At 72.7% G+C, this 56,735-nt stretch carries 46 protein-coding genes, 6 pseudogenes and 1 riboswitch (1 of these 53 running past the window's edge); of the genes and pseudogenes, 21 read left to right on the forward strand and 31 right to left on the reverse strand.

The features are described from left to right. Nucleotides 1-150: 150 nt before the first annotated feature. The gene (locus ABZV34_RS19915) at nt 151-399 is read left to right on the forward strand and encodes an SDR family oxidoreductase (protein WP_356278016.1); all 249 of its coding nucleotides are present in this window, start codon (nt 151-153) and stop codon (nt 397-399) included. Nucleotides 400-418: 19 nt separating this feature from the next. Here ABZV34_RS19915 and ABZV34_RS19920 read toward each other — a convergent pair whose 3' ends face one another. Further along, nucleotides 419-811 (reverse strand): cupin domain-containing protein, encoded by a 393-nt coding sequence (locus ABZV34_RS19920; protein WP_356278296.1) that lies wholly within the window; start codon nt 809-811, stop codon nt 419-421. A 241-nt stretch (nt 812-1,052) separates the two neighbouring features. Here ABZV34_RS19920 and ABZV34_RS19925 point away from each other — a divergent pair, with 241 nt between their 5' ends. Then, complete coding sequence (locus ABZV34_RS19925; RefSeq protein ID WP_356278018.1) at nt 1,053-1,949, forward strand: RNA polymerase sigma-70 factor; 897 nt, start codon at nt 1,053-1,055, stop codon at nt 1,947-1,949. Between the two features lie 446 nt (nt 1,950-2,395). Beyond that, a complete protein-coding gene (locus tag ABZV34_RS19930; protein ID WP_356278299.1) occupies nt 2,396-2,809 on the forward strand; it encodes an Ohr family peroxiredoxin in 414 nt (137 codons plus the stop codon). A 37-nt stretch (nt 2,810-2,846) separates the two neighbouring features. Here ABZV34_RS19930 and ABZV34_RS19935 read toward each other — a convergent pair. Beyond that, nucleotides 2,847-3,375: pseudogene (locus tag ABZV34_RS19935) on the reverse strand (cytochrome b N-terminal domain-containing protein); the annotation flags it as partial. A gap of 342 nt (nt 3,376-3,717) precedes the next feature. On the opposite strand from ABZV34_RS19935, the gene ABZV34_RS19940 reads away from it, so the two are divergent. Continuing rightward, on the forward strand, nt 3,718-4,497 hold the full coding sequence (locus ABZV34_RS19940) for an RNA polymerase subunit sigma (protein ID WP_356278021.1): 780 nt from the start codon (nt 3,718-3,720) through the stop codon (nt 4,495-4,497). A 22-nt stretch (nt 4,498-4,519) separates the two neighbouring features. Here the strand turns inward: ABZV34_RS19940 and ABZV34_RS19945 are convergent, their stop codons facing one another. Next, the gene (locus tag ABZV34_RS19945; protein ID WP_356278024.1) at nt 4,520-4,864 is read right to left on the reverse strand and encodes a hypothetical protein; all 345 of its coding nucleotides are present in this window, start codon (nt 4,862-4,864) and stop codon (nt 4,520-4,522) included. Nucleotides 4,865-4,951: 87 nt separating this feature from the next. Further along, nucleotides 4,952-5,215: pseudogene (locus ABZV34_RS19950) on the reverse strand (NAD(P)/FAD-dependent oxidoreductase); the annotation flags it as partial. Nucleotides 5,216-5,617: 402 nt separating this feature from the next. On the opposite strand from ABZV34_RS19950, the gene ABZV34_RS19955 reads away from it, so the two are divergent. The 4 genes from ABZV34_RS19955 (at nt 5,618) to ABZV34_RS19970 (ending at nt 11,174) form a co-directional block, all read left to right on the forward strand. Continuing rightward, the gene (locus tag ABZV34_RS19955) at nt 5,618-6,307 is read left to right on the forward strand and encodes a hypothetical protein (protein ID WP_356278027.1); all 690 of its coding nucleotides are present in this window, start codon (nt 5,618-5,620) and stop codon (nt 6,305-6,307) included. Between the two features lie 398 nt (nt 6,308-6,705). Then, complete coding sequence (locus tag ABZV34_RS19960) at nt 6,706-8,481, forward strand: phosphatidylglycerol lysyltransferase domain-containing protein (protein WP_356278302.1); 1,776 nt, start codon at nt 6,706-6,708, stop codon at nt 8,479-8,481. Between the two features lie 187 nt (nt 8,482-8,668). Further along, complete coding sequence (locus tag ABZV34_RS19965; protein WP_356278030.1) at nt 8,669-10,018, forward strand: histidine-type phosphatase; 1,350 nt, start codon at nt 8,669-8,671, stop codon at nt 10,016-10,018. A gap of 130 nt (nt 10,019-10,148) precedes the next feature. Further along, nucleotides 10,149-11,174, forward strand: a complete 1,026-nt coding sequence (locus tag ABZV34_RS19970) for a sporulation protein (RefSeq protein WP_356278033.1) — start codon at nt 10,149-10,151, stop codon at nt 11,172-11,174. Nucleotides 11,175-11,236: 62 nt separating this feature from the next. Here the strand turns inward: ABZV34_RS19970 and tatA are convergent, their stop codons facing one another. The 3 genes and pseudogenes from tatA to ABZV34_RS19985 form a co-directional block, all read right to left on the reverse strand. After that, entirely contained in the window at nt 11,237-11,509 is a 273-nt protein-coding gene (tatA, locus tag ABZV34_RS19975) for a Sec-independent protein translocase subunit TatA (protein WP_356278304.1), read from the reverse strand. 124 nt (nt 11,510-11,633) lie between these two features. Further along, nucleotides 11,634-12,277: pseudogene (locus tag ABZV34_RS19980) on the reverse strand (magnesium-translocating P-type ATPase); the annotation flags it as partial. 21 nt (nt 12,278-12,298) lie between these two features. Then, entirely contained in the window at nt 12,299-12,715 is a 417-nt protein-coding gene (locus ABZV34_RS19985; protein ID WP_356278036.1) for a metalloregulator ArsR/SmtB family transcription factor, read from the reverse strand. A 576-nt stretch (nt 12,716-13,291) separates the two neighbouring features. On the opposite strand from ABZV34_RS19985, the pseudogene ABZV34_RS19990 reads away from it, so the two are divergent. Then, a pseudogene (locus tag ABZV34_RS19990) lies at nt 13,292-13,591 on the forward strand (HEAT repeat domain-containing protein); the annotation flags it as partial. Between the two features lie 42 nt (nt 13,592-13,633). On the opposite strand, the gene ABZV34_RS19995 reads toward ABZV34_RS19990, so the two are convergent. Both ABZV34_RS19995 and ABZV34_RS20000 read right to left on the reverse strand, forming a co-directional pair. Next, nucleotides 13,634-14,221: a hypothetical protein gene (locus tag ABZV34_RS19995; protein ID WP_356278038.1), complete on the reverse strand. Its 588-nt coding sequence runs from the start codon at nt 14,219-14,221 to the stop codon at nt 13,634-13,636. Between the two features lie 204 nt (nt 14,222-14,425). Beyond that, the gene (locus tag ABZV34_RS20000) at nt 14,426-15,055 is read right to left on the reverse strand and encodes a TetR/AcrR family transcriptional regulator (RefSeq protein ID WP_356278041.1); all 630 of its coding nucleotides are present in this window, start codon (nt 15,053-15,055) and stop codon (nt 14,426-14,428) included. 373 nt (nt 15,056-15,428) lie between these two features. On the opposite strand from ABZV34_RS20000, the gene ABZV34_RS20005 reads away from it, so the two are divergent. Further along, nucleotides 15,429-17,042: a GMC family oxidoreductase N-terminal domain-containing protein gene (locus tag ABZV34_RS20005; RefSeq protein ID WP_356278043.1), complete on the forward strand. Its 1,614-nt coding sequence runs from the start codon at nt 15,429-15,431 to the stop codon at nt 17,040-17,042. Between the two features lie 65 nt (nt 17,043-17,107). Here ABZV34_RS20005 and ABZV34_RS20010 read toward each other — a convergent pair whose 3' ends face one another. Beyond that, nucleotides 17,108-17,785: a uracil-DNA glycosylase gene (locus ABZV34_RS20010; protein WP_356278046.1), complete on the reverse strand. Its 678-nt coding sequence runs from the start codon at nt 17,783-17,785 to the stop codon at nt 17,108-17,110. A gap of 228 nt (nt 17,786-18,013) precedes the next feature. Here ABZV34_RS20010 and ABZV34_RS20015 point away from each other — a divergent pair, with 228 nt between their 5' ends. Beyond that, nucleotides 18,014-18,937 (forward strand): hypothetical protein, encoded by a 924-nt coding sequence (locus tag ABZV34_RS20015; protein WP_356278049.1) that lies wholly within the window; start codon nt 18,014-18,016, stop codon nt 18,935-18,937. 147 nt (nt 18,938-19,084) lie between these two features. On the opposite strand, the gene ABZV34_RS20020 is transcribed toward ABZV34_RS20015, so the two are convergent. The 6 genes from ABZV34_RS20020 to ABZV34_RS20045 all read right to left on the reverse strand — a co-directional run bounded on the left by ABZV34_RS20020 (nt 19,085) and on the right by ABZV34_RS20045 (nt 25,944). Next, nucleotides 19,085-20,131: a lactonase family protein gene (locus tag ABZV34_RS20020; RefSeq protein WP_356278052.1), complete on the reverse strand. Its 1,047-nt coding sequence runs from the start codon at nt 20,129-20,131 to the stop codon at nt 19,085-19,087. 62 nt (nt 20,132-20,193) lie between these two features. Beyond that, nucleotides 20,194-21,297 (reverse strand): nitric oxide synthase oxygenase, encoded by a 1,104-nt coding sequence (locus ABZV34_RS20025; protein WP_356278307.1) that lies wholly within the window; start codon nt 21,295-21,297, stop codon nt 20,194-20,196. A gap of 765 nt (nt 21,298-22,062) precedes the next feature. Then, complete coding sequence (locus ABZV34_RS20030) at nt 22,063-23,562, reverse strand: FUSC family protein (protein ID WP_356278055.1); 1,500 nt, start codon at nt 23,560-23,562, stop codon at nt 22,063-22,065. 200 nt (nt 23,563-23,762) lie between these two features. Continuing rightward, nucleotides 23,763-24,686, reverse strand: coding sequence for a carbamate kinase (locus tag ABZV34_RS20035; RefSeq protein ID WP_356278058.1), 924 nt, complete (start codon nt 24,684-24,686; stop codon nt 23,763-23,765). A 128-nt stretch (nt 24,687-24,814) separates the two neighbouring features. Next, complete coding sequence (locus tag ABZV34_RS20040) at nt 24,815-25,255, reverse strand: pyridoxamine 5'-phosphate oxidase family protein (protein WP_356278310.1); 441 nt, start codon at nt 25,253-25,255, stop codon at nt 24,815-24,817. Beyond that, nucleotides 25,255-25,944: a pyridoxamine 5'-phosphate oxidase family protein gene (locus tag ABZV34_RS20045; protein WP_356278061.1), complete on the reverse strand. Its 690-nt coding sequence runs from the start codon at nt 25,942-25,944 to the stop codon at nt 25,255-25,257. Before ABZV34_RS20045 ends, ABZV34_RS20040 begins: the two co-directional genes overlap by 1 nt. Nucleotides 25,945-26,282: 338 nt before the next feature. On the opposite strand from ABZV34_RS20045, the gene ABZV34_RS20050 reads away from it, so the two are divergent. Beyond that, entirely contained in the window at nt 26,283-26,747 is a 465-nt protein-coding gene (locus tag ABZV34_RS20050; RefSeq protein WP_356278063.1) for a cyclic nucleotide-binding domain-containing protein, read from the forward strand. 183 nt (nt 26,748-26,930) lie between these two features. Continuing rightward, nucleotides 26,931-27,632, forward strand: a complete 702-nt coding sequence (locus ABZV34_RS20055; protein ID WP_356278065.1) for a response regulator transcription factor — start codon at nt 26,931-26,933, stop codon at nt 27,630-27,632. 144 nt (nt 27,633-27,776) lie between these two features. Here the strand turns inward: ABZV34_RS20055 and ABZV34_RS20060 are convergent, their stop codons facing one another. Beyond that, entirely contained in the window at nt 27,777-29,537 is a 1,761-nt protein-coding gene (locus tag ABZV34_RS20060) for a GAF domain-containing protein (protein WP_356278068.1), read from the reverse strand. Between the two features lie 281 nt (nt 29,538-29,818). After that, nucleotides 29,819-32,218, reverse strand: a complete 2,400-nt coding sequence (locus ABZV34_RS20065) for a phosphoketolase family protein (protein ID WP_356278071.1) — start codon at nt 32,216-32,218, stop codon at nt 29,819-29,821. 47 nt (nt 32,219-32,265) lie between these two features. Between ABZV34_RS20065 and ppk2 the strand changes: the two genes are divergently transcribed. After that, nucleotides 32,266-33,069, forward strand: coding sequence for a polyphosphate kinase 2 (gene ppk2, locus ABZV34_RS20070; protein WP_356278073.1), 804 nt, complete (start codon nt 32,266-32,268; stop codon nt 33,067-33,069). 5 nt (nt 33,070-33,074) lie between these two features. Here the strand turns inward: ppk2 and ABZV34_RS20075 are convergent, their stop codons facing one another. Beyond that, nucleotides 33,075-33,965, reverse strand: a complete 891-nt coding sequence (locus ABZV34_RS20075; RefSeq protein WP_356278076.1) for a universal stress protein — start codon at nt 33,963-33,965, stop codon at nt 33,075-33,077. A gap of 5 nt (nt 33,966-33,970) precedes the next feature. Next, nucleotides 33,971-34,534 (reverse strand): hypothetical protein, encoded by a 564-nt coding sequence (locus ABZV34_RS20080; RefSeq protein ID WP_356278079.1) that lies wholly within the window; start codon nt 34,532-34,534, stop codon nt 33,971-33,973. 662 nt (nt 34,535-35,196) lie between these two features. Between ABZV34_RS20080 and ABZV34_RS20085 the strand changes: the two genes are divergently transcribed. The 3 genes from ABZV34_RS20085 (at nt 35,197) to ABZV34_RS20095 (ending at nt 37,477) form a co-directional block, all read left to right on the forward strand. Then, nucleotides 35,197-36,024 carry an oxidoreductase gene (locus ABZV34_RS20085; RefSeq protein WP_356278082.1) on the forward strand — a complete coding sequence of 276 codons (828 nt, stop codon included), beginning with the start codon at nt 35,197-35,199 and terminating at the stop codon, nt 36,022-36,024. A 156-nt stretch (nt 36,025-36,180) separates the two neighbouring features. Further along, nucleotides 36,181-36,657 (forward strand): Lrp/AsnC family transcriptional regulator, encoded by a 477-nt coding sequence (locus ABZV34_RS20090; RefSeq protein WP_356278085.1) that lies wholly within the window; start codon nt 36,181-36,183, stop codon nt 36,655-36,657. Between the two features lie 34 nt (nt 36,658-36,691). Then, on the forward strand, nt 36,692-37,477 hold the full coding sequence (locus ABZV34_RS20095) for an HAD-IA family hydrolase (RefSeq protein WP_356278088.1): 786 nt from the start codon (nt 36,692-36,694) through the stop codon (nt 37,475-37,477). Nucleotides 37,478-37,527: 50 nt separating this feature from the next. On the opposite strand, the gene ABZV34_RS20100 is transcribed toward ABZV34_RS20095, so the two are convergent. The 4 genes and pseudogenes from ABZV34_RS20100 to ABZV34_RS20115 all read right to left on the reverse strand — a co-directional run. Further along, a complete protein-coding gene (locus ABZV34_RS20100) occupies nt 37,528-38,712 on the reverse strand; it encodes an XdhC/CoxI family protein (RefSeq protein WP_356278091.1) in 1,185 nt (394 codons plus the stop codon). Then, a complete protein-coding gene (locus tag ABZV34_RS20105) occupies nt 38,705-40,894 on the reverse strand; it encodes a xanthine dehydrogenase family protein molybdopterin-binding subunit (RefSeq protein WP_356278313.1) in 2,190 nt (729 codons plus the stop codon). The genes ABZV34_RS20100 and ABZV34_RS20105 overlap by 8 nt, the downstream gene beginning before the upstream one ends. 5 nt (nt 40,895-40,899) lie before the next feature. After that, nucleotides 40,900-41,892, reverse strand: a complete 993-nt coding sequence (locus ABZV34_RS20110; RefSeq protein WP_356278094.1) for a xanthine dehydrogenase family protein subunit M — start codon at nt 41,890-41,892, stop codon at nt 40,900-40,902. A gap of 200 nt (nt 41,893-42,092) precedes the next feature. Continuing rightward, nucleotides 42,093-42,611: pseudogene (locus ABZV34_RS20115) on the reverse strand (2Fe-2S iron-sulfur cluster-binding protein); the annotation flags it as partial. Nucleotides 42,612-42,890: 279 nt separating this feature from the next. On the opposite strand from ABZV34_RS20115, the gene ABZV34_RS20120 reads away from it, so the two are divergent. Further along, a complete protein-coding gene (locus tag ABZV34_RS20120; protein WP_356278097.1) occupies nt 42,891-43,508 on the forward strand; it encodes a TetR/AcrR family transcriptional regulator in 618 nt (205 codons plus the stop codon). Between the two features lie 289 nt (nt 43,509-43,797). On the opposite strand, the gene ABZV34_RS20125 is transcribed toward ABZV34_RS20120, so the two are convergent. Next, nucleotides 43,798-45,162 carry an FAD-dependent oxidoreductase gene (locus ABZV34_RS20125; protein ID WP_356278100.1) on the reverse strand — a complete coding sequence of 455 codons (1,365 nt, stop codon included), beginning with the start codon at nt 45,160-45,162 and terminating at the stop codon, nt 43,798-43,800. 237 nt (nt 45,163-45,399) lie between these two features. On the opposite strand from ABZV34_RS20125, the gene ABZV34_RS20130 reads away from it, so the two are divergent. Next, the gene (locus ABZV34_RS20130) at nt 45,400-46,593 is read left to right on the forward strand and encodes a PP2C family protein-serine/threonine phosphatase (RefSeq protein ID WP_356278103.1); all 1,194 of its coding nucleotides are present in this window, start codon (nt 45,400-45,402) and stop codon (nt 46,591-46,593) included. Nucleotides 46,594-46,876: 283 nt separating this feature from the next. Here the strand turns inward: ABZV34_RS20130 and ABZV34_RS20135 are convergent, their stop codons facing one another. The 4 genes from ABZV34_RS20135 to ABZV34_RS20150 are packed head-to-tail and all read right to left on the reverse strand — an operon-like array spanning nt 46,877 to nt 49,705. Further along, a complete protein-coding gene (locus ABZV34_RS20135; protein WP_329285763.1) occupies nt 46,877-47,077 on the reverse strand; it encodes a hypothetical protein in 201 nt (66 codons plus the stop codon). After that, complete coding sequence (locus ABZV34_RS20140; protein WP_356278106.1) at nt 47,074-47,472, reverse strand: hypothetical protein; 399 nt, start codon at nt 47,470-47,472, stop codon at nt 47,074-47,076. The genes ABZV34_RS20135 and ABZV34_RS20140 overlap by 4 nt, the downstream gene beginning before the upstream one ends. A gap of 47 nt (nt 47,473-47,519) precedes the next feature. After that, nucleotides 47,520-49,004: a HAMP domain-containing sensor histidine kinase gene (locus ABZV34_RS20145; RefSeq protein WP_356278109.1), complete on the reverse strand. Its 1,485-nt coding sequence runs from the start codon at nt 49,002-49,004 to the stop codon at nt 47,520-47,522. Continuing rightward, complete coding sequence (locus ABZV34_RS20150; RefSeq protein WP_356278112.1) at nt 49,001-49,705, reverse strand: response regulator transcription factor; 705 nt, start codon at nt 49,703-49,705, stop codon at nt 49,001-49,003. The genes ABZV34_RS20145 and ABZV34_RS20150 overlap by 4 nt, the downstream gene beginning before the upstream one ends. A 355-nt stretch (nt 49,706-50,060) precedes the next feature. On the opposite strand from ABZV34_RS20150, the gene ABZV34_RS20155 reads away from it, so the two are divergent. Beyond that, nucleotides 50,061-51,431 carry a diacylglycerol kinase family protein gene (locus tag ABZV34_RS20155; RefSeq protein ID WP_356278115.1) on the forward strand — a complete coding sequence of 457 codons (1,371 nt, stop codon included), beginning with the start codon at nt 50,061-50,063 and terminating at the stop codon, nt 51,429-51,431. Between the two features lie 545 nt (nt 51,432-51,976). After that, complete coding sequence (locus ABZV34_RS20160; protein ID WP_356278118.1) at nt 51,977-52,810, forward strand: MHYT domain-containing protein; 834 nt, start codon at nt 51,977-51,979, stop codon at nt 52,808-52,810. Between the two features lie 114 nt (nt 52,811-52,924). Here the strand turns inward: ABZV34_RS20160 and ABZV34_RS20165 are convergent, their stop codons facing one another. Together ABZV34_RS20165 and ABZV34_RS20170 are read right to left on the reverse strand one after the other, a co-directional pair. After that, nucleotides 52,925-54,328 carry a lamin tail domain-containing protein gene (locus ABZV34_RS20165; RefSeq protein WP_356278121.1) on the reverse strand — a complete coding sequence of 468 codons (1,404 nt, stop codon included), beginning with the start codon at nt 54,326-54,328 and terminating at the stop codon, nt 52,925-52,927. Between the two features lie 447 nt (nt 54,329-54,775). Beyond that, a pseudogene (locus tag ABZV34_RS20170) lies at nt 54,776-55,129 on the reverse strand (C40 family peptidase); the annotation flags it as partial. A 1,436-nt stretch (nt 55,130-56,565) separates the two neighbouring features. Then, a riboswitch (cyclic di-AMP (ydaO/yuaA leader) is annotated at nt 56,566-56,735 on the reverse strand (it continues 5 nt past the right edge of the window).

Below are 56,735 nucleotides of genomic sequence, written 5' to 3' on the forward strand. Positions count from 1 at the left end.
GGCCCCCCCCCCCCCGCGGCCCCCCCGCCCCCCCCCCCCCCCACCCCCGCGCCGACGACGTCCGGCACGAACCTGCCTTCTCGCTCGACGGCACACGCGTCGTCGGACACTCGCCCGACTTCTCTGAACAACGCCGGCGCCACGGCCGTGATGCCGCTCGCGGAGAGTGACCGGTCGGTCATCGCCAGGCTGTTCGACCTCAACGTGACTGCCCCGAGCATGCTCGCCCACGCCGCTCTGCCGCACCTGCGCGACTCCTCGGGTTCCCTCGTCGACGTCTCCAGCACCTGCGGGCACCGTCCTCTGGCCGGCGGGGCCCATTACGCCGCCACCGAGAGCGCACTCGAGCAACTGACCCGGGCTGGGCCCTCGAACTCGTGTCCGACGGCGTACGGGTGAACCTCCGCGCCGCCGCGGATCAGCCTCCTGGGCGCGGAGCACGCAGATGGGTCCGCCGCGCCAGCTCCTCCTCGTCGACCAGCGTGAGCATCGGCGTGCCCGGTGCGCAGAGCATGGTCACGACGAACCGGCACGGCGCGTCCGTACGGGCGTTTCCGTCCTGATAGTGGATGACGTCACCGCCCGGCTCCCAGAACGTCTCGCCGGCCTTGACGACGCGTTCCGGTTCGCCTTCGAGCTCGAAGCGCACCTCGCCCTCGAGCACGTAGCCGAAGGCCGGTCCCGAGTGGCGGTGCGGAGGGGTACCGGGGTCACCGGGGGGCCACTGGACGAGGATCGTCATCCCCGCGGCGCCCTCGGGGATGTGGGGCGGTTCGACGTCCTGCAGGACTGTCACCGCCGTCTTCCACACCTCGGAACGCGGCCGGTCCGACGTCTCGCCCGACGAGTCGTTGTTCGACACTACGGCTCCCTCCGTGCTGGCCCGCGCTCCGTGCTGGCCCGCGGCGACGGTGTCCGTCGCTGATCAAGCGTGCACGGGTCCGAGGGAGAGCACAACACGAGGCGTGCACGGCGGGGCGGGACGCGTGTCCTCACCACGCGTCCCGCGCATACGGCCGGTAAAATGGGGGACCCAGACCTGAAGGAGATCCATGTCCGCCGGGGATGACGCAGGCTCCCTCGACCAGGCAACGAGGGATTTCGTCGCGGCCCGTCCCCAGCTCTTCGGTATCGCCTACCGCGTGCTCGGCAGCGCCGTGGAGGCCGAGGACATCGTCCAGGAGGCATGGCTGCGGTGGCAGGGCACCGACCGCACCGACATTCGCGAACCCGCGGCGTTCCTGGCCACGGTCACCGCCCGCCTGGCCATCAACCTCGCACAGTCCGCCAGAGTCCGGCGTGAGACCTACATCGGACCCTGGCTCCCCGAGCCCGTCGACACCAGCGTCGACCCGCAACTGGGCGCGGAACGGGCGGAAGCACTCGACCTCGCCGTCCTGTTCATCCTGGAGAAACTGAACCCGGTGGAACGGGCCGCCTACGTCCTGCGGGAAGCCTTCGACTACCCCTACGGACAGATCGCCGACATCCTGGAAACCAGCGAACCCAATGCGCGCCAGCTCGTCAGCCGCGCCCGCAAACACCTGTCGGCCGAGCGCAGAGAACCCGTCAGCCCCGACGATCACCGCCGACTCCTGGAAGTCTTCCTCGTCGCCGCACAGACAGGCAGCCTGTCAGCGCTCGAAGAAGTACTCAGCGCCGACGTCGTCAGCTACTCCGACGGCGGAGGCATCCGCGGCGCGTCCAGGATCCCGGTCGTCGGCCGCCCCCACGTATCCAAGTACCTCGTCGCCTTCGCCCCACGGTTCTGGCCCGAGACGGACATCCGCTGGGTCGAGAGCAACGGCAGCCCCGCCGTCCTCGTCACGTCCCACGGAAACCCGGTCGTCCTGCTCTCCGTGGACGCCTCCGAACGCGGCATCGAACGCATCCTATGGGTCATGAACCCCGACAAACTCGGACCCTACGCGGCATCGTTGAGTGCCTGACGGTCCTTCCGGCCCGGACTGTGCGGTGGTGCCCGACAGGCGTGGAGACACAGGGCACCGGGGTACGGGCCCGCGGCGGTCGCAAGCACGGCCCCGGCTGTCACAACCGGGGCGGCCGGTCGGTCAACCAGCTGTCCGAGACCGGGGGCTTGCCCATGACACAAAGGCGCGGGACACATGGCACTTGGTACATCCGGCTCGCTGGGCTCCGCCCACCGCCGGTCCTCCCGCATGGGCTGCCGGCCTGAGGTGGTCCCGGCATGCTCCCGCCCTCCCACGGCGGTGCCGACCCCGCGGCCGGCGGTGGCCGGCGACAGCGCCCGCGCCCGCGCCGGAGCCGGTGCCGGTGCCGGAGCCGTGCGGTGACCGACGGGATCCGGTTGCCTCCGCCGTCCACCGCCAAGGACTTCGACGCGGAGTCCTTCGTTCCCCTCTACCGCACGACGGTGACCGTGAGCGGGGGGACAGCACGTCACGGGCGGGCCTCGGGAAGGGCGCTCTCGGCCGACGGCGTCCTGGATCTCGGCCTCGGTATGCCCGCCGAACTGGGAGGAGACGGCCGGGGAACGAATCCCGAGCAGTTGTTCGCCGCAGGTTTCGCCGCCAGCTTCCACGGCGCGCTCAGCCTGGTGGCACGCCATGCGGCCTTCGACCCCGCCGTGATCTCCGTGGAGGCGACCGTCGCGCTCGGGCGGGACCCGGGGGACGTCGGCCACCTGCTGTGCGTCGACCTCGTCGTGAGGTGGCCCGGCATCGACCCCGAGGCGGCCGCTCCGCTGCTGGCGAAGGCCGATTCACTGTGCCCCTACACGAAGATGGCCTGGCGGGGGACGCCGACGACCATCACGCTGACGTCGTAGCCGGGCCACGGGACAGACGGAATGAACGCTGTCACAACGTCCCTGACAGCAGGTCGTCCGGAAGGTCGTACCCCGTCAGGCCCGCGAACATTCGCAGGACCAACAGCAGGAAGCCGAAAACCCAGTTGAGCTCACGAGGCTTTCGGAACGCTCCGGTGAAGAACACGCGCAACAATGTGGACCAGCATCGCGGCGACGAAGACCAGCGCCGCCCAGTGGTGGACCTGCCGGATGAGCAGGCCACCCCGTACGTCGAAGGATAGGTGCAGGGTCGAGTCGAATGCCTCCGACACCGACTGTCCCCGCAGCGGGGCGTAACTGCCCTGATACGTCACTTCCTTCATCGACGGATGGAAGAACAACGTGAGATACACGCCGGTGACGACGATGACGAGAAAGCTGTAGAGGCATATCTCGCCCAGCATGAACGACCAGTGGTCCGGGAACGCTCTTCGCGCGCTCTCCCTGACCCGCCCCCGCACACCCAGGCGCCCGGAGGCCCGGTCGGCGACCCTCTCCCCCGCGGGACCTCGCCCCACAGGCTGTTGCTGGCTCCCGCCGCTCATGCCTCCGCCACCCCCCGCACATCGTTCGGGAACATCGCGATCGACCGACAGGAACTCGGGCCGCCCCCACTCCTATGACCGGCCCAGAAGTGTCGATGTGACGCCCCGGCCCATGTCACAGGAGCCGTGCCTGCCCGGTCTGAATGAGTGGGACGAGAAAGGGGAAACGGCGTCTCATTCGCCAGGACTTCACTGCCGGACGCCGAAATCACTGTCCGGGCACGGGCGTGTACGTACCGGCCTCGTACTGTCGGGCCGGCGATACCGCTCAAGGCCTCCGGAACCGCGAGGAGAATTTCTGTACGGCCGTGTGACGCGGCCGTCCGTGAGGGAGAATGCCGTATGGATCGTGTCGCTGCGGTGCCACTCGCGGAGTTGCTGGACGAGCGCCGCTATCTGCTGGACGTGGCCTGCTGGATGCTGGGCGGCGCCGGTGCGGCGGAGCGTGTGGTCGACGAGACGTATCGCCGGTGGTACGGGCTGCCGGACGCGGCGCGGGGCCGTATCGAAGTGCCCCGGTCCTGGCTGGCGAGGACCGCGGGCGGTATCTGTCTCGGCCGGCTCACCGGACCCGGCCCGCTGGACGACGCCCACGTCATCGCGGGTTCCGCGGACCGGCTTCGGAATGCCGAACATCCCGCGGCCACGCTCCTCGTCGACCACGCACGTCACGGCGTTCGCCCACAACCACCGCGGCCCGTCACGGCGAGCCGGCACGACGTCCTCGCCCGAGCGGTCCGTGAGGCCTGTGCGGCGCAGGACGCCGGACTGCTCGTCTCACTCCTCGCCCCGGACGCCACGGCGCTCTTCGACGGGGGCGGCAAGGTCCGCGCACTGGCCAGGCCCGTGCACGGCAGACGGCAGGTCGCGGCGAGCCTGCTGACCCTCCTGGCCCTGCACCCGCGCACCACGCTGACCGCCCACTCGGTCAACGGCCGCACGGGCCTGGTGGCCCGCTACGACCACCAGGTCGCCGCCGTCATCAGCCTCACCCTCACCGGCCGGCGCATCACATGCGTCTCGATCGTCCTCAACCCCGACAAGCTCCGCCCCTGGAACCGCCCGCCCGGCTGCCCCGGCCGGCCGGAGGGTCCGTCAGCGCGGAGCGACGGCCGGCTCTGACCGTCCGCCATCCTGTCGGGTCTCAGGCCGACGCCCCGACGACCAGCGCGACGCTGACCACGACCATCATCGCGGTGATGAGAGCCATCGCGGCCAGCGTTCCCCGGAGCCATCGCCCGAAGCGGATGTGGTGCCGCTTCTCCACCATGCTGATGCTGTCGGCGAGGTGCTCGGTCACCATCCGGGCGACGTGCTGCTGCTCCTCGACGTACCACTCCTCGATCTCGGTCCTCTGCTGCCGGGTCAGGCCGGGTACGCGTGCGGTGAAATCCGCCGCGCGCCGGTGGGCCGCGCGCAGATGGGACTCCCGGTACAGGAAGTTCTCGATGTCGTTCAGGCCGCGCGCGGCCTCCTCACTCGCGTCCAAGGTGCCCTCCAGAGGGGTAGACGCTTTCCTGCCGCCGGGCACCGGCCGCATGCTCAGGCCCGCTCACATGGCCGTGCGCCCTGTCGCTCACCCGGCTCCTCCGCCGGAGCGCCGCGGCCCGCCACTCGCGAGGAACGCGTCCCGTCGGTGCTGAACGGAGGCGAGGGAGACGAGATCGCGGCCGAACAACGCGGCGGTGAGCCGGACGGCGAGCACCCGGACCTTCCGCTCCCAGGTGGGCACGGCCAGGACGTGGTTTCCGCGCTGCATCAGCCAGGCGGGAAATCCCTTGATGACGATGCTCCTGTACTGAAAGATTCCGCGTCCCAGGCCCAGTGTCGCCACCACGCCCGGCACGGGTTCGTCGGCCGTACCCACGCGAAGGTCGGGGCGGGCCGTCACCTCCGGAAGGAACGGCTGGTACGTCATAGAGGGACGCGGGTCGACGACCGCCACCCGCACCTCACCCGTATGCAGGGCCTTCTCCAGGCTCCACGCGGTGCAGAAACCCGCGTTGCCGCCACCGACGATCACCATCTCGCGCATGGTTCCCTCAGTCCGTTGTTCGACACCGGAATAGACCGGGTGGGACGGGGTGGTGTGACACCCGCAGGAGCGGTAACGAGACAAGGGGCGCGTCGTGGCCTACGGGCCTACGGGCCTACGGGCCTACGGTAAACGCAAACCCTACATACTGTAGGGTTTGCGTCATCATGAGTTCGTCATGAGCCTCTTACGTCTCGGGGGACCCCTGTGAAGGAACGTGACGCCGATCAGACGGCGACGGGTGACGGCTCCTTCGAGCGGGTCCTGGACCGGGCTCTGCGATCCCCCCAGATCATGGCAGCGATAGAGCACTCCGGCGGCGCGGACACGCGCGAGCGCCTGCGCGGCGAGGCGCTGATGGCGCGCGCCGCCCTCTCCCGGACCGCGGCCGCCGAGTACGGCCGCTACCTCGGACTGCGGGCCCCGACCGGCCACCTGCCGCACCCGGGCCGACATGACAGTCCATCAGAAACCGTCGTGTGTACGCGGGAGAGCTCCGTCTCCGTGTCCGCGCTGCTCCTGCCCAGCCTCGGCGTCGTCGCCGCCGGCGTCTACGTCCTGAGCGGGTTCGACCTGCACGCCCTGGACGTACGCCCCCATCTCAACGACGGCCTGATCATGGTGGTGGTGATCCTGGCCGCCGTGACGGCGGGGGCGGCGCTGGGCGATCTGGTCTGGTCGCTGGCGACCCGCCGCCGTCCCGCGCCAACAGACCGTGAGCCCGGTGGCGCCGAGGCGAGACAGGCCCATCTGGACTGGCAACAGGCCCTTCTGGAGCGAGGGTTGATCCCTTTCCTGCTCGGGCGCCTGGACGGGCCGGAGCCCGTTCGGTCCTCCGGGACGGAACGGCCGAACCGGTCCGAGCGGGCCTTCACACCGGGCAGCGCGAAAAAGTAGCCGCCCGAGCGCGGCCGGGGCGGCCGAGGCGGCCGGCCGGCGGCTCGTCGATCGCGCTTCGATTCTTACCGCTTCCTTACCCCGCGACACCGCGCGGACCAGGCATTCTTACCGTGCGGGGCCCGCCGGCGGCTGGTCGTCAAGATCTCCGACGGCGATCCTCACCTTGGACACAACTCACCTTTCCTTACGGGATGTAGGGTTTCCCCCGCTCTGCGATTCCCAGGAAACGCACAGGTTCGCCCGGCCCGTCCCCACGGCTTTCTTCCCACCCCCTCATGCCAAGGTGATGCTGCACCGTGTCTGCACAACAGCCAGCGCTCGTCCCCGGACAGCGGAACTCGACATCACGGCGGACCGCTCCCGCCGAAGGGTCCGCCGGCGGCGCGGGGCCACGACTGCGGCTGCGGGCCGCCGCGGCCACCGTCTGGTATCTGCGGCTGCTCGCGCTGCTCAACCTGGTGGCAGTCGTCTCCCTGCCGTTCCGCCAGGAGGTGCACGAGCACAACGCGGGTCAGTTCTTCACTCCGTACCTGGCCACCGCCGGATTGATCTCGGCGGCCCTGGCGCTGTTCCTCGCCCTGGTGATGAGGCGCCGCAAGCGGGCCGCGTGGATCTTCAACATGCTGCTGGCGGGACCGCTCTTCGGGCTGTACGTCCTGGCGCTGACCCAGGCCCCCTACCGACGCCACGGTTTCAACTGGTTCTCGACTCTGTTCACCGGACTGTTCGTGCTCGCGCTGCTGCTCGGGCGCTCCGAGTTCCGGGCCGTCGGGGACCGCTCCAACCCCCGGCTGGCGCTGGCCGTCGGCGCCGGCGGCGTCCTCGTGAGCGGCACCCTCGGGACCCTGCTGGTGAGCGCCACCAACAAGGTGTCCGGGGCGCCGCTGAGCGACCGGATCGCGTACACCCTGCTGCGCGGGGTCAGCGTCGGCCCGCTCGCCGACCGTCTCGACTCCGTCGTCGCGCCCGGCTGGGTGGACGTCCTCATCAACGTCCTGATCGCCGCCACCTTCCTGCTCGTTCTCTACGCGTGCTTCCGCGCCCCTCGCGGCAGTGAACTCCTCGGCGAGGACGACGAGAAGCGTCTGCGCGCGCTCCTGGCCAAGCACGGCGAGCGGGACTCGCTGGGCTATTTCTCGCTGCGCCGCGACAAGGCCGTCATGTGGTCGCCGAGCGGCAAGGCGGCGATCGCCTACCGCGTCATCGGCGGAGTGACCCTGGCCTCGGGCGACCCGATCGGTGACCCGGAGGCCTGGCCCGGCGCGATCGAGGAGTGGCTGCGCGAGGCACGCCGGCACGCGTGGACACCGGCTGTGATGGGCGCCGGTGAGGAGGCCGGTACCATCTACGCCCGGCACGGCCTCGACGCCCTCGAACTCGGCGACGAAGCCATCGTGGAGCGCGCGGACTTCACCCTCGAAGGACGTGCGATGCGCGGAGTGCGTCAGGCGCACAACCGGATTCGCCGGGCCGGGTACACGGTCCGCATCCGCCGCCACGCGGACATTCCCGAGGCCGAGATGGCCACCCTGATCGACAAGGCGGACCACTGGCGGGACGGCGAGACCGAACGCGGCTTCTCCATGGCGCTGGGACGGCTCGGCGACCCGGGCGACGGCCGCTGCGTCATGCTGGAGTGCCACGACAGCCGGGCCGAGCCGCGGGCGGTGCTGAGTTTCGTGCCCTGGGGCGAGAGAGGGCTGTCACTCGACCTGATGCGCCGTGACCGGGACTCCGAGAACGGGCTGATGGAGTTCATGGTCATCGAACTTCTCCTGAGTGCGCGGGAGTTCGGGGTACAGCGGCTGTCGCTGAACTTCGCCATGTTCCGGGCGGTCTTCGACCGGGGTTCGCGGCTCGGCGCCGGGCCCGTGCTCCGGCTGTGGTGCACCGTGCTGACCTTCCTCTCCCGCTGGTGGCAGCTCGAGTCCCTCTACCGGGCCAACGCCAAGTACCGGCCGGTCTGGGAACCCCGCTACCTGCTGTTCGAGAAGAGCAGCGACCTGCCCCGCATCGGGATCGCCACAGCCCGCGCGGAGGGCTTCCTCGCCACGCCCGCGCTGCCCGCCCTCGGCCGTCGCGGACACCCGCGGACACGGGAGGGAAAGACCCAACCGCCGCACGACGGTGCGCCGTCGAGTCCGACGTCCGGTTCGCCGTCCGGTTCGTAGTCGACTCGGCCGTCCGCCGGGTGACGCGACGTGCCCGGCCGGTGCGGGACCGCCCGTGGGCTCCCGTACCAGCCGGCTCCCGCACCGGCCGGGCACCCGTCGCCACGCCCCGGTCACCGGGCGTTCACGTCTTCCGGCGACGATGCGGCCGACCGCCCGAGCCCGCTCCGGAGGAATCGACCACCCCATGAAACGCATCCCGGCCGCCCCCGCCCTGGTCCTCGCGCTCTTCGCCCTCCTCCCCTGCGCCCTCCCGGCGGCAGCGACGGGAGGACCCGCCGGTTCCTACGGGCCGAAGACGCCGTACACCCCGCAGCAGGACGCCCGTTCGTATCAGCGGGCACCGAAGGGCTTCGCCCCGGTGTTCACGGAGAACGTGTCCCGGCACGGCTCCCGCGCGGCGACGAGCGGTGAGGACGGGGAGTTGATCCTGCACCTGTGGGACATGGCCGCGAACGAGGGTGAACTCACGCGCGCCGGCGCGGAGTTCGGTCCCCAGGTACGGTCCCTGACCGCCGCGATGGAGAAGGTCGGGTACGGCAGTCTCAGCGGCCGGGGACAGCGGGAGATCCAGGGCACCGCGGTCCGTATGGAGCGGCGGCTGCCCGGACTGTTCGCGCGGATCGCCCGGGACGGCGAACCGATCGACGTCGTGAGTTCGGGCCAGGGCCGCGCTGTCGACAGCGGCCGGCTCTTCGCCTCCGCCCTCGCCGACACCGACCCCGCGCTCGGCCCCCTCATCGGCCCGGCGCGGGCCGACGCCGACCTCCTGTACTTCCACAAGTCCGCCGGGGGCGCCGCCTATCGTGACTACCTAGCGAACGACCAGCGACTGGCCACCACGCTCAGGAACATCACCGAACAGCCCGCCACCCGTCGCGCGGCCCGCGGCATCCTGAAGAAGATCTTCACCCCGGCCTTCGTCCGGCGCATCACGGCGGGCGAGTTCTCCTCGATCGGCTCCGAAGTGGACGCGGCGCAGGCGGTCTACAACCTGTACAGCATCGCCCCGGCCATGAGCGACGAGGGCGACTGGCACCTGGAGCGCTACCTCGCCCCGCGCGACGCCGCCTGGTTCGCCTACCTCGGCGACGCCGAGGACTTCTACGAGAAGGGTCCCGGTTTCGCCGACAGCGACATCACGTACAGGATGGCGGACGTCCTGCTCGACGACTTCTTCGAGAAGGTCGAGGCCAAGCGCGCGGGAACCAGCGACCTGGGCGCGGAGCTGCGCTTCACCCACGCCGAGGAGATCATCCCGCTCGCCGCGCTGATGCGGCTGCCGGGCAGCGCCGGGCCGGTGACGGAGAGCCGTCCCTACACCTACGCGGACAACTCCTGGCGGGGCGGGTCGGTGGCTCCGATGGCCGCGAACATCCAGTGGGACGTGTTCCGCAAGGGGAACACCTATCTGGTGCGGATGCTCTACAACGAGAAGGAGACCGCGTTCAAGCGTGGCTGTGAGCCCGTGCGGAAGGGCAGCTCGTTCTACGACCTGGACGAACTGGAACGCTGCTTCGGCCGCGAGCTGTCGTGACCGCCGCCTCCGTCCAGGTGACCTGGGAACTTCTCCGCCCGCACCGTCAGTTCTGACGAGACCGGCCCGGCGCGCGAGCGTCGGGCCGGTTCGGAACGACGAGTGCGATCAGTGAAGGAGCCACAGCGGCATGGTGTTCAAGAGGCTGCTCGGGGCGATGGGCGCAGGCGGCCCCTCGGTGGACACGGTTCTCGACGGCGGCGCGGTGGCGCCGGGCGGAATCCTGTCGGGACAGGTCCATCTCCAGGGCGGCGGCGCGGACGCGGAGATCGAGCACATCGGGCTCGATCTGATCGCCCGGGTCGAGGCGGAGCACGAGGACGGGGAGAGCGAAGGCGGCGTCGTCTTCGAGCGGTTCACCGTCGGCGGCGGTTTCCGCCTGGCGCAGGAGGAGCGGCGCAGCATCCCGTTCAGTGTGCCGCTGCCGTGGGAGACGCCGGTCAGTGAGTTGTACGGGCAGCCGCTGGGCATCGTGCTCGGGGTGCGGACCGAGCTCGCCGTGGCCGGCGCGAGGGACAGGGGAGACCTCGATCCGCTCACCGTTCGGCCGCTGCCGGTCCAGGAAGCGGTTCTGGAGGCGCTGGGACAGCTGGGGTTCGGCTTCCGGTCGGCCGACCTCGAGTACGGCCACATCGGAGGCACGGGGCAGCGGTTGCCCTTCTACCAGGAGATCGAGCTGGCCCCGGCGCCGCGGTACGCGCACGCGGTGAACGAGATCGAGCTGACCTTCCTCGCCACGCCGGCCGGCATGGAGGTCGTGCTGGAGGCTGACAAGCGCGGCGGACTGTTCGAGTCCGGGCACGACGCCCTCACCCGTTTCACGGTGAGCCATCAGGACGCGCACACGCTCGACTGGAACAGCGAAGTCGAGGGCTGGATAAGGGAGTTGGTCGAGCACCGGGCGTCGTACGGCTCGCACGCCTCGTACGGCCACGGCGATCCGTACGCCGCCGGGAGCGCGTACGGGCACGCGCCCGGCCACGGTGGGCACGAGGGCCGCCACTCCGGACCCGGTGTGGGGACCGCGATCGCGGCCGGCGCGGCGGGACTCGCGGTGGGCGTGGTGGGCGGCCTGGTCGCGGCCGAGGTCGTCGACGAGGTGGGCGACTTCTTCGAGGGCGACGACGACGAGGACGGGGAGGGCGAGGAGGACTGAGTCCCGAGCGATGTCCGTACCGGGCGGCCGTGCGTGCCGACCCGGTACGGACGCCGGGAGTGTCAGCGCGCGGTGCCGGGAACGTCGGCCGTCGTGCGCGGGGCGTCCTGCCCGGCGGTGTCGCGGAGGGCGTCCACGGTGGTGCCGCCGTGGGTGCCCGGCTCGGTGGTGGCCGCGGGATTCTCGTCCTTCATCGCCTTGGCCTCGCTCTTGAGGATGCGCATGGACTTGCCGAGCGCGCGGGCGGTGTCCGGCAGCTTCTTCGAGCCGAACAGTACGATGAGCACGATCCCCACGATCAGCAGGTGCCAGGGTTCCAGTCCGTTGCGGAGCATCGTGCGCCCGCCCTTCCTCGCATCGGTCGAGGAAGCGTCCCGCGGGTCGCCACCCCAGAAGATTGCCACTTTGCGGGACTGTACAACCATGGTTCGGGCCGGAGGGCCTCGGCCCGTTGTGCCGCGCTCCGGTCGCCGGCACGACCGCCGTCCCGCTGCCCGTCCCCACGCTGCTGCCCTGGAAGCAGAGCTGCCGCTGCGCGAAGTCCCCCCTCGCGGTCTCCCTGGTGGTTCCCCTTGTGGTCGCCCTCATGGTCGCCCTCATACGAGGGTTCCGGCTTGTCGGCCGCGTTCTTGGTGACGGCCGCCGACTCACCGGTCAGCGCCGACTGACGCACACTCAGCCCGCTCGCGCGCAGCAGCCCTACGTCGGCCGGGACCAGGTCGCCCGGTCCCAGCCGTACGACATCACCGGGCACCAGCTCGGCGACCGGGATGTACCGGACCGTCGCCGGCCCGTCGGCGTCGGCGTCGGCGCGCCGGACCACGGTCGAGGTGTCGGCGACCAGCCGGCGCGGTCCGGCCAGGGACCGGTCGGCCCGATGCTCGTCGGACGCCCGCAGCACGCAACTGACCGCGACGAGCGACGGTGTGCGCGCCGAAGCCGAGCAGCCGTTCCGCGGCCTCCGTCTCGGTGCGGCCGCGCGGACCACTGTCCAGACGCCGCAGGACCTGGAGCGAGGTCGGACTGTCCGGGCTCTGCGGGCTCGCAGGGCTCCGGGAACAGGGTGAACTCGACGTGCCGGACGCACGGAACCTGCTGGACATGCTGGACAGTCGCGGCACCTCTCAGGCGCCGAAGCCGCGCAGCCGCCCCGCGCCCTGCGCGGGCAGCCCGGACCGGTCGGCTCGATCGGCCCGGTCGGCCCGGTCGGCCCGGTCGGCTCGATCGGCCCGGTCCGTCAGTTGTCCGACCATGAGGCGTACCACGGTCACCACGTCCGGGTCGTCGACGAAGTAGACCTGGCGCCGGCCCTCGCGCCGGGACCGTACGAGGCCGGCGAGCTTCAGCTTGGTGAGGTGCTGGCTCACCGCGGGCAACGCCCCGCCGACACGCTCGGCGAGCCCGGTCACGTCGCTCTCGCCCTGCGCCAGCGCCCACACGATGTGCAGCCGTGCCGACGACGCGAGCAGACCGAAGGCCGCGGCCGCCTCCGCCAGCACCTCGGCGGACGGATCGTCGAAGCCGCCGACCTCTGTCGCCACCGTGATTCCTCCCCCTCGCCGGGATCGTTTCGCGCGAACCGCCCCGGCCGCCATGTGAACCGCCCCAGTCTAGGGAGCCCGGCCGGCAGCGGGGGCGGGACGGGACCCGACCGGGCCGGGACGGACGCAAACCGGGTCCTGGCGGCCGGACGCCGACTGTCAGTGCCGTGGTGCACACTCACGATCAGTTGCCGAATGTCCGGGGAGGACGCCGTGTTCACGGGGATCGACGAGGTCGACTGGGCCTCGATGGAGCATGCCTATGGAAGCGCGGAGGAAGTACCCCGGCTGCTGCGGGGGCTGGCCTCGCCCAGCCCTCAGGAGCGTGAGAGAGCGCTCGACGGAATGTACGGGGCCGTGCACCACCAGGGCGACGTGTACGACTCGACCCTCGCGTGCGTCCCCTTCCTGTTCGCGCTCGTCACCCGGTCTGAACTCCCCGACCGGAGCGGCATCGTGGAACTGCTCGTCAGTATCGGCGGAGGCGCGGCTCCCCACGAACAGCCCCTCGCGGACACGGATCCCCCCGGGGAGGGGCCGCTCGAAGGGGCGGATCCCGCCGACGACAACTACGCGATGGCCCGCACCGCGGTACGGGCCGGTGCCGCGGTCTTCGCCGAGCTGGCCGGGGACCGGGACCCGGAGGTGCGCCGGGCGGCGGCGACGGCCGTGCCGGTCTTCCTCGACGAACCGGATCGGGTGCTCGGCCTGTTGACGGGGCGGCTCGACGAGGAAGAGGAGGAGCGCGTCCGCCCGGCCCTCGCCGAGGCCCTCGGCCTCTTCGCGCGCCTGCGTCCGGCGGCCGGTGCCGCGGCCGCGGACCGCCTGGTCGCGCTCTGCTCCGCACCGCACGACCCGGGGCTGCGCCTCGCCGCGCTCGGCCAACTCGCCGACTGCGCCCCGAGGACGACATTCGCCTCAGCCTGTCTTCCGCCCCCACAGTGGTCCGATCCGCTGCCACTCCTCGTCCCACTGCTCCATGCGGCGCCGCTCCATACGCCCGCGCACGAGTCGCCCGCCCATGAACGGCACCCCCGCGGCGCTCACCCCCATCAGGATCCCGACCAGCGAGGCGCGCAGCCGGGCCTGGGAGGGTGAGGCGGGCCTGGTGACCAGCCGGCCGCCGCCGTCCGTCCACACGGTGACCGGGGTGCCCGCGTGACTGCCGACCGAGACCAGGGCCTGGCCGGCACGCGGCGAACCGTCCGCCGCGGACCAGCGGACCTTCGCCCACACCCTGTCGGCACCGGTCGCCGACGCGGGCGACTTCGGCACGTCGTCGGCGAGCAGCGCCAGGACGGAGTGCCACTCGGCGCGCTGCCGGGCGAGGCCGTGCTCCACGGACTGCGTCGCCAGCAGGCCGACGAGCACCCCGCCGAGCACGGTGAGCGCACCGGCGACGAGCACGATCCAGGCCTCGACGGCGTCACTGCGACGCCGCAGCGGATTGCGCCGCCATCTCCACAGCCATCCGTTCGGAACCTTCGGACCACGGAATGCCGGCATCAACGGCGTCCTCCTCACGACCGCACGGACATGTCACGTCGACCTCCCATACGGGCTCGGTCCCTCCGATGCTCACAACGAGCCCGTCGACGCGTCCGTTTCAGCGCTCCCGTCACTCTCCGCTCTCCGTCCCCCGCCCCCCGTCCCCCGCCTTCCGCCCTCCGCGGACGGACCGTCGACGGACACCGCCGACCGGCACGGCCGTCATTGACTCCCGTGCTGTCGCGACATCGCCGAGATGTGCTCGGTGATGGCCTCGAAGAGGAGGAGGCCCTGATCCACCAGGTCCTCCCTCGAGACGTCCAGGACTCCGCTGAACCAGCTCAGGGACATCTCGCCGATCGCCCCCACGACGGCCACGGACAGGGCGGCCGTGTCGATACGGGGGTCGAGCGGCCGCTCCCTCAGCAGGGAGTCCACGAGGCCGCTCATCCGCCGCAGGCCCAGGCGCCGTTCGCGCGCCGTGAGGGGGCCGGCGCCCAGGGATTCCGCGAGTTTGACGCGCCCTTTCTTCGGGTCTTCCAGAGGAAGGCCGACGACGACGTCGATCATGTTCCGTGCCCGGTCGCACAGCGGCTGGTCCGTGCCGATCGCCTCGGCGCACCGGGTGATCTGTTCCTCGTAGATCTCCCTCATGAGCGCCGCCATGAGGGCGTCGAGGGAAGAGAAGCTCTCCGCGAAGTACCTGTCCTTCAGGCCCGCGTGGCGGAGCACCGCGCTGATGGAGGTGTGGGCGTATCCCCGGCTGGAGAAGAGTTCGAGACCGCTCTCCATCAGGCGCCGACGGCGGAGCGAGGCGCGCTGCTCCGCCGTCGCTCCGCCATAGGTCCTCACGGTGTCCACCTCTCCTGAGGTGCTGTTCTGCGCTCACGGTGCGTTGCCGCGAACCAGGTCCGGCCGACCCTCATCGGAGCCTTGCCCACCATTCTTCAACGCGATTCTACCCATCTGGTGACGTTCTACCCCAGATGGGTGTAACGTCGCTTTTATTCAGCAATGAACCAGGGAAGCGCTCCTCACGAGGTGGGTGTCCGCCGCAGGGGGCGTCCCGGACGCGGCCCGCCCGCAGGCTCGATGCGCCGGGCGACGGCTTGAAGGACCGGGCCGGTATCAGGCCCGCGTACCAAGGTGCTCGGCTCACCACCGGAGGCGGCCGCCCGCCCCAGGTGAGTCCGGGCGGCGGCGTCAGCCGGGCGAAGGAGCCATCATGACTTCCACCGGAACCGAAGGCTTCGACTACGTCATCGTGGGCGCAGGGAGTGCCGGTTGCGTGCTCGCGGACCGTCTGAGCCGCGACGACCGTGTCCGCGTGCTGCTCCTCGAAGCGGGCGGCCCCGACACCGACGAACTCATCCACACCCCGGCCGCGCTCGGAATGCTCTTCCACTCGCACGCCGACTGGAACTACCGGACGGTCGGGCAGGCCACCCGGGGCCGCACCTTCTACTGGCCCCGCGGCAAAGTACTGGGCGGCTCGTCATCCACCAACGTGATGGTCTACATCCGAGGCAACCGGCACGACTACGACGGCTGGCGTGACGAGCACGGAGCGAAGGGCTGGGGGTACGACGACGTCCTGCCGTATTTCATGAGGTCCGAGTCGAACCGCCGCCTCGGCGGGCCGTACCACGGATCGGAGGGACCCCTGCATGTCGAGGACCGCGTCTACACCCACGACCTCTCACGGGCCTGGCTGGACGCCGCCGTGGAGTGGGGACTCGATCCCAACGACGACTTCGCGGGCGCGTCCCCCGTCGGCGCCGGCCCCTACCAGGTGACATGCCGTCACGGACGGCGGTGGTCCGCGGCCGACGCCTATCTGCGCCCTGCCCTCGGCCGGCCCAATCTCACGGTACGCGTCGACGCCCTCGCGACAGGGATCACCTGCGACGGCTCACGCGCCACCGGTGTCGCCTATCTCCTGGACGGTCAGGAGCGGTCGGCCCATGCCGACATGGAGACCCTGCTCTGCGGCGGAGCCGTCAACTCCCCCCAGCTTCTGCTCCTGTCGGGCATGGGCGACCCCGGCGAGCTGCGCGATGCGGGGATGGACGTCCGCGTTCCGCTGCCCGGGGTCGGACGGAACCTCCAGGACCATGTGATGGCCCCCCTCGTGTGGGAGACCCGGGACTCCACGGACATCGTCCGGGACCTGCTCACCCCGGAGAACCTCGAACGATGGCGCGCCCACGGCGACGGGCCCTTCGCCTCCAACTACGGCGAGGTCGGCGCGTTCCTCAACGTGACGGACGGCGACAGCCGTCCCGACGTCCAGCTGATCGGAGGCGCCACGGCACTCATCCTCAGCGGCGAGGTCGTCCCGGACCGCCCGGTGTTCACGATGAACTGCGCCGGCCTGAACCCCCGGACCCGTGGCACCGTCCGTCTCGCGTCCGCCGATCCGCGGTCCCCACCGCTGATCGATCCTCGGTACTTCGACGAGCCGGCGGATGTGAAGGTCATGGTCGCCGGACTCAGATCGGTCATGGGCATCGCCCACCGCGCGCCGTTCGCCGGACACCTGGCACGGTCCTATCTGCCCGCCACCGACGACACGGTCTCTCCGGACTCCCTGGACGACGCGGCCCTCGAAGAACATGTCCGCAGGTGGAGTGCCACGTCGTACCACCCGGTGGGGACCTGCGCCATGGGAACCGGAGAGGACTCCGTCGTCGGTCCGGACCTGGCGGTCCACGGGGTCGAGCGACTCCGTGTCGTCGACGCCTCGGTCATGCCCACCGTCACCAGCGGAAACACCAACGCGCCGACGATCATGATCGCCGAGAAGGCGGCTGACCTGATCCGGCAGCGGTCACGCTGACCGACGCCGAAGGGGCGTGGCCTCTGCCGCGAGGCGGGGACCGCCTCGCGCAACGGGTCCGTGCCCTACGGCAGTTGCCAGTCCACCGGCTCGGCGCCCTGCCGCAGCAGCAGATCGTTGGCCTTGCTGAACGGCCGCGAACCGAAGAAGCCCCGGTCGGCCGACATCGGAGACGGGTGCGCGGACTCGATCGCCGGAAGATCCCCCAGCAACGGGCGCAGATTGCGCGCGTCACGCCCCCAAAGGATCGACACCAGTGGCTTACCGCGCGCGGCGAGCGCCCGGATGGCCTGCTCCGTGACCTCCTCCCAGCCCTTGCCGCGGTGCGCGGCGGGCTTGCGCGGGGCCGTCGTCAGCGCCCTGTTGAGCAGCAGCACGCCCTGCTGCGTCCACGGCGTCAGATCGCCGTTCGACGGCCTGGGCAGCCCCAGGTCGGAGTGCATCTCCCGGAAGATGTTCTCCAGACTGCCCGGCAACGAACGGACCTCGGGCGAGACCGCGAAACTCAACCCGATCGCCATGCCCGGCGTGGGATAGGGATCCTGACCCACGATCAGGACGCGCACGTCGTCGAAGGGCTGCTGGAAGGCCCGCAGGACGTTCGCCCCGGACGGCAGATAGGTCCGGCCCGCCGCTATCTCGGCCCGGAGGAAGTCCCCCATGGCCGCGACGCCTCCGGCCACCGGCTCGAGAGCCTTCGCCCAGCCCGCTTCGACAAGTTCATACAAAGGTCGTGGTGCCACGGTGCGTCACTCTACTGGCACATGCAGGCGCCCTGCATACATACGGAAACCCGCCGGACCAGTGCAGTTGACCCTCGTCCCGGCCGCCTCGGGTCACAGCTCAGGCATGTCCGGCATTAATGATCATTTCTGATCCACGCGTAACTCATCCGACAAAAGCGGACGGATACCGCTCACCTGCACCCTCCCCGAACAGGGGAGCCCAGGAAACCAGTAACATGCGGCGCCATGAGCTCCCCCACTGGGCCCGCGTCCGGCCTGCCAGTACGAATGCCGCGACCCCGCCAGCCCGGGCGGCACCGCCGTCCGGAGCCCCTGGCGGCTCCCGAGGGCGCGCCCGCGCTCGTCCTCGCGGTGCCGGGCACCTCCAGCGCGGCCACGCGCAGCCTCGCCGAGGAGGTCGTGAGCATCGCGCGCTCCGAGCTGCCCGGCCTCGACGCCCGCATCGGGTACCTCGACGGGGACGACGCCGAGTACCCCACGCTGCAGTCCGTGCTCGCGCGCGCCGCCGAGGAGCGCGCCCCCCGCTTCGAGCAGGCCCGTGCCGCCGGTTCCGACGTGTCCGCGCCCGACGGCCCCGTCGCCGTCGTGGTGCCGCTGCTCGCCGGTCCGGACAACGCGCTGCTGCGCCGGATCCGCCAGGCCGTCATGGACAGCCGTGTCGCGGCCGACCTGACCGACGCCCTCGGTCCCCACCCGCTGCTCGCGGAAGCGCTGCACGTGCGCCTGTCCGAGGCGGGTCTGGCACGCGCCGACCGCGCCCGGCTGTTCACCGTGGCCACCGCAGCCGACGGCATCATCCTCGCCTCCGTGGGCGGCGAGGAGGCCGTACAGGCGGCCGGTATCACCGGCATGCTGCTCGCCGCGCGCCTCGCCGTGCCGGTGATGGCAGCGGCGCTCGACGAGGAGGGCGCGATCGCGGCCACCGCCGAGCAGCTGCGCGGCTCCGGCTCCCAGCAACTGGCGCTCGCGCCGTACCTGATCGGCCCGGAGATCGACGCCGGCCTGGTGGACGAGGCCGCCAAGGAGGCGGGCTGCTCCGCCGCCGAGGCGCTCGGCCCGTACCCGGCGATCGGCAAGCTCGCGCTGGCCAAGTACACCGCGGCGCTGGGCATCGCCCCCCAGCAGCCGCAGGGAGCGCCGGTCCGCTGACCGGCGCCGTACCACCTCTCGTACTCCGAAGGGCCCGCTCCTGATCCCAGGAACGGGCCCTTCTCGCGTCGCTCCCGCGGACAGCCGCCCGCGCCCTCGCAACCTATTTCGCGGGTCCCGCGGGCAGCCGTACGGTCGGTGGCCCGCTCAGCCGAAGACCACGCAGGACGCCGCCGGAACCGGCACCGAGCCGCCCCGCCGCGGCACCCCCGATTCCGGGTCGACGGCGAACCAGGTCACGTCGCCCGAGCGCTCGTTGGCGACGTAGAGGAAACGCCCGGAGGGGTCGACGGCCAGGGCGCGCGGCCAGACGCCCCCACAGGGCACCGTGGCGGCCAGCCGCAGCCCCTCACCCACCGGGTCGGGCGTCAGGACGGAGAGGACGTCCTGGCCCCGCGTGGCGGTCCACACGAAGCGGCCGTCGGGCGACACCACGATGCCCGAGGGGTACGCGTCGCCGTCCGGGACGCCCGAGAGCACCCGCGTCTCGCCGACGGGCCGCAGCGAGCCCTCCAGGGCGTTCCAGCGGCACACGGTGACGGTGGGCGCGAGCTCATTGAGCACGTACGCGTGTTCGCCCCGGGGGTGGAAGGCGAGGTGGCGGGGTCCGGAGCCGGGGCGCAGCGCGATCTCGCGGTGCAGCGCGAGCCTGCCGCCCTCCAGCGTGCACACCCGCACCGAGTCCGTACCGAGGTCGACGCTCACCGCCCAGCGCCCACTGGGGTCGGACTGCACCTGATGGGCGTGGGGGTCCTTCTGGCGCCGGGTGTGCGGTCCGGAACCGGTGTGCTGGAGCACGCTCGTGACGACCCCGGCCAGCGTGCCGTCGGCGCGGACGGGCAGGGCCGTGACGCTGCCGGAGTCGTAGTTGGCGGTGAGGACGTGCCCGGCGAAGACACTGAGGTGGGTGGGGCCGCTGCCGCCGACCGGCACCAGGGGGCCGGCCGGTTCCGGCTTGTCACCGCCGACGCGGTACGCGGCCACCGCGCCGTCGGCCGTCTCGCTGACCGCGTAGAGCATGTCGCGGGTGGGCGACAGAGCGAGGTACGAGGGGTCGGGCACCCCGTCCACCGTGCTCAGGACGGTCAGCGCGCCGCTGTCGCGGTCCACGGCGGCGGTGAGGACTCCCGGGCCCCCCGCCGCCGTGAACGACCCGATGAACGCCCGGTGTTCCCGCCTGCCGCCGTCTGCCACTGCCGACCCCTCTCGGTCCCCGCGTTGCTCGGGCCCGACGGTAGCAGTCGGCGGCCTGCGGTCTAGACCAGGACCTCCCCCTCACCGCCGCGCGCCCGTTCGTGCGCCTCGGGATGGTGCACGTACGCGGGCCGCTGCTCCACCGTTTCGTAGGTGCGGTGGAAGACGGGTGTGGCACTGCCCGAGATGGGCGGCACGATCCACGACCAGTCGGCACCGACGCGACGGCCCTTGCGCTCCTCACGGCCGAGATGGGTGAGGAAGTGCCGGGACTCGGTGTGGTGGTCGGTGACGGTGACGCCCGCGCGGTCGAACGAGTAGAGGACCGAGCGGTTGAGTTCGACGAGCGTGCGGTCCTTCCAGAGGGAGCGGTCGGTGCGGGTGTCGAGGCCCAGGCGTTCGGCGAGGAACGGGAGGAGGTCGTAGCGGTCGGCGTCGGCGAGGTTGCGGGCGCCTATCTCGGTGCCCATGTACCAGCCGTTGAAGGGGGCCGTCGGGTAGCAGATGCCGCCGATCTCCAGGCACATGTTGGCCAGCGCGGGCACGGCGTGCCAGCGCAGTCCGAGCGAGCGCCACCATGTGTACTCGGGGTGTTCCAGCCGTACTTCGAGCACCGCGTCGTCCGGCAGCGTGAACCAACGGGGCCCCTCGCCGGCGCCCTGGACCACCAGGGGCAGGACGTCGAAGGGGGTGCCCGGACCGCCGGGCCAGCCCAGCCGCCGGGCGAGCGCGGTGAGCCCGGCGTTGCGCGGGTCGCCGGTCACGCTTCCGTCGGGGCGGGTGTATCCGGCGTACCGGATGAGCTGTTCGTTCCAGATCCGCGGGCCGGGGCGGCCCGGCTCGTCCGGCGCGAAGACCGTGATGAGCGCGCGGATGCGGCCGTCGCGGGTGGCCTCCCGCAGATGGTCCGCGGAGGCGTGGGCGACGTCCCGCGCCGTCCGCACCTCCCTGCGGTCGCGGACCCGCAGCGAGTGCCAGTACAGGCGCCCGATGCACCGGTTGGCGTTGCGCCAGGCGACGCGGGCGCCGAAGACCAGCTCCTCGGTGGTGTGGCGGTACGTGCCCGTTCCGGCGATCTCCGCCCGTGCGGCGGCGATGCGCCGGGACGGGTCACCGAGACGCTGTTCGGTGTGATGAAGGGTGAGGAACTCGGCGGCGGCGCGCAGCAGTTCGTACGCCGTCCGCCGCGGACCCGTGAGGGTCCGTTCCGTCGCGCCGGGCGCCTCGGAGCCGGTCCGCGGCACGGGGCCGGGCGCCTCGGGGCCGCTCCACGGCGCGGTCCGGTCCGGGCGGGACGTCTGCACCGGGCAGGAGCGCACCTCGGCTGCCGGGCCTCCGTCCGGCCGGCCCTGGAAGTCCGGTACCGGGACCGGCAGCGGGGTGGGGACCGGGACCGGGGCTGGGTGCTGGACCGTGGCAGCCGGGTCCGGGCGCGTACGAGGCTCCGTGCCGGCCCGCCCGCGCGGCGGACGGGACTCCGTACGCTCCGTCCGGTAACCGCCCGGAAGCCGCGCCCGGGGGCCGTCCGGGAGCTGATCCCGGTGGCCCTCCGGACGCTGATCCCTGCGGTCGTCGGGAAGCCGGTCCCGGCGGCCTCCGGCCCCGTCCTCGGGTTCGTCCGTCTCGTCGTCGACCCGGCGGCCTCCGGCCACGAGCCGGTCCAGCCATCCGCCCGGCCCGCCGGGCCACGGCGCGCTCCCCTCGTCCGCGAAGCGCTCACCGTGTCCGGTTCCGCGCGACATGTCCCGCATGGCGCCACCCCCAGCGGCTCCGTCCGCGGGCCGCTCCCGCACGGTCCGCGGCTTCCGTGCGTCTGATAGCCGCGGGGTTACCCGGCCGACACGGTGATCCACCATCCGCGTGGCTCGTACATCCGTCTCGTCCACGGGGCTGGTTTGCCCCTGGCCCATGCCGGACGCACGCGCTCGATCTCAGGCACGCAGGGGCGGGGAGCCGCGCAGCGGCGCGGCCAGCGCGACGAGCGCCCGTTCCAGGCCGTGCAGGTGGGCGAGCGCCTGCTCGGCGCCCGGGTGCCGGCCGGGCACGCCCTGGTCGGCCGTCGGGGCACGCTCCGGCACCGCTCCGACCAGGGACTCCACCGCTGTCTCCACCCGCCGGCAGGCAGCCGTCAGCCGGGCGTCGTGGGAGGCGTCCGGGTCCCCGGCGACGGCCACGAGACCGTGTGCCTCACGGGCGCAGTCGTCCAGCAGGGCGAGCACCTGACGGGCCCGCTCCTTGCGCGCCCGCATCGGGTTGAGGGGATGCACCAGGGGCGCGAGCGCCATCCGTACGCGCCCCAGAAGTGCTTCGAGCTCCCCCGCATGGGGTGCGGGGTTCGCGGTCTCGTCCCCCGCGAGCCGTGCGGTCGCCGCCGCGGTGCAGCCGTGCACCGCGTGCAGGGCCCGCTCGACCCAGCGGTCGGTGACCGTGTGTGTGGTGAGGGGCAGGATCAGCGCGACGCCGAGCGCCGCGCCGAGCGCGCCGACGCCGGTCTCCGCGAGCCGCAGCACGATCAGCCCCGGGTCCAGCACGCCGAGCAGACCGTAGAGCGACTCGGCCATCAGCGTCACCGCGAGCATCATCCAGGTGTACGAGACGGCGGCCGCGTAGAAGATCCCGAAGACGCACACCGCGACGAGGACGGCGCTGGGGACCGGCGCGCCGTGCAGGGGCACCGCGACGACGAGGCCCAGGGCCATGCCGAGCACCGTGCCGAGCACCCGGCGGAAGCCGCGCACCAGCGTCTCGCCGCGCGAGGCGGTGTTCACGAAGATCCACCAGGTGGCGCCCACGGCCCAGTACCAGCGGTCCCCCGACAGCCACTGGCCCACCACCAGCGCGAAGGCGGCACCCACGGTCGCCTGGAGCGCCTGGCGGGTGGTCGGCCTGGCCCAGCCCCTTCCGTGCGGTGCGGGGGGCGTCGCGCCGGGCGGCAGCCGTCTCTCGAAGCACCACAGGACAAAGCGCACCAGCGAGGAGGCCAGCAGCGAGAGCAGTACGGCGACGTACAGGCCGGGCAACTGCCGCGGGACGGCGTGCAGGAACTGCGTCATGAAGAAGGTCATGAACGCGAACACGCCCAGGGAGTGGCCCCGCGGCCCCCAGCGCCGCGCGTGCACGCCGGCGCCGACGACCGCCAGGAAGGCCACGTCCCTCGCGACGGGGTGGTCGTGCAGCCCGGCGGCGAGGGCCAGGACGGGGAAGCCCACGGCGGGGAGCAGGGCCGTGGTGAGGGCCTGCCCCCGCACGGTCGCGTCGGTCACCGTGAAGAGGGCGAGCAGCGCGGCGAGGCCGCCGGCCACGGCCCCCACGAGTCCCCGGCCGGCCAGGCCGCACAGGGCCACCGCCAGACCGATACCGAGGACGGACCGGGAGGCGTTGCGCAGCCGCAGCCGTCCCGGATCCGGCGCCATGAACACCCTCTTGAGCACTGCCCCGCCCTCTCACCACCGCCCGGCCGAACCGGCATGGAAAAGGCGCCGCGGGATTCCGCAGCGCCGTCGATGGGGACATCACACCATCCGCGGCCCGCCTGGCTCAACAGAGGTCGGATCCGGTGGACCATTGGCCCACCCCGGCCGACTCACGCCGTGCCACGGATGAGCCAACGGATCACCCGGTGGGCAACGCGTCACTCGACGGGCAGGTCCGGCCGCACGAGCGTGCCGGACCTGCCGTGGACGATCTCGTACGCCGCGTCCAGGGCGCCGATCGCGGCCGGTCCGCCGGTGCGCTCGACGAAGCGCGCGGCGGCCTCGGCCTTCGGGCCCATGGAGCCTTCGGTGAATCCGCCCCGGCGCAGTTCGGCGGGCGTGGCGTCGGACAGGGGCCGCTGGCCGGGGGTGCGGTAGCCGGCGTAGACGCACGGCACGTCGGTGAGGATGAGCAGGAAGTCGGCCGCCAGGTCCTCGGCGAGCCGCGCCGCGGTGAGGTCCTTGTCCACGACGGCCTCCACGCCGGTCAGCGCGCCGGTGTCGTGGTCGGCGGTGACGGGGACTCCTCCGCCGCCCGCGCAGATGACGAGTGTGCCGCCTCGCAGCAGCTCGTGCACGGTGTCCGTCTCCCATACCCGCTCGGGCTCCGGGGAGGGCACGACTCGACGCCGGCCCGTGCCGGCCGCGGTGAAGTGCAGGCCGCGCCCCTCGGCGAGGGACGACGCCACGTCCCGTGGGTACACCTGGCCGACGGATTTCGTGGGGTGGTCGAAGGCCGGGTCGTCGGCGCGCACGAGGGTGTGCGTGACCAGCGCGACGATCCGGCGACCGGGCAGGGCGTCGTGCAGGCTGCGGGCCAGCAGGGACCCGATCATGCCCTGGGTCTGGGCGCCCAGGAGGTCCAGCGGGTACGGGGCGCTCAGGGCGGGATCGGCCGCGCTCTCGCCGGCGAGGAGGCCGAGCTGTGGTCCGTTGCCGTGCGTGATGACCATCTCGTGCTCGTGGGCGAGGGCGGCGAGCGCGGTGGTGACCCGGTCGACGTTGGCTTCCTGAACGGCCGCGTCGGGGCTTTCACCCCGGTGCAGCAGGGCGTTGCCGCCGAGCGCCACGACGATGCGCATGGAGCGGTCCTTCTCGGGGTCGGTCCTTCTCGGGGGAACAGGGTGCGGGGGCGGTTGGGAGGGTTCGTCGGGGCGGGGAGGTCTTCCGGGGGCGAGCACCTCGGCGAGCACTCTTCGTCGAGGACTCTTCAGAGGGAGAGGTCGACTCCGTACGCCGTGCGTCCGCCGACCAGTGCACGGCCGGTCACCAGTTCGGGCTCGATGCGGATGAAGACGTCGCGGGGCGTGGCGACCCAGGAGCGGGGGCCGGTGTGGGACAGCCTCCCGTGCTCGGCGGGGTCGGTCACCACCGTCGCGCGGCCGGTGACGACGACGCTCCAGCCGGAGTGCGCACGGGCGTCGACCTCGTCCGCCTCGAAGGCCACGACCACGCCGTCGACCGAACGGGCCAGATCCGAGTCCGCCGCCGTGCGCAGCAGCACGGCGGAGTCGGCGTCCAGGCAGAAGGTGACCGGCAGTACCGCGGGCAGGGCGTGACGCGTGTGCACGATACGGCCGACGGGCGCCCTGACCAGCAGGACGAGGCACTCCTGCCGGCCGAGTTCGCGAAAGCCGTCGTCGGCATACATCACAGGTCGACTTTGATCCGGCGTCCGGAGATGTCGGCGGTGTCGATGGAAAGCCACACCAGGCCCTCGCCGCCCGCCCAGGGGGCGCTGTACGCGAGCTCCTCCAGCCGTCGTACGGCGGCCGGGTCCGTCACGGCATGGGCCCGGCCGCGTACGAGCACGCTCCAGCCCTGGCTCAGCGCCTCGTCGATGTGATCGACCTCGAAGGCGACCCTGGCTCCGTCGGCAGCGGCGGGTGCCGAGCCGGGCGCCGTCCTGCAGACCACCGCGCCGTCCACGACGCTGTAGTTCAGCGGGCCGATGTACGGGCCGCTGGGCGTGTCCACGGCCAGCCTTCCGACACCGTGCGTCGACAGCCGCGCCCGGCACTCCTCGGTGTCGAGCACCAGCGCCGGGGGGTACCGGCCCGCCCGGCCGACGCCGGGCGGACGGCCGGCGTGACCGCCGCGCAGGGCCGCCACGCTGGTCTCCAGGACGTCGGCGAGCCGGATGAGCACGCCGACGCCCGGTGTGGCCGTGGGCTGGTCCTCGAGGTACTGGATGTAGCCGGGAGCCGTGCCCGCCCGGTGGGCCGTCTCCTCCCTGGTCAGACCCAGTTCCTCACGTCGTCGGGCGATACGGCGCCCGATGTCGCCCTGTGCGCCGTCCGCTGCCGGGGACACCGTGTTCGGCGGGATCTGTGGGGGCATGGCCTTCACTTCTTCCTGTCGGGAGGCCCTGGTCGCCGTCCTGCCGGGGCTCCGACCGTCGTGACCGGCCGTGCGGAGCGGTCGTACGAAGTGGTGGCGGCCTCGTACGTCCAGCGTGACCGTGGTGGACGCGGTCCGCTTGGGCCGGTCGGACCCTTTCGCCGGCCGGACGGGGCAGGACGGCCGCCCGCGGTCCGGAGTGCGCGGACGGGCCGTGGCGGCCGTCCCGTCCGATGCCATGCGGCCCGGTCCCCGGGGCCGGGTGGCCCCTGGCACCGGCCGCGGGACGGCGAGAGTGTGAATGCGGCAGGGCCACGCGTCAGGAAGAGACCAGGGACATGAACGCTTCCCCCACATTCACCAGGCTGCGGGCACTGCCCGTCGAACACCGCGAGCACCTGATGCGTCTCGCCCGTGAGGTGTCGTTCCCCCAGGGAACCAGGCTGTTCGAGGAGGGCAGGCGCGCCGACCGGTTCTGGATCATCCGGACCGGCACCATCACGCTCGACCTGCGCGTACCGGGCCGTCGCGCGGCCGTCATCGAGACCCTCGGGCACAACGAACTCATCGGCTGGTCCTGGCTGTTCCAGCCCCACGTCTGGCATCTCGGCGCCGAGACGACCAGCCCTGTGCGCGCGTTCGAGTTCGACGCCGAGGACGTCAGGGCCATGTGCCAGGACGACCCGGTGCTGGGAATGGCGGTGGCCGAGTGGGTGGGGGACACCGTCGCGCGACGGCTGCGGTCGGCCAGGACACGGCTGCTGGACCTGTACGCGCCCTACGGCAGCGGCCCGCTCGGCTGACGCCGGCACCCCTCGTCGGCCGCGTCGCCCGCCGGGTCGGACCGGTCAGCCCTGGCGCACCCGGGCCCGGAAGGCGATGATCGTCGTCACGGCCGGCTCGTCGTCCGGGACGCAGGTCCCCCGGGGACGATCCACGGTCCGCCGGGGAACATCCGCCAGGGAGCAACGGGACAAGGGGTCGTCATGGCCGAGGCGCGTGCCTTCACGGAACAGAACCCGATCCGGGTCTTTCTGCTGGACGACCACGAGGTCGTACGCCGTGGCCTGACCGACCTTCTGGACGCCGAGCCGGACATCTCGGTGGTCGGCGACGCGGGCAGCGTCGCACAGGCGCTGGTGCGCGGCCCGGCGCTGCGGCCGCACGTGGCCGTGCTCGACGTACGCCTGCCGGACGGCGACGGGATCGGCGTCTGCCGCGAGCTGCGCAGTCAGATGCCGGACCTGGCCTGTCTGATGCTGACATCCTTCGACGACGAGGAGGCGCTGCTCGACGCGATCATGGCGGGGGCCGCGGGCTACGTGCTCAAGCAGATCAAGGGCTCCGACCTGGTCTCGGCGGTGCGGACGGTCGCCTCGGGCCAGTCGATGCTGGATCCGGCGACGACCGCCCGGCTGATGCGGTCGCTGCGCGCCGACCCGGCCGGGGAGCCGGTCCTCGCCCCCGAACTCGCCGGCCTCTCGCCCCGCGAGCGGGACATCCTCGCGCTCGTCGGGGACGGGCTCACCAACCGGGAGATCGGCAAGAAGCTGTACCTGTCCGAGAAGACGGTGAAGAACCACATCTCCCGGCTGCTGGCCAAACTCGGTGTCCAGCGCCGTGTGCAGGCGGCGGTCCTGGCCAGCCACCTGGAGCACCCGGACACCACGGGCCACTCCGCACGCTGACGCCGTATCCGGGTATCCGGGTATCCGGTGCCCCACGCCCCGGCAGAGTGACGGCACTGCGACCTCACCGGTCCGGGACACCCACCGGCCCCCGCCCGGCACCACCGGAGCACCCGGACCGTCCGGACCGTCCGGACCGCCGTCTCAGACGCCCCCCGGCCCCCCGGCCGTGCGCGAGCCGGCCGGCCTCACCGGTACCCGCCACACCAGCCGCGTACCGCCGCCCTCAGGCCTCTCCCCGAGTGTCATGGCTCCGCCCAGGGCGACGGCACGCTCCTCCAGGTTCCGCAGCCCGCTGCGCACGGCCCCGGGCGGCACTCCGCAGCCGTCGTCGGCCACCGTCAGCGTCAACTCGCCCCCGACGCACCGAAGCCGGACGTCCACGGCCCGTGCCCCGGAGTGCCGGGCCGCGTTGCTCAGCGCCTCTCCGAGCACCGCGACGGCGTGGTCGGCGATCTCGCCGGGGACGTCGGTCTCCACGAGCCCCTCGATCCGCAGCGCGGGCGAGAACCCGAACGAGGTGGCCGAGGCCGTCACGGCCTGCGAGACCCGGCCGCGCAGCCCGGCGCCCTCGCCGGTACCCGCGCCGTGCGTGCGCAGACCGAAGATCGTGGACCGAATGATCTTGATGGTGTCGTCGAGGTCGTCGACGGTCCGCGTCAGTCGCTCCCGCCCCTCCGGATGCTCCATGAAGCGCTGCGCGCTCTGCAGGGTCATCCCCGCCGCGAAGAGCCGCTGGATGGCCAGGTCGTGGAGGTCGCGGGCGATGCGGTCACGGTCCTGGAGCAGCGCGATCTGTTCCGCGTCCCGGCGCCGTTCGGCCAGTTCCAGGGCCAGGGCGGCCTGGTCGGCGAACCCGAGCAGCGGACCGGTGTCCGCGTCACCGAACGGCACGCCGCCCGGCTCCCGTCCCAGCAGCAGCACCCCGCGCGCCTTCCCACTGGTCCCCAGCGGCACCGCCACCACGGGCCCGAGCCCGGCCCACGGGGCCGCGTCCGCGCCCGGCCGGGCGTCGTGCGCGATGTCGGTACTGACCACCGGCTCGGCCGTGGCCAGCGCGGCTCCCACGAGGCCGTCCCGGGAGGACAGCACCAGGCCGCCGCGCTCGCGCGCACCGAGGCCGACCGCGAGTGCCGGACGCAGGGCCTCCTCCCCCGGCACCCGCTCCGCGATCATCCCCATGTCCGCGCAGACGATCTTCCGCGCCTCGTCGATGATCAGTTCCAGCACCTCCCCGCCGGGCGCGCCGGTCAGCAGCACGCTGGTGACCTTCCCGCTGGCCCGCTGCCACCGCTCGCGCAGGCGCGTCTCCTCGTACAGCCGCGCGTTCTCGATGGCGACCCCGGCCGCGACCGCGAGAGTCGACAGGACCGACTCGTCCTCGGCGTCGAACTGCGTGCCGCTGCGCTTCTCGGTGAGGTAGAGGTTCCCGAACACCTCGTCGCGCACTCGGATCGGGACTCCGAGGAACGAGTGCATCGGCGGGTGGTGAGCGGGGAAGCCGTACGACTCCGGGTGCCGCGAGAGCTCCGGCAGCCGCAGCGGCACCGGGTGCCGGATCAGCTCGCCGAGAAGCCCGTGCCCGCTGGGCAGGGCCCCGATCCGCGCGCGCCGCTCCTCGTCGATCCCGACGGTCAGGAACTCGGAGAGTTTCCGGTCCCCGCCGATGACGCCGAGCGCCCCGTACTCGGCGTCCACGAGCACCACCGCGGCCTCCACGATGCTGCGCAGCACCTGCGGCAGGTCCAGCTCCCGTCCGACCGAGAGGACGGCCTCCAGCAGGCTGTGCAGGCGGTCCCTGGTGCCGCGCACCGCGTCGATACGCACCTGCAGCTCGCCCAGCAGCTCATCGAGCCGCAGTCGGGGCAGGTGCTGCCCGGACCCCTGGCTCCCGTCCGCGTTCATCGCTTCCTCCGACCGACAGGGCAGGCAAGGCAGCTCGGACCAGCTCTCGTGTCTTCACGGTACTGGCCGGGAGCCCCGGTCTCATCACCAGGACGCCACGGGGTCCCCCGGACCGGGCTCGCGCGGGAATCGACCCGTCGGTGCCGAGGACGACGGCCGCCGTGCCCCGGGCGTACGGGGTACGGCGGCCTCACGCGGCCCGGTGCTCACCGGGCCGCGTGAGGCCCGCTCGGGGTGGGCGGTCACGACGGGGCCCCTCGACACCCCACGGGTGCCGGCCGTCAGCCGGTCCAGCTCCAGTCGGCGACCTCGGGCAGATCGGTGCCGTGTTCGCGGATCCAGGCGTGGTGGCGGGTGCGGACGTCGGCCATCCGCTGGCGCACGGCGGCGGCGCGGACACCGAGGCCGGGGACCCGGTCGATGACGTCCATGACGAGGCGGTAGCGGTCCAGGTCGTTGCGGACGACCATGTCGAAGGGGGTCGTGGTGGTGCCCATCTCCTTGTAGCCGCGGACGTGCAGGTGGGGGTGGCCGGTGCGGCGGTAGGCGAGACGGTGGATGAGCCAGGGGTAGCCGTGGTAGGCGAAGATCACCGGCTTGTCGGTGGTGAACAGTCCGTCGTACTCGAGGTCGCTCATCCCGTGCGGGTGGTCCTCGTGCGGCATCAGCCGGGTCATGTCGACGACGTTGACGACGCGTACGGCGAGTTCGGGCAGATGGCGCCGGATGAGGTCGGCGGCGGCCAGGATCTCCTGGGTGGGGACGTCGCCCGCGCAGGCTAGGACGACATCCGGTTCGCGGTCCGGGCCGACCGAGCCCGCCCACTCCCAGATGCCGGCGCCGCGGGCGCAGTGGGCGCGCGCCTCGTCCATGGAGAGCCAGTCGAAGCAGGGCTGCTTGCCCGCGACGACGACGTTGACGTAGTCGCGGCTGCGCAGCACGTGATCGGCCACGGACAGCAGGGTGTTGGCGTCCGGCGGCAGGTAGACCCGTACGACCTCCGGGCTCTTGCTGAGGACATGGTCGACGAAACCGGGGTCCTGGTGGGAGAAGCCGTTGTGGTCCTGGCGCCAGACGTGCGAGGTGAGCAGGTAGTTCAGGGACGCGATCGGGGCACGCCACGACAACTCCCTCGACGTCCTAAGCCACTTGATGTGCTGGTTGACCATCGAGTCGACGACGTGGACGAAGGCCTCGTAGCAGGAGAACAGGCCGTGCCGGCCGGTGAGGAGATAGCCCTCCAGCCAGCCCTGGCAGATGTGCTCGGAGAGGATCTCCATGACCCGGCCGTGCCGGTCCAGGTGTTCGTCCACCTGGAGGGTCTGGGCCTGCCAGGCCTTCCCGCTGGCGCCGTAGACGGCGTCCAGCCGGTTGGACGCGGTCTCGTCGGGGCCCACCAGCCGGAAGTCGCGGTGGTGCGCGCTGTCCTTCATGACCTGTTCGAGGAGGTCGCCGAGGACGCGGGTGGGTTCGTGCTGGGTCGCGCCCGGCTTGTCGACGGGGACGGCGAAGCGGTCCAGGGAGGGGACGGGCAGGTCGCGGACGAGCAGACCCCCGTTGGCGTGCGGGGTGGCGCCCAGCCGGCGCGCTCCCTCCGGGACGCAGGTGAGGACCTCGGCGACGGGCCGGCCCTCGGCGTCGAAGAGCTCCTCGGGGCGGTAGGAGCGCAGCCAGTGCTCCAACTGGCGCAGGTGGTCCGGGTTTTCCCGCACGGAGGCCAGCGGGACCTGGTGGGCGCGCCATGTTCCCGCGACGGGCAGGCCGTCGACCTCCGCGGGGCCCGTCCACCCCTTCGGAGTGCGCAGCACGATCATGGGCCAGCGCACCCGCTCGGTCACGCCGTCCCCACGGGCGGTGCGCTGCATCAGCGCGATGCGGTCCAGGGCGCGGTCGAAGGCGTCGGCCATGGCCCGGTGCACCTGGTGCGGGTCGTCACTGGTGACGTGGATGGGGTCGTGGCCGTAGCCGCGCAGCAGCTCGTCGAGTTCGGGCTCCGGCATGCGGGCCAGCACGGTCGGGTTGGCGATCTTGTAGCCGTTGAGGTGCAGGATCGGCAGCACGGCCCCGTCGTGGACCGGGTCGAGGAACTTGTTGGAGTGCCAGGACGCGGCCAGCGGGCCGGTCTCCGCCTCGCCGTCCCCGATGACGCAGGCGACCAGCAGGTCCGGGTTGTCGAAGGCGGCACCGTAGGCGTGGGCGAGCGAGTAGCCGAGCTCTCCCCCTTCGTGGATCGAGCCCGGTGTCTCGGGAGCGACATGGCTGGGCACGCCACCGGGGAAGGAGAACTGCCTGAACAGCCGCTCCATGCCGGCCGCGTCCCGCGACACGTTCGGGTAGGTCTCGCTGTAGCTGCCCTCCAGCCAGGAGTTGGCGAGCACGGCGGGCCCGCCGTGACCGGGTCCCCAGACGCACAGCGCGTCCAGGCCGCGGGCCCTGATCACCCGGTTGAGGTGGGTGTGGACGAGGTTGAGTCCGGGCGAGGTGCCCCAGTGGCCCAGCAGCCGGGGCTTGATGTGGGCGGGGGTCAGGGGCTCGGTGAGCAGCGGGTTGGCCAGCAGGTAGATCTGGCCCACGGCAAGGTAGTTGGCGGCCCGCCAGTGGGCGTCCAGGGTGCGCAGTTCCTCGTCGCTCAGTACGGTGGCGTCCTGTCGTTCCACCTTGGACGGTTGGACCTTGGGCATGGTGACTCCGAAGTCATCGGGGCAAGTCAGCGGGCGGAGGAGGCGGCATGGCCGGCAAGAGGACGGCGTCGTTGCCGGGGGCGGTGTACGAGCGGGAACTGCTGCGGCTCCAGACGGAACTGGTGAAGCTCCAGGAGTGGGTGCGCGCCGAGGGTGCCCGGCTCGTGGTGGTCTTCGAGGGACGTGACGCGGCGGGCAAGGGCGGCACGATCAAAAGGGTCTCGGAGCACCTCAACCCGCGGGTCGCGCGGACCGTGGCGCTGCCCAGGCCGACCGAGCGCGAGCGCACCCAGTGGTATTTCCAGCGGTACGTCGAGCATCTGCCGGCCGCCGGGGAGATCGTCCTGTTCGACCGGAGCTGGTACAACCGGGCCGGTGTCGAGCACGTCATGGGTTTCTGCACCAAGGAGGAGTACCAACTCTTCCTGCGTCAATGCCCTCTCTTCGAGCGCATGCTCGTGGAGGAGGGGATCGTGCTGCGCAAGTACTGGTTCTCGGTGAGCGACGCGGTGCAGCAGGACCGGTTCCGGCGCCGGCTGAAGGATCCGACGCGGCGCTGGAAGCTCTCTCCGATGGACCTGGAGTCGATCACCCGCTGGGAGGCGTACTCCCGGGCCAAGGACGAGATGCTGGTGCACACCGACATCTCGGAGGCGCCCTGGTTCGTGGTCGAGAGCGACGACAAGCGGCGCGCCCGGCTGAACATGATCGCCCATCTGCTCGACTCGGTGCCCTACTACGAGGTGCCCCCACCGGTGCTCGAACTGCCGCCCCGGCCACCGTCGACCGGTTACGAGCGGCCGCCACGCGATCTTCAGACGTACGTCCCCGACCACGCGGCGAGCCTCTGAGCCGGTCACGGTGTTCCCGCCCGGCCGGGCACGACGGCGACCGGGCAGTCGGACCGGTGCAGGACGGCGTGCGCGATGCGGCCGACCGGCAGCCCGACGTGTCCATGGTGGCGCTCGGCGCCGACGACCAGCAGGTCCGCCTCGGCCGCGGCGGACAGCAGCACGTCGCGGGCGGGGCCCTCGGCGGCGCGCAGGCGGAGTTCCACCGAGGGATGGTCCGCCGCGGGCCCGCCGAGCGCCGACTCCAGGATCTCCACCGCCTGCCGCTCGTTCCGTCGGGCGGGTTCCCCGTCGACGGGCGGCTGGTCCGTCGGCTCCCGGCCGGGCCAGCGCCAGGCCCGTACCGCGTCCAGGGCGGCCCCGCGGGCCTGCGCCTCCTGGAGGGCGAAGCGCACGGGTGCGGAGCTGTGCGGGCCGTCGCCGACCCCGAGGACGATCCGCCGGTGCTCCCCGGCCGCCGGAGGGCTCTCGTGGCCGCCGCGCAGCACGATCACGGGGCAGTCGGCACGGGCGGCCACCGCGAGGCTCACCGAGCCGAGCAGCAGTTCGACGAGCCCGTTGCGCCCGCGCGAGCCGATGACCAGCGCGCGGGCGCCGTGCCCCTCGTGCAGCAGGGCACTCACCGGGTCGTCGGGCAGGACGTCGGCGGACACGTCCAGGCCGGGCCGCCGGTCACGGGCACGCCGTGTGGCGGCGTCGACGACGTCCTCCACCATCACCTGCTCCGAGGGCCGGTCCGCTCCCGTGGCGCGGGAGACCCCCTCGTAGCGTTCCCACAGGGAGGCGTTCACCAGCCGGAGCGGGGCACCGCGCAGCGCCGCCTCGTCCGCCGCCCAGTCCACGGCGCGCAGACTCGGTTCGGAACCGTCGACGCCCACGACGAGGGGAAGCTCCAAGGTCCTCACCTTCCCTTGCCGGGATCGAGGACGATCCCGGCCCTGGCCCGACCGCGCGGCACCACGGCCCGACCGCGCGGCACCGCGTCGGCGGGCCCGTCGGCGGACGCGGGCGGACGGGTCCCGTGGACGGCTCCGGTCCGGCCCACGGCGTACGGCCGCAGGACCTCGGCGGCATCGGGCCGCGTCCCGGGGGCGCGGCCCGTCACCGGGATGCCGTCACGGACCGTGCCGTGGATGGGGGCCCGGATCCTGCGGTACGCCGGCACGGCCACCCTCACGAGTTTCCCGCCGGGCCGCAACCCGGGGTGGGAAACGGCGAAGGCGGCTTCGACCGGCGTGCTGGTGATCCGCTCGCCGCGCGGCGTCTCCCGGCCGGAGGGACCCCGCTCGCACCGCCCGCGTGCCCTGTCCGGCCAGAGCGCGGCCGTTCGCCGCCGCCGGGCCGCCGGCCGCCGCGGAGCCGGACGGGTGACGCCCCGGACCCCGACCTGCCCGGAGCCCGCCGCGGGAAGAGGACGCTTCTCGACGACCGGAGGCTCACCGAAGACGGCGACACCGCGGGGCATGGTCCCCCTTTCCTGGGCCGGGCTGACGATCCCTTCCCAGCCTCTGGTCCCGAAACGCCGCGGTGCAGGGGCCGCAGGTCCCCGGCGGGGGCCGAACGGCCCTATGGACGGACGCGGCGGGAGGGGGCGGGAGTCCCGTCGGCGCTCACCTCGCGCTGTCACGTCGTCCTGTCGTCACGGCGGCCCTGTGTCCCTGCGTCCCTGTGTCCCTGCGTCGGCGCAGTCAGCGGTGGGCGCGGAGGTACGGCAGTGGTGCCGGGCGGGCGGCGGGCTCTCGGCGATCCACGTCAGCGGCGTCAGCGTGGTGCCGCGACGACGGTCACGCGGCCGGGCGGTCACACGGCCGGGCGGTCGGCTGCCACGTACTGGCAGGACGTCCGCGAATCCGTTCGTGAACCGACATCCGGCCCCACCACGACCTGGCCCCGGCAGCCGCCGGCCCGCACGCGGAAGACCAGGCACCCCGTTCCCGCACGGGGCCCGCGGAGGGAAGACATCGCAGGTGGGCCCGGTGCCCCGCGTCCGAGGCCGGCCGACCTGTGGTGCCCGCCCGCTCGAGCGTCCACGCTGGAGGGAGCACCCTCGGCCCGGTGCCCCCTCCGGTGAGCGACCGGACGGTCCTCGTACCGGTACGTACGCCCCTACGGCAGCGGAGGCCGGCCATGGACGACGTTCCCCTCCCCTATCAGGTGATCCAGGCGCGCGACGAGACGGCCGACACGGTCACCCTCACCCTCGCGCCGACCGGCACCGGACTGCTCGCGCCCTTCACGCCCGGCCGCTACGCCCTGGTGCACGCCCTCGGGGTGGGCCGTGTCCCGGTACCGGTGTCCCGCATCGACCGGCACGAACTCGCCCTCACGATACGGTCGGTGGAGGCGGTATCGGCCGCGCTGTGCGCCCTTCGGCCGGGCGGCCGGGTCGGTCTGCGCGGCCCGTTCGGCACCGGCTGGGAACTCGACAGGGCCGCCGGACAGGACCTGCTGGTCGTCGCGGACGGCCTCGGCCCGGCGCCACTGCGGCCGCTCGTCCTCGACGCCCTCGCCGCACCGCAGCTGTACGGACACCTGAACGTCCTGCTCGGCGCCCGCACCCCGGACGACATCCTCTACGCCCAGCAGACACACGCCTGGTCGGCGGCGCACGGCCCACCGCACTGCGCGGTCACCGTCGAGTGCCCCGGCCCCGCCTGGGAGGGTCCCGTCGGCGCCGTCACGGCTCTCCTGGACGGGGCCCGGTTCGAACCCGGGAACACCACTGCCTACGTCTGCGGCCCCGTGGAGACGGTCCGGGCGGCCGCCCGTGCCCTGCTCGGACACGGCCTGCCCGCCGAGCGGATCCGGGTGGCCCTCGACGGCTTCCCGGACGGCGACGCCGGTCACGGCGACCGGGCCCGCCCGGAGGATGTCCTGCTGTCCCGGGACGGCGGCCCGGTGGTCGGCTGGGACCAGGTCGAGTCCCCGTCCTCCACCGCGGGACCCGGCACCTGACCTGAGGTCCCCACCCTCAGGAGGGGCGGGTCCGCCGCGCAAGGAGCCATCCGTCGCGCAGGGAGCCATCGGTCCCGCAAGGAGGCATCGGTCGCGCGGGGAGCCATCGGTACAGTCGGTGAAGATCACCTCAGGCGGCAGGGAGGCCGGCGCACCATGGCCGTGGACGAGCTCGACACCCGGATCCTGCGGCTGCTCCTGGAGCAGCCGCGTACCAGCGTGCGTGAGTACGCCCGCACCCTCGGTGTCGCCCGCGGCACGCTGCAGGCCCGCCTGGACCGGCTGGAACGGGACGGGGTGATCACGGGCATGGGCCCCTCGCTGTCCCCCGCGGCGCTCGGCCACCCCGTGCTGGCCTTTGTGCACATCGAGGTCACGCAGGGCCATCTCGACGAGGTGGGCGGCGCGCTCGCCGCCGTACCGGAGATCATCGAGGCGTTCTCGATCACGGGCGGCGGCGATCTGCTCACCCGGGTGGTGGCGCGCGACAACGCTCACCTGGAGGATGTGATCCAGTCGCTCATCAGCATGCCCGGCGTCGTACGTACCCGCACCGAGGTGGCGCTGCGCGAGCGTGTTCCGCACCGGGTGCTGCCGTTGGTGGAGTCGATCGGCCGGATGCCGGACGGCTGACGGGAGCGGGGACGGTCTTGGCATCCTGGACCCCATGAGCGCTTTGGGCCGCACCTCGGTCATCTTCGATCTCGACGGAACTCTCGTGGACAGCGAGCCGAACTACTTCGAAGCCGGGCGGCAGACGCTCGCCGAGCAGGGCATCACCGACTTCGGCTGGGCCGACCATGAACGGTACGTGGGCATCAGCACCCGGGAGACGCTCGCCCTCTGGAAGGAGCGCTACGGTCTGCGGGCTCCGCTGGAGGTCCTGCTCGCCGACAAGAACCGCCGCTATCTGGAGCTGGCACGGGCCTCCACGCATGTCTATCCGGAGATGCGGAAGTTCGTGGGGCTGCTGGCCGACGAGGGCGTCCCGATGGCCGTGGCCTCGGGCTCCTCGGCCGCCGCCATCGAGGCGATCCTGGCGGGGACCGGGCTGGCGGCCGATCTGACGACCGTCGTCTCGGCCGACGAGGTGGCGCACGGCAAGCCCGCACCCGACGTCTTCCTGGCGGCGGCCGCCCGGCTGGGGGCCGCGCCGGCGGACTGCGTGGTCCTGGAGGACGCCGCCCCGGGCGCCGCGGCCGCGCATGCGGCCGGGATGCGCTGCCTCGCGATCCCGTACGTCACCGCGCAGGCCGACGACCCGGCGTTCGGAACGGCGGCGCTCCTGCTGCGCGGCGGCCAGGCCGAGTTCACGGCGCGGGCCGCGTACGACTGGCTCGCACGCTCGGCCACGGCTTCCGGCACCTCCAGCCCTTCCGGCTCCCCCGGCGCGTCCGGCTTCCCCGGCGCGTCCGGCTTCCCCGGCGCGTCCGGCTTCCCCGGCACCTCCTGAGCGGCGGGTACGTCCCCCCGTCGCGGGAACGAACACCCGGCCGCCACCCGTCAGGCGGCCTCCCGCGTCCCGGTCGCGCCGTCGGTCGCACCGTCGGCCGGGCCGCCTCCCCCGTCGCGGTGGATCGGCGTCCGCGAGCCGGTCAGCGGAGCGCCGGTGCCGCCCTCCCGGGCCGCGACGATCTCCGCCGCGATGGACAGCGCGGTCTCCTCCGGCGTGCGGGCCCCGAGGTCGAGCCCGATCGGGGACCTCAGCCGGGACAGCTCCCGCTCGGTGACACCGGCCTCGCGCAGCCGCCGCTCGCGGTCCTCGTGGGTGCGGCGCGACCCCATGGCCCCGACGAAGGCCGCCGGCATCCGCAGGGCCGCCTCCAGCAGCGGTACGTCGAACTTGGCGTCGTGGGTGAGCACGCACAGGACCGTCCGCTCGTCGGTCCCGGTGCGCCGGAGGTAGCGGTGCGGCCAGTCGACGACGATGTCGTCCGCCTCGGGGAAGCGGACCCGGGTGGCGAAGACGGGGCGGGCGTCGCACACGGTCACGTGGTAGCCGAGGAACTTGCCGACCCGCACCAGCGCCGCGGCGAAGTCGACGGCGCCGAAGACGATCAGACGGGGCGGCGGCAGGCTGGACTCCACGAACAGCGTCACGCCCCCGGGGCACCGCGAACCGTCCTCGGAGACCTCGACCGTGCCGGTACGCCCCGCCGTGAGCATGCCGCGGGCCTCCGCCACCGCGGTGCCGTCCAGCGCCGGGGACCCGCTGAGGCCTCCCTCGACCGGTGGCCCGTACGCCTCGTCGGGGCGGACGAGCAACGCCCCGCCCAGCAGTTCGGCCGGTCCCCGGGCCACCCGGGCGACAGCGGCCGGCTCGCCGCGGGCCGCGGCCGCCAGCGCCGCCTCGAACACCTTCCGGTCCGGTGCGTCCGCGCGGACCGGCGTGACCAGGACATCGAGGACACCGCCACAGGTCAGCCCCACCGCGAAGGCGTCCGCGTCGCTGTACCCGAACCGTTCCAGCACCGTCCGGCCGTCCCGGAGGGCCTGGACGCACAGGTCGTACACGGCCCCCTCGACACATCCCCCGGAGACCGAGCCGACGGCCGTGCCGTCCCCGTCCACGGCGAGGGCGGCGCCCGGACCGCGCGGCGCGCTGCCGCCGACGCCCACGACCGTGGCGACGGCGAAGTCCCGGCCCTCGTCGGACCAGCGGTGCAGCTCGCCGGCGAGGTCAAGCACCGGGATCCCCTTCCGCCACCGTCCCGGCGAGCAGGACCCGGTCAGGGCGGATCGGCAGGTTCCGGTGGCGTTCGCCGGTCGCGTGCCAGACCGCGTTGGCGATCGCCGCGGCGGCTCCGACGACGCCGATCTCACCGATGCCCTTGATGCCGACCGGGTCGTCCGGGTCCGGATCGTCCACCCAGTCCGCCTCGACATGCGGTACGTCGGCGTGCGCGGCGAAGTGGTAGCCGGCCAGGTCCGCCCCGACATGGCCACCCGTGGCCCGGTCCCGGACCGCCTCCTCGTGCAGCGCCATGGACAGGCCCCAGACCATGCCGCCGACGAACTGCCCGCGCGCGGTCAGCGGGTTGACGATGCGGCCCGCGGCGAAGACGCCGAGCATCCGGCGCACCCGCACCTCCCCGCTCGTGACGTCGACGGCGACCTCGGCGAACTGCGCCCCGAAGGTGTGCCGTTCCATCGGCGGCAGCGCGCCGACGGCCTGGGAGGTGTCCGAGCGTGCCGTGATCCCCTCCGGTGGGACGGCGGCGCCCAGGCCCAGCCGCTCCCGCAGCTCGGCCGCGGCGACCCGGATCGCCCAGGCCCAGGAGCGGGTTCCCATCGAGCCGCCGGCGATCATCGCCGGGCCGAAGTCGCTGTCCGCGATCCGCATCCGGATCCGCTCCGGCTCCGTCTCCAGCGCGTCCGCGGCGACCAGGGTGAGCGCGGTCCGCGCCCCGGTCCCGATGTCCGAGGCGGTGATCCGTACGGTGAAGGTGCCGTCGGGCTCAGCCGTCACGGCCGCCGTGGACGGGGCGGACAGCATCGGGAAGGTGGCCGCGGCCGTGCCGGTGCCGAGCAGCCAGCGTCCCTCGCGGCGGACTCCCGGGCGCGGGTCACGGCCCGCCCAGCCGAACCTGCGTGCCCCCTCCTCGAAGCACCCGGCCAGATTGCGGCTGCTGAACGGCAGCCCGGAGACGGGTCCCACGTCCGGCTCGTTGCGCAGACGCAGTTCGATCGGGTCGAGGCCACACTTCTCGGCGAGTTCGTCGATCGCGGACTCCAGCGCGAAGGAACCCGGCGCCTCCCCCGGGGCCCGCATCCAGCTCGGCGTCGGCACGTCGAGCCGTACGACGCGGCTGGCGGAGTGGTGCGCGTCGGAGCCGTACATCGCGCGCCCGTACTCGGCGCACCGCTCGACGAACTCGTGGACGGTCGAGGTGAGGCTCTCGGAACGGTGCTCGACCGCGCGCAGCCGTCCGTCCGCGTCGGCGCCGAGCCTGACCCGCTGCGCCGTGGGGCTGCGGTAGCCGACGAGGGAGAACATCTGACGCCTGGTCATGACGACCCTGACCGGCCGGTGCAGTACGGTCGCGGCCATCGCGGCGGCGACGGAGTGGGGGCGGGTCCCCTTGGAACCGAAGCCGCCTCCCACGTGTTCGGACCGCACCCGGACCGACTCGGGGTCGAGCGAGAACAGTTTCGCCAGTTCGTCCGCCACGAACCTGCTGCCCTGGTTGGAGTCGATCACCTCGAGCCGGCCGCCGTCCCAGCGGGCGACCGCCGCGTGCGGCTCCATGGGGCTGTGGTGCTCCTCCGGAGTGCTGTACTCGGCGTCCACCACGACGGCGGACGCGGCGAGTTCGGTCTCCAGGTCGCCCTTCGTCCCGGCGGGGGCGCTCTCCGGCGTGTACACACCGGGAAGCCCGGCGGCGAACACGACGTCGTGCGGCTCCGCGTCGTACTCGACGACGAGCGCCTCGGCGGCCTCCCTCGCCTGCTCGGGTGTCTCGGCGACGACGAGCGCCACCGGCCAGCCGGAGTACGGTACGTGGTCCCCCTGGAAGATCTGGGCGATCGGGTCGGGCACGCCGAAGGCGTTCGTGTAACCGCCGTTGAGGCGTGGGGCGTTCTCGTGGTGCAGGACGGCGAGGACGCCCGGCATCGCGAGGACGGGCGCGGACCCCACGGCGCGGATACGGCCCCGGGCCACGGTGGACAGCACCAGCCAGCCGTGGGCGAGTCCGGGATACGGCACCTCACCGGCGTAGCGAGCCGCTCCGGTCACCTTGGCCACGCCCTCCACACGGGTGTGCGCGGTGCCGACGGCCGCGGCGGCCGAGCCCGTCGTGGTCGTCGTCGCCGTGTTCGCCGTGGTCGTCGCCGTGTTCGTCGTGGTCGTCGTGGTCGTCGTGGTCATCGTGGTCATCGGGTGGCCTCCTCGGTGAGCTCGGTCAGCGTCGCCACGACGAGATTGCGCGTCAGGGGCACCTTGTATCCGTTGTGGGGCAGCGGTTCGGCCCCCGCCAGTTCGGCGTCCGCGGCGGCGGCGAAGGCGTCGGCGTCCGCCGGTCCCCCCAGCAGCACCCGCTCGGCCTCCCGGGCACGCCACGGCCGGGACGCCACCGCTCCGAAGGCGAGGCGCACCTCGCGCACGACCCCTTCGCGGACGTCGAGCGCGGCGGCGATCGAGCCGATCGCGAAGGCGTACGAGGCCCGCTCGCGCACCTTGCGGTAGCGGGAGCGGGCGGCGACCGCGGCGGCGGGCACCGTGACGCCGGTGATCAGCGCGCCGGACGGCAGGGCGGTCTCCCGGTGCGGAGTGTCGCCCACCGGAAGATAGAACTCCGCGAGCGGCAACTCGCCCGGCCCGTCGAGGGTTTCGTACGTGACGACGGCGTCGAAGGCGGTGAGGGCCACCGCCATGTCGGAAGGGTGCGTGGCGACACAGTGCGCCGAGGCACCGAGGACGGCGTGGTTGTGGTGCTCGCCCTCGACGGCGGGACAACCACTGCCGGGAACACGCTTGTTGCAGGGTTTCGCCAGGTCGGTGAAGTAGCCGCAGCGGGTGCGCTGGAGCAGGTTCCCGCCGACCGTGGCCATGTTGCGCAGCTGCCCCGAGGCACCGGCCAGGACGGCCTGCGCCAACGCCGGGTAGCGACGCCGCACTTCGGGGTGTGCGGCGAGGTCGCTGTTGGTGACGGTCGCGCCGACGCGCAGCCCGCCACCTTGGGTGAACTCGATCTGGTCCAGAGGGAGTTCACGCACATCGACAAGGCGAGCGGGCCGCTCCACCCCGCTCTTCATCAGGTCGACGAGGTTGGTGCCGCCGCCGAGACAGCGCGCCTCGGGGTCGGCGCCCAGCAGGGCGACCGCGCCCGCCACGTCGAAGACACGCTCGTAGCCGAACTCCCTCATGCCGCAGCCTCCTTGGCATCCGCACCGGTCTCGCCGGGTTCCTCGGCCGCTTCCGTCTCCATGGCCGCGGCTTCCCCGGCACCGGACTCCCCGGCACCGGATTCCATGACGTCCGGTTCCATGACGTCGGATTCCATGACGTCCGGCCGCACGGCACGGACGGGCGGGGTGCCTTCCCCCGCGCGGACGGCCCCGTCCCGTGCCGCCCGGGCGACGGCCTGCACGATCGACACGTAGGCACCGCAGCGGCACAGGTTGCCGCTCATCCGCTCCCGGATCTCCTCCGCGGTGAGCGGCGGGACGCCCGCTTCTGGCCGCACGTCGGCGGTCACGGCGCTCGGCCAGCCCGCCGCGTGCTCCTCGATCACACCGAGGGCCGAGCAGATCTGGCCCGGTGTGCAGTAGCCGCACTGGTAGCCGTCGAGGTCGAGGAAGGCCTGCTGCACGGGATGCAGCCGCTCCCCGTCCGCCACACCTTCGATGGTGGTGATGTCGCGGCCCTCCGCGGCGACGGCGAGTTGCAGACAGGAGACGGCCCTGCGCCCGTCGAGCAGCACCGTGCAGGCGCCGCACTGGCCCTGGTCGCAGCCCTTCTTGGTACCCGTCAGATCGAGATGCTCACGCAACGCGTCGAGCAGGGTGGTGCGGTGGTCGACGGGCAGCGTGTACTTCTCGCCATTGATGTTCAGAGTGATGGCGCTGGACGTCGATGGGGCCATGATCAGCCTTCTTTCGCCGAGTCGCGGGGTCACGGGATCGCGGGGGAAGGGAATGGCGCTGTGCGCTGGTGGGTGGCGGCGGACGGGCCGGGGCCGCCCGCACGGGGTGTGGGGCGGGGCCGGTTTCGAGGGGCACCGAACAGTCCCCGGTGGCCGGATCTCACGCTATGGTGAACCTAAGTGGACAGCTGTCCACTAGCTCCGAACTTAGCGGACAGCTGTCCACTTATCAAGGCCCGGCCTCGGTCGCGAGTGCCACGGCTTCCGGAAGGGGGACGGATGCAGCAGAAGAAGGACGCCCCGCTGCGTTCGGACGCGCAGCGCAACCGGGAGCGCATCCTCGAAGTGGCCCTGGCGGAACTGACCCGCTCCTCGGACACCCCGCTCAGCGCGATCGCCAAGAAGGCGGGCGTGGGGCAGGGAACGTTCTACCGGAACTTCCCCAACCGCGAGGCACTGGTCCTGGAGGTCTACCGCTACGAGGTGCAGCAGCTCGCCGACACCGCGGCCCAGCTGCTGGAGACCCGCGCTCCGGACCGGGCGCTGCGGGAGTGGATGGACCGGCTGGCGCAGTACGCCATGGCCAAGGCGGGCCTGGCCGAGGCGTTGCGCGCGTCCACGGTGACCCGGGGCACCCTGACCAGGCTGGGGCACGGCGCGGTCTCCTCGGCCGTCTCGCTGCTTCTCGACGCCAACGAGCGCGCGGGCACCATCCGCCCGGGGGTGACCCCCGACGACTTCGTCCTCGCGATCGCCGGCCTCTGGCAGATGGACGCGCACGGGGACTGGCAGCCGCGCGCCGCACGTCTGCTGGACCTGGTGATGGACGGTCTGCGGGTGGGCGCACCGGGTCCGCGCCCACCGGCGTCCGGTACGGCCTCAGCGGACGCGGAGTGAGGCGCGCGCCGGGACGTGCCGCGCGCTGAATCGAGCCGTACGCCGCACCACCTGGCGCCCCGCCTGACGTCAGGCGCCCGGCATCGGGATCAGGTCACCGGCGCGGCCGGCGGGCGTGGGTGACGGCCGGCGAGGCTCACCGGTGCGGCGACACGGTAGCCAGTAGGCATCGACAGTTCCCCGACACGATTCACCGGAGAGCTCAGGACCCATCCGATCCGGCGGCGCCCAGCGCGGACGCGGCCGACAGCCGTGGGAGGCGGGGGCCACCTCCCACGGGGGCTCGGACCTACGCCCCGCTGGCGTCGAGCATGTCCTCGCGCTCGACGAGCTTCACCCGCTCGCGGCCCTGCGGTTCGCCGAGCGCCTTCTCCGCGGCGTCCAGCCGGTGCCAGCCCTCCCACGTGGTGAAGCGGACGTCGCGCTCCTTCAGGAACGCGTCCACGGCCTCCGGCTCGGGCGCGGCGGGCGTGGGCAGACGGCCGCCCGCGTGATCGTCGAGCAGGCCGGCGACGGTCTCGTTGGCGTCGCCCTTGGTGTGACCGATCAGGCCCACCGGCCCACGCCGGATCCAGCCGGTGACGTACGTCGACCGCAGGTGCTCGCCGGTCTCCTCGATCACCCGGCCCGCCGCGTCGGGGACCGTGCCGGACTCGACGTCCCAGGGCAGCTTGGGGAGCTTGTCGGACAGGTAGCCCACGGCGCGGTAGACGGCCGTGACGTCCCAGTCCTTGAAGGTGCCGGTGCCCTTGACGTTGCCGGTGCCGTCGAGGACGGTGCGCTCGGTGCGCAGGCCGGTGACCTCGCCGTCCTCACCGAGGATCTCGGTCGGTGACTCGAAGAAGTGCAGGAACAGCTTGTGCGGCCGGTCGCCGACGTCGCGGATGGCCCAGTTCTCCAGCGTCTTGGCGACCATGTCGGCCTGCTTGTTGCCGCGCCGGGTGGCGATCGAGCCGTCGTCGTAGTCGATGTCCTCGGGGTCGACGATGACCTCGATGTTCGGGGAGTGGTCCAGTTCCCGCAGCTCCATCGGGCTGAACTTGGCCTGCGCCGGGCCTCGGCGGCCGAAGACGTGGACCTCCAGCGCCTTGTTGGCCTGGAGTCCCTCGTGGACGTTCGGCGGGATCTCGGTCGGCAGCAGTTCCTCGGCGGTCTTCGCGAGGATGCGCGCGACGTCGAGCGCGACGTTGCCGACGCCGAGGACGGCGACCTTCTCCGCTTCGAGGGGCCAGGTCCGCGGCACGTCCGGGTGCCCGTCGTACCAGGAGACGAAGTCCGCCGCGCCGTACGAGCCGTCGAGGCCGATGCCGGGTATGTCCAGGGCCCGGTCCGCCGTGGCGCCCGTGGAGAAGATCACCGCGTCGTAGAAGGCGCGCAGGTCGTCCAGGTTGATGTCCCCCGGGTAGTCGACATTGCCGAAGAGACGTATCTGCGGCTTGTCGAGCACCTGGTGCAGGGCCGTGATGATGCCCTTGATCCGCGGGTGGTCCGGGGCGACGCCGTAGCGGATCAGGCCGAAGGGGGCCGGCATCCGCTCGAAGAGGTCGATGGACACACCGGGCTCGACGGCCACTGCGGACTTCAGCAGCGCGTCGGCGGCGTAGATGCCGGCGGGACCGGCTCCGACAATGGCTACCCGCAGAGGGCGAGGCATGATCAGATTCCCTTCGAAGGGGGCAGGGTGATTCGCCCGGAAGCCTAAGCTAAGGCATGCCTTAGTCAGTACTCGGGTTGGATCTATGACCCCATAAGGGCGACTTATGACCTCTTGTTTCTGAGGACATCCCTAGAGTCGGGCGGGAGCCGTCCGGCCCCCGCGGGACTCCGGACCGGGCGCCGGGGAGCAGGTGCTCCGGGTCCGGGGGAAAATGGGGAGGTGAGCGTCCGTCGCATGTCAGTGGACCGCCTCGTGGAGCAGCCGCCAGGCCGCGGACTGGTGGCGATCCCCGTCGCGCTGATCGTAGTGATCACGGTGGTGGACATCCACTCACCGGCCGACATCCATCTCGGCCCGCTGCTGGTCATCGCGCCCGCGCTCACCGCCTCACTGGCCGGCCCACGACTGACCGCCCTGGTCGGAGTGCTGGCCGTGGCCGCCCAGGTGTGCATCGCGGTGCTGCACGGCGGCCTGACCACGGCCAACCACGTGGCGCAGATCATCGCCCTCACTGTGCTTTCCGCGCTGGTGGTCTTCGTATGCCACCTCCGGGAGCGGAGAGCACTGGAGCTGAGCCGGTCACGTTCGGTGGCCGAGACGGCGCAGCGTGTTCTGCTGCGGCCGCCACCCCGCCGGATCGGGCCGCTGCGGGTGGCCTGGCTGTATCTGGCGGCCGAGGACGAGGCCCGGATCGGGGGCGACCTCTTCGCGGTGGCCCGCTCCGCCCACGCGTCCACCCGGCTGGTCATCGGGGACGTCCGCGGCAAGGGCATGTCCTCGATCGGCGAGGCGTCGGTGGCGCTCGGCGCGTTCCGCGAGGGCGCCCAGCGGTACGCCACGCTGCCCGAACTGACGGCGGCGCTCGAGGCGAGTGTGTGCCGGGACCTCGACGAGGTGGCCGACACCGAGCACGATCCCGGCGAGCACTTCATCACCGCGCTCGTCCTCGACATCCCCGACCACGGCACCCAGGTCGAGATGATCAACTGCGGCCATCCCCCGCCCCTGCTGCTGCGCGACGACAAGATCGAGATCCTGTACGCCCAGCACCCGGTGCCCCCGCTGGGTCTGTGTGAAATGCCCGCCGCGCGCCACCACTCCGACCCGTTCGTCTTCGAGGTGGGCGACATCCTGCTGCTCTACACCGACGGCGTCATCGAGGCCCGCTCACCGACGGGGGCCTTCTACCCGCTCGCCGAGCGGGCGGCCACGTTCCCGGGCGCCGGACCCGACGCCCTGCTGCGTCACATCCACGACGACCTCCTCGCCCACGTCGGCGACCGGCCCGCCGACGACGCCGCCCTTCTGATCGTCGAACGGGTCGCCTCCGAGCATCCGCACCGCCCGCATCTCATGACCCACCCCGTCGACGGTCACCACCGGATCCGTCCCGGGGGTCCGCCGTCCAGCCCTGGCACGCCGCCCTGATCCGGCCCCGCACGCCGCCCTTCGGCCGGGTGCCGGGACGGCCGGGACGACGCGGTGCACCGGCACGGCGGGTGAGGATGCCGGCCCATCCCCACCGGCCGTACCGCCCGCCGTACCGCCGACCGCCTGCCCGCCTGCCCGCCTGCCGTACCGCCTCCCCTGCCGGGTCCCCGTTACACAGCCTCGGTCCGACGTCACTTCCGCAGGCGCCCCGCTCCGGGGACGGAGACCGGACGCCCATGGACCGGACGCCCATGGACCGGGCGCCCATGGACCGCCGTGGTCACTCCCGGGCCATGTCCGACTCCGCCTTGCTCGCCGCCGAATCGGCGTCGTCGACCAGCTTCCGCAGGTGGCCGAGGTCCGTGGAGGACGAGGAAGCGGGCGCCGGCTGCCCGGCGTCCGCGCCGTGACCACAGCCCGCCAGCAGCAGGACGGCCACGGCGGCAAGCCCGGCCGGTGCGACGCGGCGCGCGCCCCTCACTTCGCGTTCCCGTTGTCGTGGGCGTCGCACCACTTCTCGACCTGGGACAGGTCCTTCCGACGTGCCTCCAAGGTGGGGATCAGGGAGCGCCGGAAGGTGAGCCGGTCATTGAGGTAACTCTCGATCTCCGTGTGTCCCGCCGCCTTGGCGTTGGCGACGCGCTGTTCGAGGCGGGCGACGGAACCGCGCCGGGACGCGTCCGCGTCCAGCCGGTCGAGGATCTTGTCGATCCGCTGGTCGGTCTTGGGCGCGCGCCGGCACAGCGCCGCCGCGCCGTCGCCCGTGGGCGCGCCGGACGGCGCGGGAGACCCGGTGTCCGCCGCGGCGACGCCCGCGGCGCCGAGCAGCGTTCCCACGGCGACCAATGCGACGACGGTCTTCCTGGTGCTTGGCATGACGAACTCCTCCGTGTTCACGGGCGGTTGCCCGCACACCGCGGAACCTAGGAGTCGTCCTTGTGGAAATCTTGTGGCCGGTCGGCGGCCTCGATCATCCAGTTGCGCCGGAGCGGCAGCGTGCTCCCTTCGTCCGCCACGCCGTTGACGAGCGGCAGCGCGACCTCGATACGGGTGCCGGGCCCCGCCGGCCGGTCCAGGACCCGGATACGACCCCGGTGCAGGGCGATCTGCTGGGCGACCAGGGTGAGTCCGAGGCCGGAGCCCGGACTGTCGGGCCGGCGCCGGAAGCGTTCGAAGACCTGCGTGCGCAGGTCGGGCGGGATGCCGGGGCCATGGTCGTCGACGACGAGGAGCACGTCGGTGCCGCTCGCGCGCAGGCTCACCTCCACCTGCGCGGGCCGCCCCTCCCCGTGCCCGTGCACCAGGGCGTTGACCAGGAGGTTGTCCACCACGGTCCGCAGTCCCGGTTCCCAGCCGTGCACCCGCAGGCCGGGCGCGCGGTGTCCGGACAGCAGTGCGCGGGGATGGCGCCGCCGCTGTTCCTCCGTGCTCGCCTCGACGACGTCGGCCAGGTCCACGGGACCGAAGGCGTCGGCCTCGACGAGGTCCCCGCGGCCGAGGTCGCGCAGCATCACCAGGAGACCCAGCAGCCGGGCGTGCTCGCGGCGCAGGTCGTGCAGCACCTCGTCGCGGTCGGCTCCGGCGAGTCCGGGATGCCCGGCGAGGATCTCCAGATTGGTCTGCATGCTCATCAGGGGAGTGCGCAGTTCGTGCGAGGCGGCGGAGGCGAAGGAGCGTGCGGTGGCCAGTGCCTCGGCCGTTCTGGCGGCCTGTTCGTCGTAGCGGGCCAGGACCGTCTGCAGGGTGTGCGCGAGATCGTCGACCTCGGCGATACGCGTCGGGGTGTGGTCCAGGCGGGCCGGACTGGAACGCGGGTCCAAGCCACTCGCGCGGTGTTGCAGACGGCGCAGCGGCCGGCTCGCCCGCGCTGCGACACCCCAGGCGAGCAGTCCGGACAGCGGCGCGGCGAGCAGCGCGACGGACACCGCGCGCCGCCGGACCAGCCGCAGTTGGGTGTCGGCGGCGGTGTCCGACGCGAACAGCCACAGGGTGCCGCGCACTCCGGGCCGGGCCCCGGTCACCGGGGTCGACAGGATCCGCCAGCTGTGGCCGTCGGCCCTCAGTGTGACCGGAACCGGCGCGCTCGGAGGCAGCGGTGCTCCGGCGTCCGGCTGTGGTCCGCCGGTGAAGGTCTCGTCCGGGCCGATCAGCCGGACGCCGACGTCCAGGGCCGAGGTGAACAGCCTTCGCTGTCGCGCCTGTTCCACCGCCGCCGACCGGTCGGCGGCACTCGCGCGCAGCAGTCCCCGGGCGTCCTTGGCCACGGTCGTCGCACGCTCGCGCAGATGGGCGTCCTGCTGGTCGTGGAGATCCGCCGCGACCAGCCGCAGCAGCAGCCAGCCGGTCGCGAGGACCAGGACGGGCACGGTGGCGCCGACGGCCAGCGCGATCCGTGTGGACAGTCTCACCGCTGTTCCCCCGCCCGGTCGTCCCGCAGGACGAAGCCCACTCCCCGTACGGTGTGGATGATCCGCGCGCGGTCCCGGGTCTCCAGTTTGCGGCGCAGGTAACTGACGAAGGTGTCCACCGCGTCGGTGCGCACGTCGAAGTCGTATCCCCATACGCGGTCCAGGAGTTGGTCCCTGCTGAGTACGAGGCCGGCGTTGCGCGCGAGGACGTGCAGGAGCTCGAACTCGCGCCGGGTCAGGTCCACCGGCCGGCCGTCGAGGCTGACCGTGCGGGCGGCGGGGTCCATCAGCAGGCCGCCGACCCGTACGGTGTCGGTGTCGCGCGGCGGTCTGCGGCGCAACAGTGCCTCCAGGCGCAGCACGAGCTCCCGCAGGGCGAAGGGTTTGACCAGATAGTCGTCGCCGCCGGCCTGGAGTCCCGCGATCCGGTCGGCGGTCTCGTCGAGCGCGGAGAGCATCAGCACGGGTACGTCGTTGCCGTCGCCCCGCAGTGTCCTGCACACCTCGATGCCGTTGAGGTCCGGCATGGAGATGTCCAGCACGATCACGTCCGGTGGTCTCGTCCGGGCCACGGCCAGCGCCGGGCGGCCGCCGTCGGCCAGGTCCACGGTGAATCCGCCGAGCCGCAGTCCGCGCTCCAGCGAGCGGCGTATCGCCGCGTCGTCGTCGACGACCAGGACCCGGCCCCGGTCTGCGCTCATCGCTTATACCCCTCCGCGCCGCTGTCCTCTCGCGGCGCTGTCCCTTTGCGCGACTGTCCCTTTGCGCGGCGGACCCGGCCGTGTCGCCGGGGCCCGCCGCCGCCCATCGTGCATCAGTCGCGCCGTTCCCGTTCCCCGGGGGTACCGACGGCTCCTCGCACGCCGCCGCCCGGCCGGCTCGCCCGGATCCCCTTCCCGGGTGACGGCCCGCGCCCGCACCGGGTCCTTGATCGCTCAGCGCGCCGTGTGTGGTGGAGTGGACCGCACCGGCCCGGGCACCGTCGATCCGTGCTGCCGTGCTTCCGTGCGCACGCGCATCCCCGCACCGGCGCGTCGGCGCATCTCTGGAGGAGCGATGACCGAGGACACGAGCGGCGCGACCCGTGGCGGACAGCGATGGGCGGCCAGAGCCGCACTGGCCGCGGCGGCGCTGGCGGTGCTGCTGCCGCTGGCCAAGGGCGGCCTGAGCGGCGTACTGCTGCTCGCCCTCGCGTTCGTCGGCGTGGTCGTCACCGCGGCCGCGGCATGGTGGACGCTGACCCGGCGCGGCCCGCTGCGCTGGGTGTCGGCGCTGCTGGCGATGGCCGCACCCGCCGCCGTCGTCACCCTGTTCGCGCTCTCCCTGCTGTGGGCCGTCCCGGTGTCCCTGCTGCTGTGGGCCGTGGCTGTCTGGACCGGGCGCTACGCGCTGCGCGGCGACCACCCCCGCTCCCGGCCCGCCAGGGAACGCAGGACGCCGCCCCCGCGCCGCCCCTTCCTCGTCATGAACCCGCGTTCCGGGGGCGGGAAGGTGGCGAGGTTCGGCCTGGTGGAGAAAGCCGAGCGGCTCGGCGCGCGGGTCGCCCTCCTCGGTCCCGACGAACAGCGGGACGTCACCGCGCTGGCGCGGGCGGCCGTCGCCGACGGCGCCGATCTGCTGGGCGTCGCGGGCGGTGACGGGACCCAGGCGCTCGTCGCGGCCGTCGCCGCCGAGCACGGTCTGCCGTTCCTGGTCGTCTGCGCGGGTACCCGCAACCACTTCGCGATGGACCTCGGCCTCGACCGCGACGACCCCGCACGCTGCCTCGACGCGCTCACCGACGGCGTCGAACTCAGGGTGGACCTCGGCTTCGCCGGAGGGCATCCGTTCGTCAACAACGCCTCCTTCGGCGCCTACGCGGCGGTCGTCCAGAGCCCGGCGTACCGCGACGACAAGATCGGCACCATCCTGGAGCTCCTGCCCGAGCTGCTCACCCGCCGGGTCGGGCCGCGGCTCACCGCCCGTACCGAAGGCGCGACGCTCGGCGCCCCGCAGGCCGTGCTGGTGAGCAACAACCCCTACCGCACGAACGATCCGGCCGGGATCGGCCGCCGCGAGCGGCTCGACTCCGGGCTGCTCGGCGTCCTCGGCATCAAGGTCGACAGCGCGGCCGAGGCCGCGGCCCTGGTGCTGGACCGCGCCGCGGAGGGACTCGCGGTCCTCACCAGCCGCGAGGTGGTCGTCGAAGCGGACCGACCGGAGATCGAGGCCGGTGTCGACGGCGAGGCCCTCATGCTGCCCGCCCCGGTCCACTGCCGCGTCGCCCCGGGCGCCCTGCGCGTCCGCGTCCCCAGGAAACGCCCCGGCGTGCCCGATTCCCCACCACCCCTGAACTGGCGCCGGTTGCGCGAACTCGCGACGACCGCGGGCCGGAAGCCCGCCACCCGTCGGACCGTCCACGCCGAGGACACGGCCCGGCGCCCCTGAAAGCGGCCCGCCCGGAGCGCCGTTCTCCCCGGAGCGCCGTTCCCCCCGGAACCCGCGGACTCACGGACCCGCGGACCGGCTCCCGTCACGCGCGTCGCCCCTGGCCGCCCGGCCGCGGACCCAGCGAGTCAGTACCGCCTCCGCGTCGAGAGCTGACGGCAGGTCTATCCGGAGGAGAGGAGTCCGGATGGGGCGGAAAGGTGCGCAAGGTGTGCTTGAATTGCGAACAAGCCAGCCAAGTGGCTTGAACCGACCGCTGGAACCGTCCTGCCCGCGCCAGGGCTCCGCGCGCCAGGGCGCGCCGGCCCGGCCGAGCCGGTACGCGTACGCGGTCGCCGGGGGGAACGACCTCGCGTCGTCCCCTCCGCGACACAGCGTGGTGCCGCGGCGCCCTTCCGACCGGAGGGTCGCAGCCCGACTCCGCGCCCACGTCACCGCCGACTCCGCGAAACCGGGCGTGTGAACGCACGTCACACCACCGCACGAATACGCACCACGCTCCAGGGGCCTCCCCCTGCCGTCCAGCATGAGAAGGGGCCGCCTCCATGACCGCCACCGTTTCCGACTTCTACTACGGGCCCGTCACCCCGATCGCCGCGTACCTGATGGCCTGCCTCGGAGCCGCGCTGGGGCTGCGGTGCACGACACGGTCGCTGCGGCGGACGCACCAGGCCCGGAGAGCCGGCTGGCTGACGCTGGGAGCCGTGTCCATCGGCTGCGGCATATGGACCATGCACTTCATCGCCATGATCGGCTTCAGTGTGCAGGGCGCCCTGGTGCGCTACGACCCGACAACGACCGTGCTCAGCCTCGTCGTCGCCATCGTCGTCGTCGCCATCGGGGTGTTCCTGGTCGGCTACCGGGGGACCCGTCCGGCCACTCTCGGCGTGGCCGGCGTCATCACCGGACTCGGTGTGGCGGCGATGCACTACCTCGGCATGGCCGCCATCCGCACCCACGGGAACCTGCACTACGACGTGGGGACCGTGGCGTTGTCCGTGGTGATCGCCGTCGTCGCGGCCACCGCGGCCCTGTGGGCTGCGGTCTCCGTGCACGCGCTGTGGGCGAGCCTGGGAGCGAGCCTCGTCATGGGAGTTGCCGTGACCGGCATGCACTACACCGGGATGGCCGCCGTCACGGTTCACCTCACCGGGGCGACCTCGGCCTCGCAGTCCTCCGCCGGTCTGCTGGCCTTCCTCCTCGTCATGATCGCCGGGCCGCTGATGGTTCTCCTGGTCGCCGCGGTGATCGTCATGTTCGACCCCGAGGTCATGCTCGGGGACGGCACGTGGGGCGACACGGCGTCCACGTCCCGTACGGCGGGCATCGCCTCCCCCGCGCACCGGGCGGACCGGCCTCGCCGGTCACCCGCCCGCTGAGGGGCGTGCAGGGGCGGAACGGCAGGAGCCGGCGCACCGGGCGTCCGCCCGGCCCCGGCTTCCCGGTACCGGGGCGGGAGCGGCTGTCGGCCGTCCCGCCCCGTCCCGCTGGTGTCAGGGGGTGCAGTTCAGCGTGCCGGCGCGCAGTGCGTGGCCGCCGTCGTTGGTGTCGTCGGACCACAGGACCGGCTTGTGGCCGCCGACGCAGGCGGACTGGGGGGCGATGGCGAAGCCCTCGTTGTTGTAGTTGGCCATGCCCGTAGGCCGGTCGTAGGTGTGGGTGACGGCGAACTTGCCCTGGGCGTTGATGTCGAGGGTCGAGGTCCGGCCCTGGCAGGTGTCGTCGCAGGCCGCCCAGAGGTGTCCGGTGGCGGGCTCGAACTCCAGGTCCATCACACCGGGAAAGCCGCTGGTGATGGTGGCGACACGGGTGTATCCGCCGCCGGACTGGTTGAGGGCGTAGGCGTAGACGGTGCCGTTGTCCTCCACGCCGGCGAAGAAGAGGCCGCTGCCGTGGCCGGGGTAACCGGCCGGGTCGTAGGCGGCACCGGTGTGCTCGTCGCGGAATCCGTGCGCGGTCAGGAAGGTGTCCGGGACCCACGAGATGCCCTCGGGCCCGGCGTTGGCCGGCAGGGAGGGCAGGTCGGAGGTGAGGTTCCACTCGGCGGTCGCGTTCAGCGACGAGGCGGTGGAGGAGGCGTCGAAGCGCAGGATCTTCGGCATGCTGGTGGAGCTGTTGCCGTTGTCGCGCTCGGTGGCGACGAACATGCCGTCGGGAGTGACGACCACACCCTCGGCGTCGGGGTCGCCGCTGCCGCCCGCGTAGTGCAGAGCCTTGCCGGATCCCCAGCCGCCGGCCGGGTCGGGACGCCATGTCGCGCCGTTGGGCACCAGCCGGTAGAGCCTGCCGGGACCGTTGTCCACCGCCCAGAGGACGCCCTCGCTCTCGAAGGACAGCCCGCTGAGGTTCTCCCCGAACACGTTCGAACCGTCCGCGACGGTGACCGCCGCGCCACCCGGCCACGTGGTGCCGCCCCCGCCGCCGGTGGTGCCGCAGGAGTTCGCCGCGCCCTTGGTCGACGCGGTCGTGGTCGTGAACGCGCCGGTGCCGTCCGCGCACCGCCCGTACGTGGTGGTGGCGTGGTCGGTCCAGGTGTAGGAGTCCACCAGGGTGGAACCGTCCGCCTGGAACAGCCGCGCGGAGTCCGAACTCCCCAGCCCGAACGACGACTCGACGTCCAGCGCCAGGAACGCACCCGGAGCGATCGACGTCTTCTTGGCGACCTTGTAGGAGTGGGAGTTGTCGTTGTCCTTGACGATCCACCCGGACACGTCGACCGCGGCGGTCCCGGTGTTGACGAGTTCGATCCAGTCGCCGGGGCTGCCGCCGCTGGACTCGACCTCGTTGATCCGCACCGCGGACGGGTCCTGCGCCGAAACCGGCGCACCCGACAGTCCGAGGGCGAGGAGGATCAGGGCGGCGGTGATGGGGGCTTGTCCACGCCAGTGCGTACGCAAGGTGGCCGGTTCTCTTTTCAGGGGGTCGGGCAGACAAGGAGCGCGCTCACGCTCCCGGCGAAGCCTCGGCCACACCGACGACCACGGACTGAACACACCGCGAACAGCGCGGGTACATGCCGGACGGACCCGATCCACCGGTGACCACCGCCCCGACCGCGCCAAAGCGGCACCTCTGGCGCCGAGTTGTGCGCCCACGCCGTCGCAGGAGTCTCGACGTGTACGGCCGTCTCGGACAAGGCGCCGTCCACGTGCGCCCGTTCGACGCATCGGTGGGTGTCCGGGCGCGCCTGCCCGAGGCGTTGTCCGAGACGTTTTCCGGGGCGGGAAAGGCCGGCGCCCGCGCCAAGTAGGCGCGGGCGTCGGGCAGGCCGTGCGGGACCGGTCGCCTCGGCGACCCCTCTTCAGACTGCGGGACGGCAGCCGTGGGCGGGCTCTCCCGGCCCCCTACGCGGGCCGCGCGGCACTGTGGATCGCCGCCTGTCCGGCGTAGAAGATCGACTCTTCGCGTATGTACGCCCCCGGGCTCGGCGCGTGGATCATCATGCCGTTGCCGATGTAGAGGCCGACATGGCTGACATCGTCGTAGAAGAAGATCAGGTCGCCGGCACGGATGTCGGTGAGCGGGACCGCGGTGGTGGCCGTCGCCTGGTCGCGCGCGGTACGCGGGAGTGCGACCCCGGCCACCGTCCACGCGGCCCGGGTGAGGCCCGCGCAGTCGTAGGAGCCCGGCCCGGCCGCGCCCCAGACGCACGGCCTGCCGATCTGGGCACGCGCGAAGGCCACCGCCTTGGCGGACTTCATGTCGTACCCCGAGCCGGACGTGTCGCCACCGCCCATGCCCATGCCCACGCCCGCGGCGGTGGGCACCCCCGCGTCGACAGGCGCGACCGCGACGAAGGACGGGTCGGGAGCGACAGCCGTCGCGAACGGAGCGGACACGACCGACGGGGCAGGCGCAGGCGCGGGGGCAAACGTCATGGCGGGGATGTAGGCCGTCTCCGCTGCGACGGGCGGAGCCGGGACGAAAGGCAGGTCCGGGGCACGGAGCGGCTCAGGGGCCTGGAACTGGTCGGGTGCGTACGTCATGTCCTGGGCGTAGGACAGCTCCGGAGCGTAGGCCGTGCCCGAGGTGAACGCCGTTTCGGAGGTGAAGGTCATGCCCGAGGCGAACGCCGTATCCGGGGCGAACGCCGTGTCCGAGGTGAAGGTCATGCCCGAGGCGAACGCCGTGTCCGGGACGAACGTCATGCCCGAAGTGAAGGTCATGTCCGAGGCGAGGGGCATTCCCGCACCGAGGGACGCGTCCATACCGGCGGGTGCGCCCATCCCCGCACGGGCGGCCGTGTCCACCGGTGCGCCCATGCCCAGGCCGGCCGACTGCTGTCGCCGCCACTGCTCCTCGGCCTCGCGACGGGTCTGTTCCTCCGGGGTGGGCCGGACCTCCTGGGCCGGCTGCGCCTCGATGGCCGCGACGGGGGTGCTCCGCTGCCGGACGGCGTGCCGGGACAGCAGCTCACGGGCGAGTGCGAGCTTGCGCCGGTTCTGCTCCTTGCGGGTCTTCAGCGAGGAGTGGCCGGACTCCGCGGCCGGCGCGGGCAGGGCCTTGACGGCCTCCTGGCGCACCCCGGTCCCGGCCGGCAGCGCGGCCACGGCCCGCCCGGAGGGAAGCTCCGCCACAGGCCCTGCCGCCGGTCCGGCGGTCAGCTCGGCCACGGGCCCCGCTCCCGGTCCGGCGGTCAGCTCCGGAACGGGGCGGGCCGCGGTCTCCAGGGCGCGGGCGGAGGGTCCGCCGTCCGGACGTGTCACGGAAGGCGCGGGGCGCGCCTCGGCCGCGCGTTTCGGCATTCTGTCGGCCGGCAGCCGCGCGGGCGCGCTCGGGCCCAACTGCGCACGGCCCACGTCGAACCAGGGCCGGGACACGTCGTCGAGGGTGGCGTCGGCTCCCCTGCGCCCGTTGTCCCGGGCCGGGTTGAGGCGATTGCGCGAACCGGTGGTCATGGCGCGGGTCGCGTTGTAGTTCCCGGTGGCGGTCTCGGCCCGGTCGTAGAGCGAGCTGATCCGCTGCTGGACCTCTTCGTGGCTCGGCCCGTCGTCCCCGCCGAAGGAGGTGGGGTGGGGGCTCTGCGGGACCAGGTCCGCCGAGGAGCGGGCCACTGTCGCGGGTGCGGAGCGGGGCATGCCGGGGAGGCTGCTGCCTCCAGGGCCCGGGGTGCGTTCCGGCGCCATGGCAGACGTACTCCTTCCGTGCTCCGCCTACCGAGTTAGCTGTCGGGTTCGGGCGGACAGATCCGGAAGGTATGCCCTACGGCCTCTGCCCGGTCGGGCAGTTGGGCCGATTCACCCCAGGGTTCGGTTGGGTCCCCGGCTCCGGTCGCCGTGAGGCCGCACCGGATTAGGCGGAGGC

The organism is Streptomyces sp. NPDC005195 (assembly GCF_040608315.1).
Classification (GTDB): domain Bacteria; phylum Actinomycetota; class Actinomycetes; order Streptomycetales; family Streptomycetaceae; genus Streptomyces; species Streptomyces kaempferi.

What these genes read in the sequence shown, in the direction of transcription:
- ABZV34_RS20160 (WP_356278118.1), top strand. Translation starts at nt 51,977, where the DNA reads ATGACCGCCACCGTTTCCGACTTCTACTACGGGCCCGTCACCCCGATC.
- ABZV34_RS20130 (WP_356278103.1), top strand. Translation starts at nt 45,400, where the DNA reads ATGTCAGTGGACCGCCTCGTGGAGCAGCCGCCAGGCCGCGGACTGGTG.
- ABZV34_RS20060 (WP_356278068.1), bottom strand. Translation starts at nt 29,537, where the DNA reads ATGAACGCGGACGGGAGCCAGGGGTCCGGGCAGCACCTGCCCCGACTG.
- tatA (WP_356278304.1), bottom strand. Translation starts at nt 11,509, where the DNA reads ATGCTCCGCAACGGACTGGAACCCTGGCACCTGCTGATCGTGGGGATC.
- ABZV34_RS20005 (WP_356278043.1), top strand. Translation starts at nt 15,429, where the DNA reads ATGACTTCCACCGGAACCGAAGGCTTCGACTACGTCATCGTGGGCGCA.
- ABZV34_RS20015 (WP_356278049.1), top strand. Translation starts at nt 18,014, where the DNA reads ATGAGCTCCCCCACTGGGCCCGCGTCCGGCCTGCCAGTACGAATGCCG.
- ppk2 (WP_356278073.1), top strand. Translation starts at nt 32,266, where the DNA reads ATGGCCGGCAAGAGGACGGCGTCGTTGCCGGGGGCGGTGTACGAGCGG.
- ABZV34_RS19965 (WP_356278030.1), top strand. Translation starts at nt 8,669, where the DNA reads ATGAAACGCATCCCGGCCGCCCCCGCCCTGGTCCTCGCGCTCTTCGCC.
- ABZV34_RS19940 (WP_356278021.1), top strand. Translation starts at nt 3,718, where the DNA reads ATGGATCGTGTCGCTGCGGTGCCACTCGCGGAGTTGCTGGACGAGCGC.
- ABZV34_RS20125 (WP_356278100.1), bottom strand. Translation starts at nt 45,162, where the DNA reads ATGCCTCGCCCTCTGCGGGTAGCCATTGTCGGAGCCGGTCCCGCCGGC.
- ABZV34_RS20065 (WP_356278071.1), bottom strand. Translation starts at nt 32,218, where the DNA reads ATGCCCAAGGTCCAACCGTCCAAGGTGGAACGACAGGACGCCACCGTA.
- ABZV34_RS19925 (WP_356278018.1), top strand. Translation starts at nt 1,053, where the DNA reads ATGTCCGCCGGGGATGACGCAGGCTCCCTCGACCAGGCAACGAGGGAT.
- ABZV34_RS20035 (WP_356278058.1), bottom strand. Translation starts at nt 24,686, where the DNA reads ATGCGCATCGTCGTGGCGCTCGGCGGCAACGCCCTGCTGCACCGGGGT.
- ABZV34_RS20045 (WP_356278061.1), bottom strand. Translation starts at nt 25,944, where the DNA reads ATGCCCCCACAGATCCCGCCGAACACGGTGTCCCCGGCAGCGGACGGC.
- ABZV34_RS20110 (WP_356278094.1), bottom strand. Translation starts at nt 41,892, where the DNA reads ATGAGGGAGTTCGGCTACGAGCGTGTCTTCGACGTGGCGGGCGCGGTC.
- ABZV34_RS20140 (WP_356278106.1), bottom strand. Translation starts at nt 47,472, where the DNA reads ATGCCAAGCACCAGGAAGACCGTCGTCGCATTGGTCGCCGTGGGAACG.
- ABZV34_RS20105 (WP_356278313.1), bottom strand. Translation starts at nt 40,894, where the DNA reads ATGACCACGACGACCACGACGACCACGACGAACACGGCGACGACCACG.
- ABZV34_RS20050 (WP_356278063.1), top strand. Translation starts at nt 26,283, where the DNA reads ATGAACGCTTCCCCCACATTCACCAGGCTGCGGGCACTGCCCGTCGAA.
- ABZV34_RS20080 (WP_356278079.1), bottom strand. Translation starts at nt 34,534, where the DNA reads ATGCCCCGCGGTGTCGCCGTCTTCGGTGAGCCTCCGGTCGTCGAGAAG.
- ABZV34_RS20095 (WP_356278088.1), top strand. Translation starts at nt 36,692, where the DNA reads ATGAGCGCTTTGGGCCGCACCTCGGTCATCTTCGATCTCGACGGAACT.
- ABZV34_RS19995 (WP_356278038.1), bottom strand. Translation starts at nt 14,221, where the DNA reads ATGCCGGCATTCCGTGGTCCGAAGGTTCCGAACGGATGGCTGTGGAGA.
- ABZV34_RS20090 (WP_356278085.1), top strand. Translation starts at nt 36,181, where the DNA reads ATGGCCGTGGACGAGCTCGACACCCGGATCCTGCGGCTGCTCCTGGAG.
- ABZV34_RS20040 (WP_356278310.1), bottom strand. Translation starts at nt 25,255, where the DNA reads ATGTATGCCGACGACGGCTTTCGCGAACTCGGCCGGCAGGAGTGCCTC.
- ABZV34_RS20155 (WP_356278115.1), top strand. Translation starts at nt 50,061, where the DNA reads ATGACCGAGGACACGAGCGGCGCGACCCGTGGCGGACAGCGATGGGCG.
- ABZV34_RS20150 (WP_356278112.1), bottom strand. Translation starts at nt 49,705, where the DNA reads ATGAGCGCAGACCGGGGCCGGGTCCTGGTCGTCGACGACGACGCGGCG.
- ABZV34_RS19970 (WP_356278033.1), top strand. Translation starts at nt 10,149, where the DNA reads ATGGTGTTCAAGAGGCTGCTCGGGGCGATGGGCGCAGGCGGCCCCTCG.
- ABZV34_RS20085 (WP_356278082.1), top strand. Translation starts at nt 35,197, where the DNA reads ATGGACGACGTTCCCCTCCCCTATCAGGTGATCCAGGCGCGCGACGAG.
- ABZV34_RS19915 (WP_356278016.1), top strand. Translation starts at nt 151, where the DNA reads ATGCCGCTCGCGGAGAGTGACCGGTCGGTCATCGCCAGGCTGTTCGAC.
- ABZV34_RS20055 (WP_356278065.1), top strand. Translation starts at nt 26,931, where the DNA reads ATGGCCGAGGCGCGTGCCTTCACGGAACAGAACCCGATCCGGGTCTTT.
- ABZV34_RS20120 (WP_356278097.1), top strand. Translation starts at nt 42,891, where the DNA reads ATGCAGCAGAAGAAGGACGCCCCGCTGCGTTCGGACGCGCAGCGCAAC.